This is a genomic window from Pinisolibacter sp. (assembly GCF_036782435.1).
GTDB lineage: Bacteria > Pseudomonadota > Alphaproteobacteria > Rhizobiales > Ancalomicrobiaceae > CALBKH01.
In genome coordinates this window covers 17516-74419 of record NZ_DAIPZB010000014.1, presented here as the reverse complement: position 1 = coordinate 74419, position 56904 = coordinate 17516, and the positions used below count along the sequence as shown (strand labels likewise).

49 protein-coding genes and 2 pseudogenes (1 of these 51 running past the window's edge) are annotated in these 56904 nt (G+C 70.4%); 23 read left to right on the top strand and 28 right to left on the bottom strand.

Going from position 1 to position 56904, the window contains the following annotated elements:
* The 5 genes from addB to ahcY all read right to left on the bottom strand — a co-directional run.
* Positions 1-2230, bottom strand: the 5' portion of a protein-coding gene (gene addB / locus V7Q42_RS08300; RefSeq protein WP_333823499.1) for a double-strand break repair protein AddB. 968 nt of this gene lie to the left of the window's left edge; 2230 of the gene's 3198 nt are visible here — the first part of the coding sequence; its start codon is at positions 2228-2230; the stop codon falls past the left edge of the window.
* A 16-nt stretch (positions 2231-2246) separates the two neighbouring features.
* Positions 2247-2981: a nucleotidyltransferase family protein gene (locus V7Q42_RS08295; RefSeq protein WP_333823497.1), complete on the bottom strand. Its 735-nt coding sequence runs from the start codon at positions 2979-2981 to the stop codon at positions 2247-2249.
* 36 nt (positions 2982-3017) lie between these two features.
* Positions 3018-4571: a tRNA (adenosine(37)-N6)-threonylcarbamoyltransferase complex ATPase subunit type 1 TsaE gene (gene tsaE / locus V7Q42_RS08290; RefSeq protein ID WP_333823496.1), complete on the bottom strand. Its 1554-nt coding sequence runs from the start codon at positions 4569-4571 to the stop codon at positions 3018-3020.
* A gap of 4 nt (positions 4572-4575) precedes the next feature.
* Positions 4576-7017 carry a PAS domain-containing sensor histidine kinase gene (locus V7Q42_RS08285; RefSeq protein ID WP_333823495.1) on the bottom strand — a complete coding sequence of 814 codons (2442 nt, stop codon included), beginning with the start codon at positions 7015-7017 and terminating at the stop codon, positions 4576-4578.
* A 236-nt stretch (positions 7018-7253) separates the two neighbouring features.
* Positions 7254-8654: an adenosylhomocysteinase gene (gene ahcY, locus V7Q42_RS08280; protein ID WP_333823494.1), complete on the bottom strand. Its 1401-nt coding sequence runs from the start codon at positions 8652-8654 to the stop codon at positions 7254-7256.
* Positions 8655-8966: 312 nt separating this feature from the next.
* Here ahcY and V7Q42_RS08275 point away from each other — a divergent pair, with 312 nt between their 5' ends.
* A complete protein-coding gene (locus V7Q42_RS08275; RefSeq protein WP_333823492.1) occupies positions 8967-9545 on the top strand; it encodes a DUF4337 domain-containing protein in 579 nt (192 codons plus the stop codon).
* On the opposite strand, the pseudogene V7Q42_RS21440 reads toward V7Q42_RS08275, so the two are convergent.
* Positions 9511-10393, bottom strand: a pseudogene (locus V7Q42_RS21440) (LysR family transcriptional regulator). The gene V7Q42_RS08275 and the pseudogene V7Q42_RS21440 overlap by 35 nt on opposite strands.
* 105 nt (positions 10394-10498) lie before the next feature.
* On the opposite strand from V7Q42_RS21440, the gene V7Q42_RS08260 reads away from it, so the two are divergent.
* The 5 genes from V7Q42_RS08260 to V7Q42_RS08240 are packed head-to-tail and all read left to right on the top strand — an operon-like array spanning position 10499 to position 14803.
* Positions 10499-11197, top strand: coding sequence for an isochorismatase family protein (locus V7Q42_RS08260; RefSeq protein WP_333823489.1), 699 nt, complete (start codon positions 10499-10501; stop codon positions 11195-11197).
* Positions 11198-11224: 27 nt separating this feature from the next.
* Complete coding sequence (locus V7Q42_RS08255; RefSeq protein ID WP_333823488.1) at positions 11225-11821, top strand: TetR/AcrR family transcriptional regulator; 597 nt, start codon at positions 11225-11227, stop codon at positions 11819-11821.
* A complete protein-coding gene (locus V7Q42_RS08250; RefSeq protein WP_333823487.1) occupies positions 11818-12978 on the top strand; it encodes an efflux RND transporter periplasmic adaptor subunit in 1161 nt (386 codons plus the stop codon). Before V7Q42_RS08255 ends, V7Q42_RS08250 begins: the two co-directional genes overlap by 4 nt.
* Positions 12975-14105 (top strand): ABC transporter permease, encoded by a 1131-nt coding sequence (locus tag V7Q42_RS08245; protein WP_333823486.1) that lies wholly within the window; start codon positions 12975-12977, stop codon positions 14103-14105. Before V7Q42_RS08250 ends, V7Q42_RS08245 begins: the two co-directional genes overlap by 4 nt.
* Positions 14106-14107: 2 nt before the next feature.
* Complete coding sequence (locus V7Q42_RS08240; RefSeq protein WP_333823485.1) at positions 14108-14803, top strand: ABC transporter ATP-binding protein; 696 nt, start codon at positions 14108-14110, stop codon at positions 14801-14803.
* Between the two features lie 106 nt (positions 14804-14909).
* Here the strand turns inward: V7Q42_RS08240 and V7Q42_RS08235 are convergent, their stop codons facing one another.
* From V7Q42_RS08235 to V7Q42_RS08195, 9 genes are read right to left on the bottom strand one after another with little or no spacing between them, the layout of a single operon-like run.
* A complete protein-coding gene (locus V7Q42_RS08235) occupies positions 14910-15524 on the bottom strand; it encodes a V-type ATP synthase subunit D (protein WP_333823484.1) in 615 nt (204 codons plus the stop codon).
* Complete coding sequence (locus tag V7Q42_RS08230) at positions 15517-16902, bottom strand: V-type ATP synthase subunit B (RefSeq protein ID WP_333823483.1); 1386 nt, start codon at positions 16900-16902, stop codon at positions 15517-15519. Before V7Q42_RS08230 ends, V7Q42_RS08235 begins: the two co-directional genes overlap by 8 nt.
* Positions 16892-18616, bottom strand: a complete 1725-nt coding sequence (locus V7Q42_RS08225; RefSeq protein ID WP_333823482.1) for a V-type ATP synthase subunit A — start codon at positions 18614-18616, stop codon at positions 16892-16894. Before V7Q42_RS08225 ends, V7Q42_RS08230 begins: the two co-directional genes overlap by 11 nt.
* Positions 18613-19269 (bottom strand): hypothetical protein, encoded by a 657-nt coding sequence (locus V7Q42_RS08220; protein WP_333823481.1) that lies wholly within the window; start codon positions 19267-19269, stop codon positions 18613-18615. The genes V7Q42_RS08225 and V7Q42_RS08220 overlap by 4 nt, the downstream gene beginning before the upstream one ends.
* Positions 19266-19562 (bottom strand): hypothetical protein, encoded by a 297-nt coding sequence (locus tag V7Q42_RS08215; protein ID WP_333823480.1) that lies wholly within the window; start codon positions 19560-19562, stop codon positions 19266-19268. Before V7Q42_RS08215 ends, V7Q42_RS08220 begins: the two co-directional genes overlap by 4 nt.
* Position 19563: 1 nt before the next feature.
* Positions 19564-19911 (bottom strand): ATP synthase subunit C, encoded by a 348-nt coding sequence (locus V7Q42_RS08210; RefSeq protein WP_333823479.1) that lies wholly within the window; start codon positions 19909-19911, stop codon positions 19564-19566.
* A gap of 17 nt (positions 19912-19928) precedes the next feature.
* Entirely contained in the window at positions 19929-21764 is a 1836-nt protein-coding gene (locus tag V7Q42_RS08205) for a hypothetical protein (protein ID WP_333823477.1), read from the bottom strand.
* Positions 21761-22537, bottom strand: coding sequence for a hypothetical protein (locus V7Q42_RS08200; protein ID WP_333823475.1), 777 nt, complete (start codon positions 22535-22537; stop codon positions 21761-21763). The genes V7Q42_RS08205 and V7Q42_RS08200 overlap by 4 nt, the downstream gene beginning before the upstream one ends.
* The gene (locus tag V7Q42_RS08195) at positions 22521-22877 is read right to left on the bottom strand and encodes a hypothetical protein (protein ID WP_333823473.1); all 357 of its coding nucleotides are present in this window, start codon (positions 22875-22877) and stop codon (positions 22521-22523) included. The genes V7Q42_RS08200 and V7Q42_RS08195 overlap by 17 nt, the downstream gene beginning before the upstream one ends.
* A 767-nt stretch (positions 22878-23644) precedes the next feature.
* Between V7Q42_RS08195 and V7Q42_RS08190 the strand changes: the two genes are divergently transcribed.
* From V7Q42_RS08190 to V7Q42_RS08125, 14 genes are all read left to right on the top strand, one after another.
* Positions 23645-25054 (top strand): CmpA/NrtA family ABC transporter substrate-binding protein, encoded by a 1410-nt coding sequence (locus tag V7Q42_RS08190; protein WP_333823472.1) that lies wholly within the window; start codon positions 23645-23647, stop codon positions 25052-25054.
* Positions 25055-25207: 153 nt separating this feature from the next.
* A complete protein-coding gene (locus tag V7Q42_RS08185) occupies positions 25208-26302 on the top strand; it encodes an ABC transporter permease (RefSeq protein ID WP_333823471.1) in 1095 nt (364 codons plus the stop codon).
* A gap of 11 nt (positions 26303-26313) precedes the next feature.
* Complete coding sequence (locus tag V7Q42_RS08180) at positions 26314-28122, top strand: ABC transporter ATP-binding protein (protein ID WP_333823470.1); 1809 nt, start codon at positions 26314-26316, stop codon at positions 28120-28122.
* Positions 28122-29060: a GAF domain-containing protein gene (locus tag V7Q42_RS08175; protein WP_333823469.1), complete on the top strand. Its 939-nt coding sequence runs from the start codon at positions 28122-28124 to the stop codon at positions 29058-29060. The genes V7Q42_RS08180 and V7Q42_RS08175 overlap by 1 nt, the downstream gene beginning before the upstream one ends.
* 12 nt (positions 29061-29072) lie before the next feature.
* Positions 29073-31514 (top strand): nitrite reductase large subunit NirB, encoded by a 2442-nt coding sequence (gene nirB, locus V7Q42_RS08170; RefSeq protein ID WP_333823468.1) that lies wholly within the window; start codon positions 29073-29075, stop codon positions 31512-31514.
* 16 nt (positions 31515-31530) lie between these two features.
* The gene (gene nirD / locus V7Q42_RS08165) at positions 31531-31863 is read left to right on the top strand and encodes a nitrite reductase small subunit NirD (RefSeq protein ID WP_333823467.1); all 333 of its coding nucleotides are present in this window, start codon (positions 31531-31533) and stop codon (positions 31861-31863) included.
* Positions 31864-31981: 118 nt separating this feature from the next.
* Positions 31982-34666 carry a nitrate reductase gene (locus V7Q42_RS08160; RefSeq protein ID WP_333823466.1) on the top strand — a complete coding sequence of 895 codons (2685 nt, stop codon included), beginning with the start codon at positions 31982-31984 and terminating at the stop codon, positions 34664-34666.
* 83 nt (positions 34667-34749) lie between these two features.
* The gene (locus tag V7Q42_RS08155; RefSeq protein WP_333823465.1) at positions 34750-35337 is read left to right on the top strand and encodes an ANTAR domain-containing response regulator; all 588 of its coding nucleotides are present in this window, start codon (positions 34750-34752) and stop codon (positions 35335-35337) included.
* 16 nt (positions 35338-35353) lie between these two features.
* Positions 35354-36559 carry a CmpA/NrtA family ABC transporter substrate-binding protein gene (locus tag V7Q42_RS08150; RefSeq protein ID WP_333823464.1) on the top strand — a complete coding sequence of 402 codons (1206 nt, stop codon included), beginning with the start codon at positions 35354-35356 and terminating at the stop codon, positions 36557-36559.
* Between the two features lie 163 nt (positions 36560-36722).
* Positions 36723-37610: an NAD(P)-dependent oxidoreductase gene (locus V7Q42_RS08145; protein WP_333823463.1), complete on the top strand. Its 888-nt coding sequence runs from the start codon at positions 36723-36725 to the stop codon at positions 37608-37610.
* Between the two features lie 163 nt (positions 37611-37773).
* Positions 37774-39375 (top strand): MBL fold metallo-hydrolase, encoded by a 1602-nt coding sequence (locus V7Q42_RS08140; RefSeq protein ID WP_333823462.1) that lies wholly within the window; start codon positions 37774-37776, stop codon positions 39373-39375.
* A 69-nt stretch (positions 39376-39444) separates the two neighbouring features.
* Positions 39445-41826: an ATP-binding protein gene (locus tag V7Q42_RS08135; RefSeq protein WP_333823461.1), complete on the top strand. Its 2382-nt coding sequence runs from the start codon at positions 39445-39447 to the stop codon at positions 41824-41826.
* Complete coding sequence (locus V7Q42_RS08130; RefSeq protein ID WP_333823459.1) at positions 41823-43199, top strand: sigma-54-dependent transcriptional regulator; 1377 nt, start codon at positions 41823-41825, stop codon at positions 43197-43199. Before V7Q42_RS08135 ends, V7Q42_RS08130 begins: the two co-directional genes overlap by 4 nt.
* Before the next feature lie 36 nt (positions 43200-43235).
* Positions 43236-44996 (top strand): YeeE/YedE thiosulfate transporter family protein, encoded by a 1761-nt coding sequence (locus tag V7Q42_RS08125; RefSeq protein ID WP_333823458.1) that lies wholly within the window; start codon positions 43236-43238, stop codon positions 44994-44996.
* A gap of 71 nt (positions 44997-45067) precedes the next feature.
* Here the strand turns inward: V7Q42_RS08125 and V7Q42_RS08120 are convergent, their stop codons facing one another.
* The 6 genes from V7Q42_RS08120 to V7Q42_RS08095 form a co-directional block, all read right to left on the bottom strand.
* Entirely contained in the window at positions 45068-45781 is a 714-nt protein-coding gene (locus tag V7Q42_RS08120; RefSeq protein WP_333823457.1) for an LrgB family protein, read from the bottom strand.
* A complete protein-coding gene (locus V7Q42_RS08115) occupies positions 45778-46170 on the bottom strand; it encodes a CidA/LrgA family protein (protein ID WP_333823456.1) in 393 nt (130 codons plus the stop codon). Before V7Q42_RS08115 ends, V7Q42_RS08120 begins: the two co-directional genes overlap by 4 nt.
* A 138-nt stretch (positions 46171-46308) precedes the next feature.
* The gene (locus tag V7Q42_RS08110; RefSeq protein WP_333823455.1) at positions 46309-47475 is read right to left on the bottom strand and encodes an ABC transporter substrate-binding protein; all 1167 of its coding nucleotides are present in this window, start codon (positions 47473-47475) and stop codon (positions 46309-46311) included.
* A gap of 85 nt (positions 47476-47560) precedes the next feature.
* Positions 47561-47911, bottom strand: a complete 351-nt coding sequence (locus tag V7Q42_RS08105) for a YciI family protein (RefSeq protein WP_333823454.1) — start codon at positions 47909-47911, stop codon at positions 47561-47563.
* Positions 47912-47963: 52 nt separating this feature from the next.
* A complete protein-coding gene (locus V7Q42_RS08100) occupies positions 47964-48686 on the bottom strand; it encodes an alpha/beta fold hydrolase (RefSeq protein WP_333823453.1) in 723 nt (240 codons plus the stop codon).
* A gap of 167 nt (positions 48687-48853) precedes the next feature.
* Positions 48854-49762, bottom strand: a complete 909-nt coding sequence (locus V7Q42_RS08095) for a LysR family transcriptional regulator (RefSeq protein ID WP_333823451.1) — start codon at positions 49760-49762, stop codon at positions 48854-48856.
* A 217-nt stretch (positions 49763-49979) separates the two neighbouring features.
* On the opposite strand from V7Q42_RS08095, the gene V7Q42_RS08090 reads away from it, so the two are divergent.
* The 3 genes from V7Q42_RS08090 to V7Q42_RS08080 are packed head-to-tail and all read left to right on the top strand — an operon-like array spanning position 49980 to position 52516.
* On the top strand, positions 49980-50744 hold the full coding sequence (locus V7Q42_RS08090; RefSeq protein WP_333823450.1) for a LamB/YcsF family protein: 765 nt from the start codon (positions 49980-49982) through the stop codon (positions 50742-50744).
* A gap of 3 nt (positions 50745-50747) precedes the next feature.
* Positions 50748-51470, top strand: coding sequence for a 5-oxoprolinase subunit B family protein (locus V7Q42_RS08085; RefSeq protein WP_333823449.1), 723 nt, complete (start codon positions 50748-50750; stop codon positions 51468-51470).
* Positions 51467-52516, top strand: a complete 1050-nt coding sequence (locus V7Q42_RS08080) for a biotin-dependent carboxyltransferase family protein (protein ID WP_333823448.1) — start codon at positions 51467-51469, stop codon at positions 52514-52516. The genes V7Q42_RS08085 and V7Q42_RS08080 overlap by 4 nt, the downstream gene beginning before the upstream one ends.
* A 28-nt stretch (positions 52517-52544) precedes the next feature.
* On the opposite strand, the gene V7Q42_RS08075 is transcribed toward V7Q42_RS08080, so the two are convergent.
* The 7 genes and pseudogenes from V7Q42_RS08075 to V7Q42_RS08045 all read right to left on the bottom strand — a co-directional run.
* Positions 52545-53108, bottom strand: a complete 564-nt coding sequence (locus V7Q42_RS08075) for a hypothetical protein (protein WP_333823446.1) — start codon at positions 53106-53108, stop codon at positions 52545-52547.
* A gap of 1 nt (position 53109) precedes the next feature.
* The gene (locus V7Q42_RS08070; protein ID WP_333823445.1) at positions 53110-53892 is read right to left on the bottom strand and encodes a nucleotide-binding protein; all 783 of its coding nucleotides are present in this window, start codon (positions 53890-53892) and stop codon (positions 53110-53112) included.
* Between the two features lie 63 nt (positions 53893-53955).
* Positions 53956-54627, bottom strand: a complete 672-nt coding sequence (locus V7Q42_RS08065) for a tetratricopeptide repeat protein (RefSeq protein ID WP_333823443.1) — start codon at positions 54625-54627, stop codon at positions 53956-53958.
* Between the two features lie 85 nt (positions 54628-54712).
* Positions 54713-55189, bottom strand: a complete 477-nt coding sequence (locus V7Q42_RS08060) for a hypothetical protein (RefSeq protein ID WP_333823442.1) — start codon at positions 55187-55189, stop codon at positions 54713-54715.
* 136 nt (positions 55190-55325) lie between these two features.
* Positions 55326-55823, bottom strand: a complete 498-nt coding sequence (locus tag V7Q42_RS08055) for a hypothetical protein (RefSeq protein WP_333823440.1) — start codon at positions 55821-55823, stop codon at positions 55326-55328.
* 47 nt (positions 55824-55870) lie between these two features.
* Entirely contained in the window at positions 55871-56374 is a 504-nt protein-coding gene (locus V7Q42_RS08050; protein ID WP_333823438.1) for a hypothetical protein, read from the bottom strand.
* A 14-nt stretch (positions 56375-56388) separates the two neighbouring features.
* Positions 56389-56904, bottom strand: a pseudogene (locus tag V7Q42_RS08045) (hypothetical protein); the annotation flags it as partial.

Genomic DNA, 56904 nt, shown 5'->3' with positions numbered 1-56904 from the left:
GGCGGTGGCCCTCGGCACCGGTCAGGGTGGTCAGGCGTTGCAGCCAGCGCGAGGGAACGGTCGGGGCGCCGCCGGCGCGGGCGGAACGGGCGAGTACCACCCGGCGGGCGGCGGCACCTTGCGCATAGTCGTGGGCGGAGAGGCCGATGCGGCGCTCGGGTGCTTCGAGCGCCATGTCGCGGCGCATCGGCCGCGACAGCCAGGGATCGGTGCGGGTGGTGATCGGCCACACGCCTTCGTCGAGACCGGCGAGCACCACCAGATCGAAGGAGAGGAGGCGCGCCTCGAGCGGGCCGAAGACGAAGATGCGGGCATCCGGCGCAGTCGGCCGGCGTACCGGCGCGTCGCCGAGGAGCGCGTCGAAGAAGCCGGGCCACGCGGAGGCGGGAAAGGCGAGGTCGCCGCCTTCGCTCGCCGCGGCGCGGCCGAGCTCGGCGAGCGCCGAAGCGAGCGCCGCACCGTCGTCGCCGTCGTAGAGGGCGGCATCGGAGCCGGTGCCGTCGCGGGCGACCGCCGAGAGCGCCGCGACATGGGCGGCGAGCAGGGTCGGCACGGCGACGTCGCCGGACCCGGCGAGGCTCTCCAGCGGTCCGAGGGCGTCGACCAGGGCAGCGAGAAGATCGCGGGCGGCGGCGAGCGTCTCGGGCGACAGGCGACGGAGCGGCCGCGGTTCGCGCGAGCGCGGCGCGGTGATCTCACCGACCCGTTCGTCGAAGGCGGCGAGGAGGCTGCGGCCGAAGGGCAAGGTGCGGGGACCGCGCAGCACCACCAGTTCGACCACCCGCGCAAGCCGCCGTGCCTCGCCGGCGGGACGGCCGAAGCGGGCGAGCGGATGGGCGAGGAGGGCGGAGACGGCGGCCGGTTCCCAGCCGCCGAGCGCCACCTCGGCGACCAGTCGGGCGAGAAGCGCGGCGCGGGTGTGGCCGAACGGTTGGCCGGCGGAATCGTCGATCTCCAGGCCCCAGCGGGCGAGTTCGGTGGCGACGCGGCGGGCGAGGATGCGGTCGGGAGTGACCAGCGCCGCGGTTTTCGTCGGATCCTCGATCGCCTCGCGCAGCGCCAGCGCCACGGCGAGCGCCTCCTCGCCCTCGCTCTTCGCCTCGATCGCCGACAACCCGTCGAGGGCGGCGTCGAGATCGAAGCCGTCGGCGCGGATGGTCGCGGCGAAATCCGCCCAGGCGTCGGAGGATTCGGCCGGTCGCAGGCTCTCCGAGAGAAGGCGCGCACGCGCCGCTTCGCGGGCATCGGCTTCGCCACCGAGGCGCGCGACGTCGGTGCGGGCGACGCCGAGTCGGTCGAGGAGCAGGCGCAGGCCGTACTGGGGATGGCCGGGCACCGGCTCGCCGTCGAGTGTGCCCGGTTCGAGCAGGTCCCAGGCCGCGTCGTCGAGGTCGAAGTCGAGGCCGGGGAGAACCACGGCGCCGTTGTCGAGCCGGCTCACCACGGCGATCAACTCGGCGGTCGAGGGCACCGAACCGGTCGAGCCGGCGGCGATCACCGGGCCCTTCGGCGGGTGTTCGGCGAGCCGGGCGGCTTCGCGGCGCACCGCGGCGTGGCGGCGCACCGCCGGATCGGCGAGGCCGCGTTCGGCGAGGTGTTTCGGCCAGGCGTCGGCGACGATGGCGAGGAAGGCTCGCGTCATCTGCCAATAGGCGGCGTGGTCGTCGGGGACGAGATCGTCGAGCTTGGCCCAGTCGACGCCCTGCGACACCACCTGATCCATCAGGGTGAGCAGCGCCGTCGACAGGCGCACCGCCTCGGCCGGGCTCGACGGCAGGGTCGGCGCCGATCCGGTCGCCGGGTTGAGCAGCGATCCGGCGAGCGCCCGCGTCCAGCCGAGCACCAGCCGGGCCATCACCAGACGGCGTTCGAGCGGGGTGGCGACCGGTTCGTCGTCGCCGTCGTCGGCGAAGAGGTCCTCGTCGGCATCGACGTCGCCGAAGGGGCGGATGGCGGGCAGCAGCATCGCCGACGGGCCGCCGCGGGCGGTGATCTCGGCGAGGAACGCCGCTTCGAGCGCACGCGCCGCGCGCCGGGTCGGCACCAGGATCAGGGTGTCGGCGAGGACGACGGGATCGCGGCCGTCCCAGCGGAAGCCGGGGACGACCTCGCCGTCGAGGAGGGCGCGGACCAGAGTCGGCAGAAAGGGGCGGCCGGCGTCGATCGAGGTGACGCGGGGGGTGGGATCGCGGGACGGGCGCGGCGGGGAACCTTCGGCCGTGGCGGTCATCCGGTCCCTCCCCGCCTCAATTGGCGCTCTCGGCTATGGCGCGTTCGGCCTCGACGATCGCGTCCGGGGTGCCGATGTGGAGCCAGGTGCCCTCCATGCGCTGGCCGTAGAGCCGGCCCTCCTCGATCGCCCGGTCGAACAGCCGGTTGAGCGAGAAGGCGCCGGAGGGCGCGTCGCGGAAGAGGCGGGGGTGGAAGATGGCGGCGCCGGCATAGGCGAAGGGCGCCACGCGACGCTCGCCGCGGCGGGTCAGCCGGCCGAGCCCGTCCATGACGAAATCGCCCGATCCGGAATAGCCGATCGAGCCGACGATCGGGGCGAGGAGCAACAGGCCGTCCATCGCCGTCTCGTCCCAGCGACGGGCGAGGAGATCGAGATTGGCGCGGATGCCCTCGATCCAGAAGCTGTCGGAATTGTAGACGTAGAACGGCTCGCGGCCGAGGAGCGGCAGGGCCTTGACGATACCGCCGCCGGTCTCGAGCAGCGCCTCACGCTCGTCGGAGACGACGATCTTCGGCTCGGTCCACTTGCCGACGTGGACCTCGACCAGATCGGCGAGGTAGTGGACGTTGACGACACAGACCTCGACCCCGGCGGCCTTCAGCTTGGCGATGGCGTGATCGACGAGTGACCGTCCGCCGACCTCGACGAGGGGTTTCGGGGTGGTGGCGGTGATCGGGCGCATGCGCTTGCCGAGGCCGGCGGCGAGCACCATGGCGTGGGTGGGACGGCGAGAAGGGACGGACGACATTCGGGTCTCGGAGCTGACGTTCCGGCGGCGATCGCCTCAGTCGAAGCGAACGCCGCCGCGCCGGTCGGCCGGCACGGCCTCCTCATACCAGAGCTTCAGCGGACGCAACACCGGTTCGCCGAGGACGCGCGCCAGGTATCCCCAGAGGCGAGGCACATGGGCGAGATAGTGCGGCTTGCCGTCCCGCGCCTTCAGCCGGGCGAAGACGCCGAGGATGCGGGTGGCGCGCTGGGCGGCGAGGATGGCGTAGGCGCGGCGGAAGGCCGGTTCGTCGAAAGCGGGATCGGCCGTGCGCCGCGCCGCGACGTAGGTCCCGATCAGGTCCGCCTCGAGGTCGGCGGGCACGTCGACGCGGGCGTCCTGGGCGAGGCTCGCCACGTCGTAGGCCGGGTGACCGAAGATCGTGTCCTGGAAGTCGAGGACGCCGACGCGGGCGAGGCCGCCTCTGTCGGCGAGCCACAACAGGTTCGGCGAATGGTAGTCGCGCAGGCACCAGGTCGCCGGTCCGGCGAGGATCTCGGCGATCAGCGGGCGCCACAGGGCGAGGAAGCTCTCGCGCTCGGCGGACGTCGCCGGGCGGCCGAGGAGATGCGGGATGCCCCAGTCGAGGAAGACCGTGACCTCGGCCTCGTAGTTGGCGGCGGCGTAGGCCGGAATGGCCCAGGTGCCTCCCTCGCCGTCGGGCAGCGTATGCGGCAGGTCGCGGGCATGGAGGTCGGCGAGAAGTTCGACGGCGGCGAGATAGCGTTCGCGGATCGGCGCCGGCGGCGTCCCGGCGACACAGGGCTCGGCGCCGAGATCCTCGAGCAACATGTATCCGGCATGCAGATCATGAGCGAGGACACGCGGCACCGAGACGCCGAGATCGGCGAAGCCGAGGGCGAAGGCGAGGAAGGGCGCCGGGCCTTCCGCCAGCTTGGCGGCGGCGCGGGCGGCGACGCGGGCGCGGCCGGCGGCATCGTCCGGCTCGGCCGGGTGGTTCATCAGCACCGCCGTCTCGCCGTCGCGCCACACGCGTTCATAGGAGCGCGACGAGGCGTCACCCTGGAGGTGGCGGCGATGGGCGAGACCCCAGCCGGCGACGGCGAGGAAGGCGCGGACACCGGCGGTGCGCACCAGCCGGTCGCGCCACGGCGCCGCCGGTCCGACGAGGCGGACGACGCGAGCGGTCGGGCCGTCGCCCGGTTCGATCGCCACCACCAGGGCGTCGTCCGGCAAGCGCTCGCCGGCGCGATCGGGCCATTCGATCAGGACGGCGCGCTCGCGCACCATCTCGTCGAAGCCGATCTCGTCGAGTTCCTCCGGGCCACGCAGGCGATAGAGGTCGAAATGGGCGAGCGGCAGACGCAGATCGTAGGTCTGGACCAGGGTGAAGGTCGGGCTCGGCACCTCGAGTTCGGCGTCGTCGGCGATCGCCCGCAGCAGGGCGCGGGCGAGGGTCGACTTGCCGGCGCCGAGGTCGCCGACCAGTGCCAAGACGTCGCCGACCTTCAGGATCGCGGCGATATCCTCGGCGAGCGCGGTGGTCGCCGTCTCGTCGGCGAGGTCGATGCGGAAACCCACGTCGTCGGGGACCGGTCCACCGTTCATGCCGTCACTCACCGGCGAGCGGGACGGCCGCGACATCTTCGCCGGTGTCGGCGGCGCGCAGCGGCAGGCGACAGATGACGGTGGTGCCGCGTCCCTCGTGACTGGCGATCTCGACGGTGCCGCCGTGCAGTTCGACGAAGCTCTTGACGATCGAGAGGCCGAGGCCGGCGCCGCCGCGGTGCGGGCCCTGGCGGCGGGTGTAGAAGCGCTCGAAGACCGACTTCAGCTGCTCCTCGGGGATGCCGACTCCCTCGTCGGCGACGGTGAGCACCAGCGCCTCGTCGTCGCGCCGCGCCGCCGCCGTCACCGTGCCGCCCTCCATCGAGAAGGAGACGGCGTTGGAGAGGAGGTTGAACAGCACCTGACGGATGCGTTTCTCGTCGGCGACGACGTGGCCGATGTCGGGCGCGATGTCGGTGGCGAGGGTCAGGTGATTGGCGGCGAGGCGATCCTTCACCCCTTCGATCGCGGCGGCGACGGTGGCGGCGACGTCGACGTCGCCGACCTGCAGACGCATGATGCCGGCATCGATGGTGGCGAGGTCGAGAATGTCGTCGACGATGGCCATCAGCGCCTGCGACGACGACATGATGTGGCCGGTGTAGTCGCGCTGCTTGTCGTTGAGGGGACCGGTACGCGGGTCGGCGAGCAGGTGGGTGAAGCCGACGATGTTGGTCAGCGGCGAGCGCAGCTCGTAGGAGACGAGGCCGACGAAGTCGGTCTTGATGTGGTCGGCCTCCTCCAGCGCCTCGTTCTTCTCGACCAGGGCGCGCTCGACGTTCACCGTGTCGGTGACGTTGACGAAGGTGACGAGCGTCGCGCCGTCGGGCAGCGGCACGGCGGAATATTCGAGCACCGTGCCGTCGCGCCGCTCCATCGTGCCGGAGAGGCGATCACGGTTGTCGGCGAGGCCGGTGACGGCGAGCTTCAGGCGGTTCCAGGTGGCGCGATCGTCGTGGACGAAGGCGAGGCGTTCGACCACGTCGGTGATGTGCGGCTTCAGGCCGAGGGTCTTCTCGTCGAGGCGCCACAGCGACACGAAGGCGGGGTTCCACAGCCGCAGACGACCGTCGGAGCCGAACACCACGACACCCTCGGAGAGGTGGTCGAGGGTCTCGCCCTGGACGCGGACGACGGCGTTGTGGCGCTTCTCGAGCTCGAGCTTCTCGGTGACGTTCTCGTAGATGTAGGTGACGCCGCCCTGAGGGTGGGGATTGGCGATGACGCGCAGCGTCTGGCCGTCGGGCAGGTGCCACCAGTGCTCCTTGGCCTCGAGCGCCTGATAGGCGGCGTGGAGGTCGCGCTTGAAGGAGCGCCAGTCGGCCTGCTCCGGCAGTTTGCGTGCGGCACGCATCTGATCGAGCACGGTGCCGTCGTCGGGCGACGACTCGAGGAAGACGGCGTCGAGGCCGAAGAGGCCGCGGAAGGCGGCGTTGTAGAACTGCAGCCGCTTGTCGGCGCCGAAGATCGCCACCGCGGTGGCCAACTGATCGAGTGTGCGGGCGTGGAAGTCGATGGTGCGGCGGAGCTCGGCCTGGGTCTGCTCGAGATCGGTGACGTCGATGGCGATACCGGCCTCGCCGTGGGCGGAGGCGACGTCGACGACGTCGTAGGTGCGCCGGCGGCCGGAGACGACCACCGGCAGGCGCAGGTCGACGGCGAGCGCCGTCTCGCGGGCCTGGCGGATGGCCTTGCGGCCGGCGGTGTCGAGCAATTCGAGCGCCTGATCGCGCACCTGGCCGGCATCGCGGGCGTCGACGGCTTCCGTATAGGCGCGGTTCACCCAGCCGAGAGACCCGTCGAGGCCGCGCAGCCATACCGGCATCGGCATGGCCTCGAACAGGGCGCGGGTCGCCTCGACGTCGCCGATCAGGCGACGATGGCGTTCGGTGAGTTCGGCATGGCGCAGACGTTCGCCGGTCAGGTCGGCGAAGCGGACGAAGGGTCGGCCGCCGGCGATGCGGCCGGTCGCCGAAATGAAGGTGCCGGAGCGGGTGGCGAGTTCGAGATCGAAGGGGGTGCCGCGCTCGCGCAGCGCCTCGGTGTCGCGATCGAGATCGGCGGCGCAGGTCGGCTCCAGCCAGGCGCCGAAGGCGAGGAACTCGGCGCGCGCCTTGGGGGCGCCGGCGGCCGGGCCGAGCGAGCCGAGAATGAGCGGCGGTTCGCCGGGTTGGCTCCAGGCGAGGATCAGCTGGTCTTCGCCGTCGAGCAGGGCTTCGGCGCGCTCGGCCTGGGCCTTGAGGCCGGCGTTGTCGGCGGAGAGACGGATGATGGTGGCTTCGGCGCGAGCGCGCTGGCGCATCATGCCGACGGCGGACGCGGCAGCGACGCAGACGACGCCGATCATCGACGAGGTGAGGACGATCTGATGGGTGGCGAGCGCCTCTTCGGCCGCCGCCAGGACGGGCGCGGTCGAGGCGAGAAGCCCGAGCGCGGTGGTCGACAACGATCGGAGCGACGTCGGAATCCGTCCTCCCCTCCGCCCCCACATGTCGAAGGTCCCCTTCCCACTCGGATCTTTCGCTGGATGCCCGAACCCGGCGGATACGCACGCGGGAGGGCCGAATCACTTCGAAGATAACCTCTCGGGGGCAGGCTGAGGAGAGTCGGAGAACCACAAATGAAACGGGCGTCGTGAAGTTTCACGACGCCCACAACATGTCGTATCCGAAGTGCTGTCGATCAATAGCGATAGTGGTCCGGCTTGAACGGTCCCTCGGAGGGCACACCGATATAGTCGGCCTGTTCCTTGCTGAGCGTCGACAGAGCGACGCCGAGCTTGGCGAGATGGAGAGAAGCGACCTTCTCGTCCAGCTTCTTGGGCAGGGTGTAGACGCGCCTGTCGTAGGCCGCGGCGTTGGTCCACAGCTCGATCTGGGCCAGCGTCTGGTTGGTGAAGGACGCCGACATGACGAAGCTCGGATGGCCGGTGGCATTGCCGAGATTGACCAGACGGCCCTCGGACAGGACGATGATGCGCTTGCCGTCCGGGAAGACCACGTGGTCGACCTGATCCTTGATCTTCTCCCACTTGTAGTTCTTCAGGGCGGCGATCTGGATCTCGGCGTCGAAGTGGCCGATGTTGCAGACGATGGCGTTGTTCTTCATCGCCCGCATGTGGTCGAGGGTGATGACGTCCTTGTTGCCGGTGGCGGTGACGAAGATGTCGCCGCGCGACGCGGCGTCTTCCATGGTCACCACCTCGTAGCCCTCCATCGCCGCCTGCAGGGCGCAGATCGGGTCGATCTCGGTGACGAGGACGCGGGCGCCGCCGTTGCGCAGAGACGCGGCCGAGCCCTTGCCGACGTCACCGTAGCCGGCGACGACGGCGATCTTGCCGGCGAGCATGACGTCGGTGGCGCGGCGGATGCCGTCGACCAGCGATTCACGGCAGCCGTAGAGGTTGTCGAACTTCGACTTGGTGACGCTGTCGTTGACGTTGATCGCCGGGAACGGCAGGCGGCCCTGTTCGGTCAGCATGTAGAGGCGATGGACGCCGGTGGTGGTCTCCTCGGAGACGCCGCGGATGGCGTCGCGGGTCTTGGCGAACCAGCCCGGCTGGGTCTTCAGGCGCTTCCAGATGGTGGCGAAGAAGGCGACCTCCTCCTCGTTGCCCGGCTTGTCGAGGATCGAGGGATCCTTCTCCGCCTCGGCGCCGAGGATGACGTACATGGTGGCGTCACCACCGTCGTCGAGGATCATGTTGGGAACGCCGCCGTCGGCCCAGTCGAAGGTGCGGGCGACGAAGTCCCAGTACTCCTCCAGGCTCTCGCCCTTGTGGGCGAACACCGGGGTGCCGGCGGCGGCGATGGCCGCGGCGGCGTGGTCCTGAGTCGAGAAGATGTTGCAGGACGACCAGCGCACCTCGGCGCCGAGCGCCTGGAGGGTCTCGATCAGCACCGCGGTCTGGATGGTCATGTGCAGGCAGCCGGCGATGCGGGCGCCCTTCAGCGGCTGCGCCGGGCCGTACTCGCCGCGCACCGCCATCAGGCCGGGCATCTCGGTCTCGGCGATGTCGATCTCCTTGCGGCCCCAGGGGGCGAGGGCGAGGTCCTTGACGGCGTAATCGTGGATCTGGGTCATGTCGGTCTCCGAAGCGCCTCGGGGCGCGGGTCTCCGGCCATGGTCGTCGAGTGCGGTCGGGGCACGAGGACGTGGACGGTGGACGAAACGATCGCGGGGCACGAGAGCCCCCCATGGCGCGGCTCATAGCAGACGCGTCACGATACGACAATAACGATATAAAGATTTCTTTATATGACGGCTGCATCGCCCGTCTCGCGCGACGGCGAGAACGACGGCGGCGACCCGCTCGTTCGGACATCGAATCGATCGAATTCCTGGTCCATGGTCACGTCGTCGGGCGGCGATTCGCCCGGGGGAGATGCGGACCCTATGACTGACGTCGAGACCTCGAAGGCCGGCGGCGAGAGCGATGCCTCGCGCGACCGGTTCAACAACATGATCGCCATCGCGGTGGCGCTGGTATCGGCCTTCATGGCCGTTTCGAAGATCAAGGACGACAACATCGTCCAGGGCATGCAGAAGGCGCAGGCCGAGAGCGTCGATCGCTGGAACGAGTATCAGGCGCGGCGCCAGCGCTGGTTCGGCATGGAGCTCGCGATCGCCCAAGCCAGGGCGACACAGACCATGACGCCGGAACTCGAGAAGACGCTGGCCGACTGGAAGAAGAACGCCGACCTCTATCAGAAGCGCGCCGACGAGGCGATGGAGAAGGCCAAGGGCCGCGAGGCCGACTACGCCGCCGCCAACGACCGCGACGACCTCTTCGATCTCTCCGACGCCTTCCTGTCGGTGGCGATCGCGCTCTTCGCCGTCACCGCGCTGGTGCGCGTCCGTTGGCTGTTCGGCGCCGCGTCGATCCTCGCCGCCGCCGGGATGGTCTTCGGCGTCGCCGGCTTCAACGGCTGGGTCTGGCTCAAGCCGGATTTCCTGGCCGCCTTCCTGGGGTGACCCGGGGCGAGCCGACCGTGCGGATCGTCGCCTCGATCCAGGCGACGACCGCCGAGACCGCGCGATCGGCCCGCCGCTCGGGATGCACCAACAGCCAGATCTCGCGACTCGGCGGCGGCTCGTCCGTGTCGAGACGGACGAGCCGTGGGTCGGCGTCGGCGACGAGACACGGCAGCACGGCACGGTGACCGGCCACCACCGCCTCGACCAAGAGGGCGGCGCGGTCGGCGCGCAAGCGGATCGGCACGTCGGCGAAGTGCGTGGCGAGCCAACGGCTCTCGGTGGGCGAGGCGTTCGCCATAGGTGGCGAGCGGCAGGCGTTCCGGCCGATCTGCGTCGGCGGGGGCATAGAGCGCGAAGTCGAGACTACCAAGCCTCCTGACGATCGCCGTATCGGCCCGCGGCCGGGCGAGGCGGACGGCGACGTCGGCCTCGCGGGCGGCGAGCGACACGGGCGCATCGTCGAGATCGAAGGTCAGCCGCACGCCGGGATGGGCGTCGCGGAAAGCGGCGAGGCGCGGAGCGAGGAGGCGCGTCGCCACCAGATCGACGGTGGAGACGACCACATGGCCGGCCAATGACGACCGTTCGTCGCGCAGGCGGGCGAGCACCCGCGCGGTCGCGGCTGCGGCGATATCGAGATCGGGCATCACCGCGTCGATCACCGGGCGGGCGACGAGACGACGCTCGACGCGATCGAAGAGGGTCAGGTCGAGCCCCTGTTCGAGGCGGGCGAGGCGGCGCGCCGCGGTGGTCTGGTCGATGCCGAGGCGACGCGCCGCGCCGGCGCTCGAGCCCTCGGCGCGGATCGCCGCGACCAGCCTCAGATCGTCCCAATCGAGCTCCACGGCCCCTCCGAACCTGCGATTTCGCAGGATGAGAGCCGAGAATATCCGGTTCTCATGGGAAAGTCGCCGGCCGAAGATGAGCAGGACCCAGCTCCCGGAGGACCCATGACCGAAACGCTCGCTTCCCCCCTGCCGCAGACGCTCCTCGCCCTCGCCGGTCGGACGATCCCGCTGCCCGACCTCGCGACGTCGACCCTGGTGTCGATCGATCTGCAGAACGAATATCTCGCCGGCCCGCTGGTGCTCGACGGCGCCGAGGCGGCGGTCGCGGCGGCGGCGCGATTGCTCGCCGCGGTGCGCGCGGCCGGCGGGCGGGTCGTCCACGTCGCCCATGCCGGCCGGCCCGGCGGCTTCTTCGATCGGACGGCGGCGCGCGGCGCCTTCGCCGACGAGGTCGCGCCGCGGGCGGGCGAAGCGGTTGTGGAGAAGCGGGCGATCTCGGCCTTCCACGGCACCGATCTGGCGACGCATCTGCCCGAGCCGGGGGCGGCGACGCTGATCGTCGCCGGTTTCATGACCCACAACTGCGTCTCCTCGACGGTGAGGACCGCCGGCGACCTCGGTCACACGATCGTCGTCGCCCACGACGCCTGCGCCACCCGCGCCCTGCCCGGCCCCGACGGCGTCGTGGTCGATGCGGCGACGCTCGGCCGCGCCGCGCTCGCCGGCATCGCCGACCGCTTCTGCCGGCTGGCGAGCGTCGAGGAGATCGTCACTGCCCCTGACCCGGCCGACCGCGCGTCGCGTCTTCGCGAAGACGTGAACGCGCCCCTCTTGGCGACCGGCGCCGGATCAAGTAAGTGATCACTCACTTAATCGAATGAGCCGACGATGCGCAAACGAGCGGAGGACCGCCGCCTCGAAATCGTCGAGGCGGTGTTGCGCCTCGCGGTGGAGATGGGGCCGGACCGATTGACGACCCAGGCGGTGGCGGATGCGGTCGGCATCTCGCAGCCGGCGGTGTTCCGTCATTTCCCGACGCGCGCCGCGCTGTGGCTCGCGGTGGCGCATCACGTCGCCGGGCGGGTGCGCGCCTGTTGGGACGCGGTGGCGAAGCCGACCGACGACCCGATCGCCGACGTCCGCCGGCTGGCGGTGGCGCAGATGGGGGTGGTCGCCGACGAGCCGTCGATCCTCGCCATCGTCTTCTCGCACGAACTCAGGGTCGCCGACCCCACCCTGGCGGCGGTGTTCCGCGGCCTGATGGCCGACATCTCGGGCCGCCTCGCGGCGCGTTTCGCCGCGGCCGGAGATCGGCTTCTCGCCTCCCCGGCCGATGCGGCGCTGCTCGTCCTCGGCCTCATCCAGGGTCTGGCGCTGCGCTGGTCGCTCGCCGGGCGTGGATTCGATCTCGTGAGCGAAGGCGAACGCCTTCTCGACCTGCAGCTCGCCGGGCTGGTGCGCCCCGGCTCCGGAGTGACCCCATGAACCGTACCGTCCGCACTCTTCTGATCGTCGCCGGCGTCGCCGCCGCCGGGGTCGGGGTCCGTACCTTGCTCGCCTCGCGTCCGGTGACGGTCGACGCGGCCGAGACCGCCGAGACCGTCGCGGTGAAGGTCTTCGGGCTCGGCACCCAGGAGGCGCGCATAACCTCGCGGCTCGGCTTCGAGACCGCCGCGGCGCTGGTCGAACTCGCCGCCGACCACGGCGACCGGGTCGCCAAGGGCACCCTCCTCGCCCGCCTCCAGGACGGCGAGGCGCGCGCCCGGGTGGAGAAGTCGCGCGCCGGCGTGGCGGCGGCGGAAGCGGCTCTCGTCAAGGCGGAGGCCTTCACCGCTCGCGCCCGGGTGATCGCCGAGCAGAAGGAGCGCCAGGGCGATCGCCGCCAGTCGCTGGTGGAGCGCCGCACCGTCTCGATCGAAGTGGCCGAGCAGGCCGACATGGACGCCCGCGTCGCCGCCGCCGACCTGAAGATCGCCGAGCGCGACGTCGAAGTGGCGCGCGTCAACCTCGCCAATGCCCGAGCCCAGTTGCAGCTCGACGAGGTGCTGCTGGAGCGCCATCGACTCGTCGCGCCGTTCGACGGCGTGGTGACGGCGCGGTTGCGCGAACTCGGGGCGGTGATGAACCCGGGCGAGGCGCTCTACACCCTGGTCGATCCGGCGACGGTGTGGATCCAGGCCTTCGTCGACGAGGCGCGGGCCGGCGAGCTCGCGGTCGGACAGCCGGCCGAGGTGCGGCTGCGCTCGCGCCCCGGTGAGGTCTTCGCCGGTTCGGTCGCCCGTATCGGCCTCGAGAACGACCGGGTCGGGGAGGAGCGCCGGCTCTTCGTCGACTGCCGCGACTGTCCGAAGGAGTTCCATCTCGGCGAACAGGCCGAAGTGGTGGTGACCACCCGTACCCTCCCTCGCGCGCTCCTGGTGCCGGAGACGGCGCTGCGCCTCACCGGACCGGCCGAGGCGATGGCCTGGGTGGTCGCCGACGGGCGCCTCCAGGAGGCGAAGGTGCGGCTCGGGGCCCGGCTCCTCGACGGCCGCGCCGAGATCGTCGACGGCGTGCCGGCCGGCGCCACGGTGGTGGCGAGTGCGACCGCCGGCTTCGTCGCCGGCCATGCGGCGCGGATCTCGGAAGGGTCGGCGAAATGAACCTCGCGCTCCACGACATCCGGCACAATCTCGGTCGGTTCCTCCTGACCTCGGTCGGCCTCGGGCTGCTGCTCGGCGTCGTCCTGTCGATGATCGGCATCTATCGCGGCCTCGTTTCCGAAGCGCTGTCGCTCGCCCGTTCGCCCGCCGCCGACCTGTGGGTGGTGGAGACCGGCACGCGCGGTCCCTTCGCGGAGGGGTCGCGCATCCCCGGCGACACCCGCGAGGCGGTCGCCCGGCTCTCCGGCGTCACCGCCACCGGCTCGGTCACCTTCCAGTCCTTCGAGACCGAACATCGTGGCCGCAAGCTGCGCCTGCAGGTGGTCGGCTTCGAACCCGGTCGGCTCGGCGGCCCGAGCGGGCTCGTCGAGGGGCGCGACGTCGTCCGCCGTCACGAGGTGGTGGCCGATGCCAAGACCGGGCTCACGGTCGGCGAACGCATCGTGCTCGCCGGCGATCCCTACACGGTGGTCGGGCTCACCCGAGGGGCGGTGTCGTCGGGCGGCGATCCGATCATCTGGCTGACGCTGCGCGACAGTCAGGTGCTGCAGTTCCGCCTCTCTCCCGCCCCGGCGCGGCGCGAGGCGGCGCGCGGCGCGACGACGCAGACGCCGGACACGGTCAACGCCGTGCTCGCCCGGGTGGCGGCGTCGGTGCCGGTCGATGCGGTGGCGGCGGAGGCGCGGCGGTGGAAGCACCTCTCGGCGCTGACCCAGGCCGACCAGGAGACGATCCTCACCCGCTCGGTGGTCGAGAAGGCACGCCAGCAGATCGGCCTCTTCACCACGGTGCTGCTCACGGTGTCGACGGTGATCATCGCCCTCATCATCTACACGATGACCATGGACAAGCTGAAGGAGATCGCGACGCTGAAGCTGATCGGCGCGCCCGACGGCCGCATCGTCGGACTGATCGTGCAACAGGCGCTGGCGCTCGGCATCCTCGGCTTCTCGATCGGCGCGACGCTGATCGCCACGATCAAGGATCACTTCCCGCGCCGGGTGCTGATGCAGCCGGAGGACGCGACGGCGCTCGGCGTCATCGTCATCGTCGTCTGCGTGGTGGCGAGCGGTCTCGGCGTGCGGCTGGCGCTCAAGGTCGATCCGGCCACGGCGCTGGGGAGCTGAACATGACCGACGACATCCGCCCCCTCGTCGAACTGCGCGGGCTCGCCAAGCACTACGGCGAGGGCGAGACCCGGGTCGACGCGCTGAAGAGCATCGACCTCGATCTGATGCCGGGTCAGGTGATCGGCCTCCTCGGCCCCTCCGGCTCGGGCAAGACGACGCTGCTCAATCTCATCGGCTGCATCGTCGAGCCGAGCGCCGGCACCATGAAGCTCGACGGCGAGACGGTGTGGGACGGACGGTGGCGCCGCTCCGACCTCAGGGCGCTGCGGCTCGAGAAGGTCGGCTTCATCTTCCAGTTCCACAATCTCCTGCCGTTCCTCGACGTCGTCGACAACATCGCCCTGGTGCTCGACATGGCCGGGGTCGGTCGTGAGCCGGCGAAGCAACGGGCGATCGAGTTGCTCGAGTATCTCGAGGTCGGGCACCGCCGCAACGCCATGCCGTCGCAGCTCTCCGGCGGCGAGGCGCAGCGCGTCGCCATCGCCCGGGCGCTGGCCAACCGGCCGCGCATCATCCTCGCCGACGAGCCGACCGCGGCGCTCGACGGCCAACGCGCCGGCATCGTCATGGATCTGATGCGGCGGGTCGCCGTCGACCAGAAGGCGGCGGTGGTGGTGGTCACCCACGACGAGAAGATTTACGACCGCTTCGACGACATCTACTCGCTGCGCGACGGGCGGATCGCCGAGACCTGATCGAGGATTCGACAGGGCTTTTCGGCGAACGGAACACGGAATTCGAATGTGTCGTTCGAATTCCGTGTGACGTCGGGAACGGTGTCGGAAAATCGCGGAACCGACATCAGCCGTGGGCGCGGCGACCGGCGGACTGGACGCGCACCGCTTCTTCCTGATCGACGGCGTCGAGCTGTTCGACCACCTGTTTCAGCGCCACCTCGACCTCGGGCAGCAGCACGTTCTCCAGCGCCTTGGCGCGACGTTCGATGCGACGATACTCCTGCGCCAGGCGCAGCAGATTGCTCGCGCTCACACCGATCGCGGCGGCGAGACGGGCGAGCTTCTCGAAGGCGAGGCGAGCAGCGACGGTCTCCGGCGACGGATCGATCGCCGCGGCGGCCGGCGCGGGTGCCGCCTCCACCGCCTCTGCCTCGACCATCGGCACGCCGAGGAAGCGATAGGGCGTGGTGCGTGGCGGCGGCGGCGCTTCGGCCGGCGCGGGATGGAGCTGGAGGGCATCGAGCCCGTGGCGTTCGACCGCGGCGGCGAGCGCGGTGCGGGCGAGGCGCGCCGCCTCCTGCCACTCGGCCCGATGCGCCTCCCACAGACGCAATTGACGCAACATCTCGCCGGCGAGCAGCATGCGCTTCTCGTCGAGGAATTCGAACCCCTGCCGCATCAGCCGGCGTTCTTCGCCGAGGGCGAGCGCGGCGGAGCGGGTGGGGACGATCTCACGCATGATCGCGCTCCATGTGGCGGTCGATCTGAGCGTCGTTGAGCCGCGACAGCTCGGCGATCGTCAACAGCCTGAGGAGCCGCCAGCCGACGGCCATGCTCTCCTCGAGGGTGCGCTCGGCGGGTTGCGCGATCAGTTCGCCTTCGAAACGATCGGCGAAGGCGAGATAGTCGCGGTCGATGGCGGTGAGGCCCTCCGAGCCGACGACGCTCGCCAGGACGCGGACACGGATCGACTTGGCGTAGGACGCGAAGAGCTGATTGGCCAGCGCCGGATGGTCGGGGTCGGTCCAGCCCTTGCCGATCCCCTTGTCCATCAACCGCGACAGCGACGGCAGGACGTTGATCGGCGGGTAGACGCCCTTGTGATCGAGGCCCTTGTCGAGCACCACCTGTCCCTCGGTGATGTAGCCGGTGAGATCGGGGATCGGGTGAGAGATATCCTCGGCCGGCATGGTGAGGATCGGCAACTGGGTCACCGTACCGCCGTAACCACGCATGCAGCCGGCGCGCTCGTAGATCGTCGCCAGATCCGAATACATGTAGCCGGGATAGCCCTTGCGCGACGGGATCTCGCCGTGGCTCGAGGAGACCTCGCGCAGCGCTTCGCAGTAGTTCGTCAGATCGGTCATGATGACCAGGACGTGGCGGCCCTCCTCGAAGGCGAGATATTCGGCGGCGGTCAGGGCGAAGCGCGGGGTGAGCAGGCGTTGGGTCGAGGGCTCGCTGGCGAGGTTGAGGAACATCACCGTGTGGGCGAGTGCGCCGGAATCCTGCATGGCGCGGCGGAAGTTCTCGGCGGCGTCGTGGGAGATGCCGATGCCGACGAAGACGATGGCGAATTCGCCGGAGCCCTCGCGGCGCAGGCGGGCGTTGACCGCGATCTCGGCGGCGATGCGATCGTGCGGCAGGCCGCCGGCGGAGAAGATCGGCAGCTTCTGACCGCGCACCAGCGAGTTCATCAGGTCGATGGCGGTGACGCCGGTCTCGATGAAGTCGCGCGGCAGTTCGCGTTCGGCCGGATTGAGGTTGCGGCCGTCGATGCGCTGGCGCAGCGAGGCGGCGACCGGCGGGCCGCCGTCGACGGGTCGACCGACGCCGTCGAAGATGCGGCCGAGCAGGCCGGGGCCGACGGCGAGATGGATCGGCTCGCCGAAGAAGCGCACCTTCACGTCGGCGAGGCCGAGGCCGACGGTCGATTCCAGCACCTCGACCACCATGGAGTCGTCGTCGAGGGCGGCGATGCGGCCGAGCCGCGGCGCCTCGCCCTCCTGCCAGATCTCGACCGCTTCGCCGAGGCCGACCTCGATGTTGCGCTTCAGGAACAGGAGCGGCCCTTCGATCGCGGTCGCCGTCCCTCGAACGGAGAGTTCAGGCCGCATGGGTTTCCTCCTTGGTCAGCCCGGCCATGGCGCTCTCCAGCGAGGCGCGCAGGCCGTCGAAGGCGGTGAGGTCGGACTGGCCGATCTCCTCGCCCATCCGTTGGAGCCGGCGCAGCACCGGCAGTTCGGCGATCGCCTGCGGCGCCACCCCGCGTTCGAGCGCGCCCTCGGACAGTTCGATGAAGCGCAGGATCAGTTGCAGGATCGAGGTCTGGCGTTCCGGCGAGCAGTAGCGGTCCTGGGCCGAATAGGCCGACTGACGCAGGAATCCCTCGTTGACCAGCTCGGCGCAGACGAGGGTCAGTTGCTGGGCCGGCGGCAGGGCGTCCTTGCCGACGATGCGGGCCATGCGTTCGAGGTCCGCCTGGGCCTCGAGCAGGGTGAGGAGGCGTTCGCGCTGGGCGACCCAACGCGGGTTGCCGCGCCGGGTCCACCAGTCGGCGAAGCGGACGGCGCCGTCGGAATAGGAATGCAGGGGGTGGATCGCCGGATAGAACCGCGCCTGGGCGCGTTCGCGGTCGAGACCCCAGAAGCAGCGGACGTAACGCTTGGTGTGGCTGGTCACCGGTTCGGAGAAGTCGCCGGCCGGCGGGCTGACGGCGCCGATGATGGTGAGCGAGCCGGTCTTGCCGGCGAGCGTGCGGACGCGGGCGGCGCGTTCGTAGAACTCGGCGAGACGCGACGAGAGATAGGCGGGATAGCCGGCTTCGCCCGGCAGTTCGCCGAGGCGGCCGGAGACCTCGCGCAGCGCCTCGGCCCAGCGGCTGGTCGAATCGGCCATGAGGGCGACATGGAGACCCTGGTCGCGGAAATATTCGCCGACGGTGACCGCCGTGTAGATCGACGCCTCGCGCGCCGCCACCGGCATGTTGGAGGTGTTGGCGATGATGACCGTGCGCTCCATCAGACGGCGGCCGGTGCGCGGGTCGGTGAGGTCGGGGAACTCGTGCAGCACCTCGGCCATCTCGTTGCCGCGTTCGCCGCAGCCGACGTAGATGATGATGTCGGCGTCGCACCATTTGGCGAGCGTCTCCTGCAACACCGTCTTGCCGGTGCCGAAGCCGCCCGGCAGGGCGGCGCGGCCGCCGCGGGCGACGGGGAAGAGCACGTCGAGGATGCGCTGGCCGGTGATCATCGGCTCGTCGGCAGGCAGGCGTTCGGCGACCGGGCGCGGCTTGCGCACCGGCCAGTGCTGGAAGAAGCCGAGGTCGTGGGTCCGGCCCATTTCGTCGACGAGGCGGCAGAGGACCGCGTCGCGGCCGTAGCGCCCCTCCTTGGCGACGAATTCGACGAGACCCGAGGCGCCCGGCGGCACCAGACAATCCTGGCGGATGCCGATGCCGGGGAGGTGGCCGAAGGCGGCCCCGGCCGTCAGATGCTGGCCGGTCCCGACGGTGGGGACGAAACCGAAGTCCTGCTCGACCGTCGAGGCGTCGAGCGGCCGCAGCAGGCCGTCGAAGATGTGGCCGAGGAGGCCGGGGCCGAGGGCGACGGACATCGGTCGGCCGGTGCCGGTGACCGTGTCACCGGGGCGCAGGCCGGTGGTGTCCTCGTAGACCTGGGCGATGAAGAGATCGCCATCGAGGCGGATGACCTCGCCGGGCAGGCGACGGGGGCCGACCTCGATCGCCTCGCCGATGCGGAACGGGTCGCGTGTCCGGGCGTGGAGCACCGGGCCACCGATCCATTGGATGCCGGCTGTCGACGGGGTCATGGGGTGTCTCCTGCGGTGGCGGACGCGGCGGCGCGCTCGCGGGCGATACCGGCGAGGAGCAGCGCCTGGACCGCCGGCTTGTCGGCGAGCAGCCGTTCCGGCGTGGCGTCGAGGACGACGCCGGGGGCGACGACCCGCAAGCCGGCTTCGAAATCGTCGACGGCGCGGAAACGGACGCCGCCGCGGGCCTCGGCCGGCAGCGCCTCGAGGAAGGCCCCGGCTTCGTCTTCGGCCCAGTCCTTCGGATGCTCGACGACCCAGTTGCCCGGGCGCAGCCGCTCGAAAGCCTGCCGCGCCAGAGCGATCGCCCACGACCGCCGGGCCGCGGCGTCGTTCCAGCGCTCGGCGACGGCGACGACCAGCATGGGGCAGCCGTCGCGCAGGTTGCCGGCGGCGAGCGCCTGATCGCGGACCCGCATCTCGGTGTCGATCTGCGCCTTGGCGCGGGCGAGACGGCGGGCGCCGTCGCGTTTCAGGTCCTCCATGGCGTCGTGGACGTGGCGCGTGGCGGCGGCGGCGGCCTCGCGGACGATCGCCTGCGCCTCGAGCCGCGCCGCATCGAGGAGGGCGCGGCACTCGGCCTCGCTCTGCGCTTCGATCTCGCGGACGAGATCGTCGGCGCGGGTGTCGGGGGCGGTGTCGGATGTCGTCACGATTCGATACCCAGGGTACTCCTGAGCCTCCCGGCGAGATCGGGTGGAGGGGTGCGGCCGAGGATGTCGGCGACCACCGAGACGATGGGCCGCTCGGCGACGAGAGCCGCGTCGAGTTCGGCCGGCGGGATCATCGCGGCGTAGTCGGCGGCGAGGATCACCAACGCGGCGCGGCGGCGTGCCTCGGCGAAGACGCGTGCGGTGTCGGCAGGGTCCGGCGTCACGACGTCGACACCGGCGAGCCGCCAACCCGTGGCGCCGAGTTCGTCACCGATGAACACGGTCGCGGTCATGTCAGCCGGCTCGGTTGAGGATGAGGATGGCGACGATCAGGCCGTAGATGGCGATACCTTCGGCGAGACCGACGATGATCAGCACGCGGCCGAGCAGTTCGGGCTTCTCGGCGAGCGCGCCGATGGCGGCGCTGCCGACCGAGGCCACGGCGATGCCGGCGGCGATGGTGCCGAGACCGGCGGCGGCGGCGGCGGCGGCCAGCGCCCACTGCACCACACCGGGATCGACCCCGGCTTGCGCCGCCGCTTCCGCCGCTCCGGCGGGCAGGCTCACCCAGAGAAGGCCGGTCAGGGCGACGACGACGGCCGCCGCGAGGGCGACGACGAGGCGGAGACGGTCGATGCGCATGGCGGAACCTCTCTGTTTCAGTCTCGAGGGGCCGCAGGAGCCCAGTCGAGACGCGGCGGCACGAGCGGCCGGAAGGGCCGACCGCCGCCGTGCAGGAAGCGGATGAAGAATTCGAAGAGGATGAGACGGGTGGTCTGGATGCCGACGACGAGGCCCTCCAGCGCCAGCACCAGGGCGTTGCCGAGGATCAGCACGATCCAGAAGCCGACCGGGCCGGAGACCTCGGCGACGCCGACGATCGCGGCGGCGAGGCCGGCATGGGCGAGGGCGAAGGCGCCGACGCGGGCGAAGGAGACGGTGTTGACCAGGAGCTGGACCATCGCCTCGGCGAATTCGGCGAGCGCCACACCGGCCGCGACGCGACGGTCGCCGGTGTCGATCACGGCGGCGCCGGCGACGAACCAGACGACGCCGACGAGCGCCGCCCAGGCGGCCGGGGCCCAGACGGCGGCGGCGAGCAGCGCCACATAGGCGAAGACGAGGCCGGCGCGATGCATCGCCCAATGGGCGAGTTCGCCGCGCCAATGGGCCTGGAACGCGTCGAGGGCGAGACCGACGAGGAGCAGCACGATGCCACCGAGGAGCGCGGTGACGAGCAGGGTGGTCGGGGCGCCGAGCGGATGGATCCACAGGGCGGGGAGGAGATCCTCGAGGCAGAAGACCGAGCCGAAGAGGAAGCCGAAGACCACCGCCGCGACGCCGCCGGGCACCAGGAGCGCCAGAACCGGCAGGCGACGGCGCAGCATGAGACCGGCACCGATCAACACGAGACCCTGGCCGACGTCGCCGAACATGAAGCCGAACATCAGCGGCGCGACGACGGCGAGGAGCGGACTGGCGTCGGCCTCGGCGCGGTCGGGGGTGCCGAGCAGCGAGGCGAAGACCTCGAACGGGCGGACCCATGGCGGATTGCGCAGGACCAACGGCGCTTCGGCGCCGGGCGGATCGGGCAGGATGCGCAGGAGGCCGCGGACACCGCGCCGGTCGAGCGCGGCGCGCAGGGCGTCGCCGTCCTCGTCGGTGGTCCAGCCGGTGACCCAGGCGAGGCGTTCGGAGCCGGCGACGTCGGCGGCGTTGCGGGCGAGCCAGTCGACGAGGGCGAAATCGCCCAGAGCCTCGGCGAGACCATGACGCTCGGAGAGCGCGGCGAGCCGGGTCTCGGCGGTGTGGCGTTCGATGGTGATCCGTTCGAGCCTGGCCTCGACCGCGGCGCGGGCGCCTTTCGGCGTCACCGGCAACCAATCGGGCAGCGGCACGACGCGGCCCTCGAGGGCGGGGATCAGGGCTTCGATCTCGGCGACCTCCCGGCGCGGCCCGAGGACCAGCACATGGGCGGCGGCGAGCCCCTCCCAGGTCTCCACCAGAGTGTGGGCCGGCGGCGCGGGCAGGCGGATACCGGCGGGCAGGCGATAGAGCCGCGCCGCCAATCGCGGACCGACGTCGGCGAGTTCGGCCGGATCGGGGCAATCGTCGCCGATGTCGAGGAGCGCGGCGCGCAGCATCTCGAGATCTTCGGTCTCGCGCCCCGTCGCCTCGATGGCGCGGATGATCGGATCGGCTTCCCTGCGCCACGCGACGAGCCGCGCCCAGGCGGCTTCGAGCAGCCGGCGCGGATGATCGGGCCGGTTGGCGAGCGGCGCCGCTTTCGGCCAATGACCGCCATGGGTGCGGGCGAGCCGACGGAAGGCGTCGAGCAGGCCGGCGGTGTCGGGCAGCAGCGAGCGACGGGTCGCGCCGGCCTCCACCTCGAGCTCGATCGCTCCGGTCTCGGCGAGCGCCTCGAGCGCCAACGGCGCGTCGGTCCCGACGGTGAGCAGTTCGAACCAGCGAGTGGGGCGCGGACGGAAGGTCATGCGGCCTCCTCGCCATGAGTTTCGTCGAACAGGGCGCGACGCAGGATGCCGCCGCGCAGCCGTTCGAGATCGACGAAGAGCAGCCCGAGATGGGCGACGGCGGCGAGCGCCGTACCGGCACCGGCGCGGAAGGCGCGTGCCAGGATGCGCTCGATCGCGGTCCGGGCCGGCTGATCCCGATGAGCGAGCGTCGCCCCCTCGGTGGCGGCGGCTCGCCGCACGGCCTCGATCAGATCACCGATCTCGCGGTTCGCGCCGACGCCGCCGGGCAGGCGCCGAATCCATTCGGCGATCCAGAGGTCGGCGACGCTCGGCGCCTCCCCACCGAGAGGCGGGACGAGCGGGGCGGCGGGGGAGTTGGCGAGGACGGCGGCACGGGCCGGCGGTTCGAGGCCGACGAGTTGGGCGAGCGTCGGTTCGTCCTCCGCCCAATCGGGCAGGGGTTCGCCTCTCAGCGCGCCGTCGACGAGCGGCAGAGCCGGGAGGAACGCGAGCCACAGCACGGCGGGCCGCCAGCGTGGGGGCAACCAAGCGGCGACCTCGCCGACCGCCCGTTCGACCTCGCGACGCAGCACCGCCTCGAGGGCGTGGCCGGAGAGCGCGGCGTCGAGACGCTCGCAATGGCGGCGCAGCGCGGTGGCGCGGGCGCGTTCGAGATGGAGGCGGAGCGAGCGGGCGGCTTCGAGCGTCCGCCAGTCGCCGTCCTGCAAGCGCTCGCCATGACGAGCCTGCAGGCGGGCCTGCGCATAGGCGAAGTCACGCGACGCTCTCATCGGTCCGCCCCGTCAACTCGCCGGCCAGACGCTCGATCACCCGCGTCAGAACCGCGGCTTCGGCCTCGTCGGAGCCCGCCCCCGGAGCGGGCGCGAGCAACGCTTCGAGACGCGCGATCTCCCGATCGATGCGCGCCATGTAGGCGATGTGGACACGGGAGATGCGGGCGTCGGCGCGGCGGGCGATCGCCTCTTCGCGCGCCCGGGCCGCGGCGACCATGGCGCCGGCGTCGCGACGCGCCTGCCGGATACGCTCCTCCGCCGCCCCTTCGGCCCGTAACACCGCCTCCACGGCGGCGGTCGAGGCACTCGCGCTCCGGGTCGGCGGCGTTCTCGTCATGATCCGATCTCCTCGATCAGATCCCCGGTGGATCGTTCCCGCCGGGACGGAGCAGGACCGGTCCCAGGATCTTCGGCGCCGAGGTGGCACCGTGAAATATGAGGATAAACTTATATATCGTTTCCAAGTTACGCCATGCGATAGATCAATCGGCCGGATTTCCGTCGTTTTCGGCAGCGTTTTCGCCGGCCTCGTCGGCGACGACACCGCCTCGAACGACGGTTCGGCATCGATATTCCAGGACCGCCGCCCGTGCGCCATCGCCGGGACGATCGGGCGGGCGGTGCGGTGACGAGACGAGACCACCGAAGCAGCACCACTCGGGGGAGAAAGTGCCGCTCCTGTCGGCCGATCCGAGCCCCGTGGCGAGGCCCCCCTGCCCCGCGTTCGAAATCTGGGCAACGTTGTTGCACTGCCCGATTCATGTGCATTCGCTCATATTGCAGTGCCGTTCGCTCGAGCGGCGGCCGCTGCGACGATCCTCCGGCCTTCGCCTTCTCCGACTGATTCTCTTGGCGAATCCGACTTTCGCGAAGGTTGGCACGACCTCTGCTAGGAGAGAGGCGGTCAACGACGACCCACCGTCCAACGGATCGGAACCCAGCGTCGGGTTCTCAGTCACGGATGGCATCGTCCCGGCGGTTCGCGCTCCCTTTCCCGATGAAGGCGCGACGACAGGCGGGGGACGGTGCCGGGTCGTCGCCATCTCCCGAACTCGGCGCCGACCCTCGTGACGATCCGCAACCGATCGAAACCGAGGGGCATCCATGTCGAACCGTTCGTTCACTCTCTCGCGCCGTCGCTTCCTTCTCTCCGCCGCCGCCATCGGCGCCGCGACGCTCGCTTCGACCTCGGTCGTGTCCAAGGCGCTGGCCGCGCCGCTGAAGCTCGAAAAGGACGTGGTGAAGCTCGGCTTCATCAAGCTCACCGACATGGCGCCGCTCGCCATCGCGCTGGAGAAGGGATTCTTCGACGACGAGGGGCTTCAGGTTTCGCTCGAGGCGCAGGCCAACTGGAAGGTCCTGCTCGACCGCGTCATCACCGGCGAGCTCGACGGCTCGCACATGCTGGCCGGCCAGCCGATCGGCGCGACCATCGGTTTCGGCACCCAGGCGGAGGTCATCACACCGCTGTCGATGGACCTCAACGGCAACGGCATCACCGTGTCGAACGCCATCTGGGCGGAGATGAAGAAGCACCTGAAGACGGGTGCCGACGGCAAGCCGGAGCACCCGATCTCGGCCGCGGCGCTGAAGCCGGTGATCGACGGCCTCAAGGCCGAGGGCAAGTCCTTCAAGATGGGCATGGTGTTCCCGGTCTCCACCCACAACTACGAACTGCGCTACTGGCTCGCCGCCGGCGGCGTGCATCCCGGCTTCTATTCGGCCGAGAACGTTTCCGGCCAGATCCTGGCCGAGGCGCTGCTCTCGGTCACGCCCCCACCGCAGATGCCGGCCACCATGGAGGCCGGTACCATCATGGGTTACTGCGTCGGCGAGCCGTGGAACCAGGCGGCGGTGTTCAAGGGCATCGGCGTGCCGGTGATCACCGACGACGAGATCTGGAAGAACAACCCGGAGAAGGTCTTCGGCGTCACCAAGAAGTGGGCCGAAGAGAACCCCAACACGCTCCTCGCCATCACCAAGGCGATGATCCGCGCCTGCATGTGGCTCGACGAGGGTGACGGCAAGAACCGCGCCGAGGCGGTGAAGATCCTTTCCAAGTCCGAGTACGTCGGCGCCGATCCGCAGGTCATCGCCAATTCGATGACCGGCACCTTCGAGTACGAGAAGGGCGACAAGCGTCCGGTTCCGGACTTCAACGTCTTCTTCAAGTACTTCGCCACCTACCCCTTCTATTCCGACGCGGTGTGGTACCTCACCCAGATGCGCCGTTGGGGTCAGATCGGCGAAGCGAAGACCGACGCCTGGTACGACGAGACCGCCAAGAAGGTCTATCGCCCGGACATCTACGTGAAGGCCGCCGAATTGCTGGTCGCCGAAGGCAAGGCCAAGAAGGAGGACTTCCCCTTCGGCTCCGACGGCTACAAGCCGGTCGACAACGGCTTCATGGACAAGGTGCCGTACGACGGCAAGAAGCCCAACGCCTACATCGACAGCCTGAAGATCGGCCTCAAGGGCGCCCAGAAGGTCGTCGGCAACGCCGTCGAGGGCTGATGCGCCTCGCGCGGGGCCTCGGCCCCGCTCCCGAGACGGGACGGTGCGCCCGAAATCGCGCCGTCCCGGACTCCCCGGATCCCACTTCGCCCGGAACCCCTTCGTAAGACCCGCCGACCCCACCCGACGCGGTCGCCATCCGAGGACAGCCCCATGACCATCGCCACCGACCAGCTCGTCGCCGATGCCGAGACCCGCGCCGCGCGCGAGGCCCGGCGCCAGCGCTGGTTCTCCCGCATCACCAAGATCGAGGGCTATCTCTCGGTTCTCGGTCTCGGCTTCGTGGTGCCGATCCTCAAGATGATCGGCGGCGACAACGTCAAGACCCAGTCGAAGGAACTGTGGCGTCTGGCCGGCGTGCCGATCGTCGCGATGGTGATCTTCCTCGGCATCTGGGCGGTGCTCGCCCCGCGCGTCCAGACCTCGCTCGGCGCCATCCCCGGACCGGCGGAGGTGTGGGAGCAGGTGACGGTGCTGGTCGCCGACCACAACGCCGAGCGCGCCAAGGAGAAGGCGTTCTACGAACGTCAGGACAAGCGCAACGCGGAGCTGCGTGCCGCCGATCCCAATGCCGAGATCAAGGTGCGTTCCTACGTCGGCAAGCCGACCTACATCGACAAGATCCTGACCTCGCTGAAGACCGTCTTCACCGGCTTCCTGATCGGCACGGCGATGGCCATCCCGCTCGGCATTCTCGCCGGCCTGTCGCCGACGGTGAACGCGGCGATCAACCCCTTCGTGCAGATCTTCAAGCCGGTGTCGCCGCTGGCCTGGCTGCCGCTCGTCACCATGGTGGTCTCGGCGCTCTACACCTCGACCGATCCGATGTTCGAGAAGTCGTTCCTGGTTTCGGCGATCACCGTGACGCTGTGCTCGCTGTGGCCGACGCTGATCAACACCTCGCTCGGCGTCGCCTCGATCGACAAGGACCTGATGAACGTCGCCAAGGTGCTGCGTCTCGGCTGGGCCAAGAAGGTGTTCAAGCTGGTCATCCCGTCGTCGCTGCCGCTGATCTTCACCGGCATGCGTCTGTCGCTGGGCGTGGGCTGGATGGTGCTGATCGCCGCCGAGATGCTCGCCCAGAACCCCGGCCTCGGCAAGTTCGTGTGGGACGAGTTCCAGAACGGCTCCTCCTCGTCGCTCGCCCGCATCATGGTCGCCGTCTTCACCATCGGCATCATCGGCTTCCTGCTCGACCGCGTGATGTACGCGCTCCAGGCCGCCTTCACCTTCTCCGGCAAGCGTTGAGGGGGCGGACCATGAGCGAACCCACGCCCATCCTCGAGCTGAAGAACGTCTCCAAGAGCTACGTCTCCGGCTCCGACGTCACCCACGTCCTCTCCGACGTGAACCTCAAGATCCGCGAGGGCGAGTTCGTCGCCATCCTCGGCTTCTCCGGCTCGGGCAAGACGACACTGATCTCGACCATCGCCGGCCTCGTCACGCCCGACGCGGGCGAGGTGACGATGAAGGGCGTGCCGGTGACGGCGCCCGGCCCGGAGCGCGGCATGGTGTTCCAGTCCTACTCGCTGATGCCGTGGCTGTCGGTCCACGGCAACATCGAGCTGGCGGTGGAAACGGTGTTCCCGAACGAGAGCAAGGCCGACCGTTCGGCGCGCATCGCCAGGTACATCGAGATGGTCGGCCTCTCCCACGCCGCCGACCGCAAGCCGGCGGAGCTCTCCGGCGGCATGCGCCAGCGCGTCGGCATCGCCCGGGCGCTGGCCATGAGCCCCGAGGTGCTGCTGCTCGACGAGCCGCTGTCGGCGCTCGACGCCCTGACCCGCTCCAAGCTCCAGGACGAGATCGAGCGCATCTGGGAGGAGGACAAGAAAACCGTCGTCCTCATCACCAACGACGTCGACGAGGCGCTGCTGCTGGCCGACCGGGTCATCCCGCTCACCATCGGACCCGGCGCGACGCTGGCCAAGGAATTCGTCATCGACCTGCCGCGGCCGCGTGATCGCACCGCCGCCAACCACGACCCCGAGTTCAAGCGCCTGCGCGCCGAGATCACCCAGTACCTGATGGACATGGGCATCGAGCAGGGCTCGGGCGAGGACGACGGCCGGCATCTGCCGGAGGTCATCCCGGTGCACTTCCGCGAGGACGTCGCCAAGGCCAAGGCGGCGGCGCGGGAAGCGCGCGCCGCGATCAAGGCCGGCGGCGAACTGCCCAAGGCCTGGGCCGAGGCGGCGCGGCCGAAGACCGGCATCATGGAGCGCTACGTCGAATTCGACGAGGTCAAGAAGATCTATCCGACGCCGAGGGGACCGCTGACCGTCGTCGACGGCTTCGATCTCAACGTCAAGCGCGGCGAGTTCATCTCGCTGATCGGCCACTCCGGCTGCGGCAAGTCGACGGTGCTGACCATGGTCGCCGGCCTCACCGACGTGTCGATGGGCGGCATCGTGCTCGACGGCCGCGAAGTCTACCAGGCCGGCCCCGACCGCGCCGTCGTGTTCCAGGCGCCGAGCCTGTTCCCGTGGCTGACCGCCAAGGAGAACGTGCTGCTCGGTTGCGACGAGGTCTATCCGACCTCGTCGAAGGCGGAAAAGGTCGACGTCGCCGAGTACTACCTCGCCCGCGTCGGTCTCGGCGACGCCATGGACAAGCCGGCCGCCGACATGTCGAACGGCATGCGCCAGCGCGTCGGCATCGCCCGCGCCTTCGCGCTCAGCCCGAAGCTGCTGCTCCTCGACGAACCCTTCGGCATGCTCGACAGCCTCACCCGCTGGCAGTTGCAGGAGGTGCTGATGGAGGTGTGGACCCGCACCCAGGTCACCGCCATCTGCGTCACCCACGACGTCGACGAAGCGATCCTGCTCGCCGACCGGGTGGTGATGATGACCAACGGCCCGAACGCCAAGATCGGCCGCGTCGTCGACGTCGACATACCGCGCCCGCGCTCGCGCAAGGCGCTGCTCGAACACCCCGATTACTACCTCTACCGCGAACAGGTCCTGAGCTTCCTCGAGGAGTACGAGAAAGGCCATCACGGCGAGGAGAAGACCGAAGCGAAGCCGACGGCCGCCGAGAAGAGCGCCGGCGCGAGGGAGGCCGCGTGATGGAAAGCGCATCCGAGAACACGACTTCGACCTTCATCCAGGCCTCCGAGGTCTGGGTGCCGAAGGATGGACGCCTCGTCCACGGCGGCGGCGACTACGGCGATCTCGCCGACTTCGCGGCGGTCTCCGGCAAGGAGAGCTTCGGCCCCGGCGAGGGTCTGCCCGGAAAGGCCTGGGCGGAAGGACGTCCGGTCGTCCTGAAGGAGTTCGACGGCTCCTACTTCAAGCGCACCGAGGCGGCCAAGGCGGCGGGTCTGACCTGCGCGGTGGCCGTGCCGGTGTTCGACGGGGCCGAGCTGAAGGCCGTCCTGGTGGTGCTGTGCGGCGACGACGCCGTGCGCACCGGCGCCATCGAGGTGTGGCGCGAGGACAACCGCCTGCTGATGCTCGAGGACGGCTACTACGGCGCCGCCAAGCACTTCGAGTGGGTGTCGAAGCACACCCAGTTCCCGCGCGGCCAGGGGCTGCCCGGCGGGGTGTGGGCGTCGATGACGCCGATGATGATGCGCGATCTCGGCTCGGGCTACCGCTTCATCCGCGCCGACGCCGCCGGCAGGGCGGGGCTGACCACCGGCCTCGGCCTGCCGGTCCCGACGCCCGGTCACGACACCTACGTGCTGACGCTCCTGTCGGCGCGCGGCACGCCGCTCGCCCGCCGTTTCGAGATGTGGGACGCCCGCTCGGCGGTCGTCGGCTCGAAGAAGGAAGCGATCCTCGTCGACGGCATCTGCGAGCGCGAGGGCGCGCTGTGGGTCGACGAGACCGGCACGCCGGCCCGCGCCAAGGCCTGGGAAGGCCCGGTCGGCCGGGCGCTCGGCTCCGGCCTGCCGGTGGTCGAGCGCGGCCCCGCCGGACTGCCGGCCGGCTACACCACCATGGTCGCCCTGCCCATCCATCAGGGCGGCGAACTCGCTCACATCGTCGCCTGGTACTGCTGAGGAACTGACCCCATGAAGAAACTCGTCGTCATCGGCGCCGGCATGGCGTCCGGCCGGGCGCTGGAGCACCTCTTCGAGGCCGATCCCTCGGCCTATGAAGTGACGCTGTTCAACGCCGAACCGCGCGGCAACTACAACCGCATCATGCTCTCCCCGGTCCTCTCCGGTGAGAAGAGCTTCGCCGAGATCGTCACCCACGACGACGATTGGTACGCGGCCAACAAGGTCGCCTGCCGCTTCGGCGAGCGTGTCGTCTCGATCGATCGCGACCGCAAGGTGGTCGTCGGCGAGAAGGGCGAGGTCGCCTACGACAAGCTGCTGATCGCCACCGGCTCGGCGCCGTTCATCATCCCGGTCCCGGGCAAGGAGCTGAAGGGCGTCGTCGCCTATCGCGACCTCGAGGACACCAACGCGATGATCGAGGCCTCGGCGACGCCGGGCGCCAAGGCCGTGGTGATCGGCGGCGGCCTGCTCGGTCTCGAAGCCGCCGCCGGCCTGCGCCTGCGCGGCATGGAGGTGACGGTCATCCATCTGATGGGCCATCTGATGGAGCGCCAGCTCGATCCGTCGGCCGGCTATCTCCTGCAGAAGGACCTGGAGAAGCGCGGCATCTCCATCCTGGTCAACGCCTCGACCAAGGCGATCGTCGGATCGGAGAAGGTCGAGGGCGTCGAACTCGCCGACGGGACCCTCATCCCCGCCGATCTCGTGGTCATGGCGGTCGGCATTCGTCCCGAGACCACCGTCGCCAAGGCGGCCGGCCTCGAGGTGGGGCGCGGCGTCAAGGTGACGTCGCAGATGGTGACCTCCGACCCGGACGTGCTGGCGCTCGGCGAATGCGTCGAGTTTGAGGGCCTGCTCTTCGGCCTCGTCGCGCCGCTCTACGATCAGGCCAAGGTCGTCGCCAAGACGCTGATGGGCGAAGAGGCCGCCTTCGTGCCGAAGGAACTCTCGACCAAGCTCAAGGTCACCGGCTGCGACCTGTTCTCCGCCGGCGACTTCGCGGAGGCCGAGGGCCGCGAGGACATCGTCCTGCGCGATCCCGCGCGCGGCGTCTATCGCCGCGTCGTTCTCGAGGGCGACCGCGTCGTCGGCGCCGTCATGTACGGCGACACGGCGGAGGGCAGCTGGTTCTTCGACCTGATCCGCGACGGCACCGACGTCTCGGAGATGCGCGACACGCTGATCTTCGGCCAGTCCTACCAGGGGGGCGCCCCCCTGGACCCTATGGCGGCCGTTGCAGCCTTGCCGGATGACGCTGAGATCTGCGGCTGCAACGGCGTCTGCAAGGGTGCCATCGTCTCGGCGATCAAGAGCCAGGGGCTCACCACCCTCGACGAGGTCAAGGCGGTGACCAAGGCCTCGGCGTCCTGCGGCCAGTGCACCCCGAAGGTCGAGCAGGTGCTCGCCTTCACCCTCGGCGACGCCTTCAAGGCGTCGGCCCGCAAGACCATGTGCAAGTGCACCGACCACACCCACACGGAAGTGCGCGAGACGATCCGCGCCAAGGGGCTGAAGTCGATCCCGGCGGTGATGCAGGAACTCGGCTGGAAGACGCCGAACGGCTGCGCCACCTGCCGCCCGGCGCTCAACTACTATCTGGTCTGCGACTGGCCGGGCGAATACGTCGACGACGGCCGCTCGCGCTTCATCAACGAGCGCGTCCACGCCAACATCCAGAAGGACGGCACCTTCTCGGTCGTGCCGCGCATGTGGGGTGGCCTGACCACCGCCGCGGAGCTGCGCGCCATCGCCGACATCGCCGAGAAGCACGAGGTGCCGCTCGTCAAGATGACCGGCGGCCAGCGCATCGACCTGCTCGGCATCGAGAAGGAGAACCTGCCGGCGATCTGGAAGGACCTCAACGACATCGGGCTCGTCTCCGGCCACGCCTATTCCAAGGGCCTCCGGACGGTGAAGACCTGCGTCGGCAAGTCGTGGTGCCGCTTCGGCACGCAGGACAGCATGGGGCTCGGCGTCAAGCTGGAGAAGCTGATGTGGGCGTCGTGGACGCCGGCCAAGGTCAAGCTCGCCGTCTCCGGCTGCCCGCGCAACTGCTCGGAAGCGACGGTCAAGGACATCGGCGTGATCTGCGTCGACTCGGGCTACGACATCCACATCTCCGGCGCGGCCGGCCTGCACGTGCGGGCGACCGACCTCCTCTGCCACGTCGACACCGAAGAGGAGGCGCTCGAGTACTCCGGCGCGGTGCTGCAGATGTACCGTGAGGGCGCGATCTACCTCGAGCGCATCTACAAGTGGCAGGAGCGCGTCGGCCTCGACACGATCAAGCAGGCCATCGTCGAAGACGCGGCGAGCCGCAAGGCGCTGTGGGAGCGGTTCCTGCTGTCGCAGAAATTCGCGCAGGTCGACCCCTGGGCCGAGCGTGTCGCCGGCCACGAGAGCCACGAGTTCTCGCCCATCACCATCGTTCCGGCGCTGGCCGCCGAGTGAGACGGAGAGACGTTCCATGTCCGACTGGTACGACATCTGCGCCTTCGACGACGTCCCGGCGCTCGGCGCCCGCACCGTTCGCGTCGGTGCGCACGAGATCGCGATCTTCCGCACCGCCGACGATCACGTTTTCGCGCTGGAGAACAAGTGCCCGCACAAGGGCGGGCCGCTCTCCGAAGGCATCGTCCACGGCCGCAAGGTCGCCTGCCCGCTGCACAACTGGGTGATCGACCTGGAGAGCGGCAAGGCCACCGGCGCCGACGAGGGCTGCGCCGAGGAATATGCCGTGAAGGTCGAGGGCGGGCGTATCCGCCTCGAGGTTCCGGCGAGCCTCCTCGCGGCGGAGTGAGGCGAAGCTCCCCGATAATCGCCGATGGCGGCCGACCCGCGCCGCCGCCGGCGGATCCCGAACCGGCCGGTCACCGGATGACGACGGCGACGATGGTTCGCCGGCGAAGGAGACGTGCATGTCCGAGGTCGTCCGCACAACCTTCACCACCTGCCCCTATTGCGGCACCGGTTGCGGTGTGAAGGCGGAGACGCATGCCGACGGGCGGGTGACGATCTCCGGCGATCCGGATCATCCGGCGAATTTCGGCCGGCTGTGCGTCAAGGGCTCGGCGCTGGCCGAGACGTTGATCCACGACGGCCGCCTCACCCATCCCTCGATCGGTGGCGAGCGGGTGAGCTGGGACGCGGCGCTCGATCTCGTCGCCGAACGCTTCGGCGCCGCGATCCGCGACCACGGCCCGGATTCGGTGGCGCTCTACGTGTCGGGCCAGATCCTCACCGAGGACTATTACGTCGCCAACAAGCTGATGAAGGGCTACGTCGGCTCGGCCAACATCGACACCAATTCGCGCCTGTGCATGGCCTCCTCGGTCGCCGGCCACAAGCGCGCCTTCGGCACCGACACGGTGCCGCAGACCTACGAGGACCTGGAGACCGCCGATCTCGTCGTGCTGGTCGGCTCCAACCTCGCCTGGTGCCATCCGATCCTGTTCCAGCGCCTCGCGGCGGCCAAGACCGCGCGCCCGGGGATGAAGGTGGTGGTGCTCGACCCGCGGCGCACCGCGACGAGCGAGATCGCCGATCTGCATCTCGGGCTCGACTCGGGCACCGACGTCGCCCTCTTCGCCGGTCTGCTGCGCCATCTGGAGCGTGCCGACGCCCGCGACGGTCGTTTCGTCGCCGCGCACACCTCGGGGCTCGAGGCGGCGCTCGAGGCTGCGGCTCCCTTCGACGATCCGGCCGAGGTGGCGCGCGTCACCGGGCTCGCGGAGACCGACGTCGTCGCCTTCTTCGACCTCTTCGGCGCGACCGAGAAGGTGCTCACCGTCTACAGCCAGGGGGTCAACCAGTCGTCGGCCGGCACCGACAAGGTCAACGCCATCCTCAACTGCCATCTCTTCACCGGCCGGATCGGCCGGGAGGGCTGCGGGCCGTTCTCGGTCACCGGCCAGCCCAACGCCATGGGCGGGCGCGAGGTCGGCGGGCTCGCCAACCAGCTCGCGGCGCATCTGGAACTGGCCGATCCGAGCCACCGCGAACTCGTCCGCGAGTTCTGGGCCTCGCCGACGGTCACGGCGACGCCGGGACACAAGGCGGTCGATCTCTTCGACGCGGTCGCCGACGGGCGCGTCAAGGCGCTGTGGATCATGGCGACCAACCCGGTCGACAGCCTTCCCGACGCCGATCGGGTCAAGGCCGCCATCCGCGCCTGTCCTTTCGTCGTCGTCTCCGAGGTGATGGCCTCGACCGACACCGCCGAGCTCGGCCATGTCCTGCTGCCGGCGCTCGCCTGGGGCGAGAAGGACGGCACGGTCACCAATTCGGAACGGCGAGTCTCGCGCCAGCGCGGCTTCATGGCGCCGGTCGGCGAGGCCAAGCCCGACTGGTGGGCGCTCGCCGAAGTGGGCAAGCGGCTCGGCTGGGAAGCGGCCTTCGACTTCGACGGCGCGGCGGCGGTCTTCCGCGAGCATGCCGCGCTGTCCGGTCACCGCCCCGAGGTCGCGCGCGACTTCGACATCTCCGCCTTCGCCGACGTCTCCGACGCCGGCTTCGACGCGCTGGCGCCGTTCCAGTGGCCGCGCCGCCGCGGTGAGGCGGTGCCCAACGCCGGCAAGCGCTTCTTCGCCGACGGCCGCTTCTTCACGCCGGACGGTCGTGGTCGGATGATCGCCACGCCCTATCGGCCGCCGATGAGCCGCCTCACCGCCGAGACGCCCTATCGGCTCAACACCGGCCGCATCCGCGACCAGTGGCACACGATGACCCGCACCGGCGTCGCCTCGACCCTGTCGAGCCACATCGCCGAGCCTTTCGTCGAGATCGCTCCCACCGACGCCGCAGCGCTCGGCATCGGCGCCGCCGATCTCGTCCGAGTGATGAACGGCCGGGCCGAGGTGGTGGTCCGGGCGTTGATCACCGACCGGCAGCGGCCGGGATCGGTCTTCGTGCCGATCCACTGGACCGATCGTTTCGCCTCCGGGGCGCGAGTCGACGCGCTGGTGGCGCCGGAGACCGATCCGGTCTCGGGACAGCCGGAATCGAAGGCGACGACGGTGGCGATGCAGCGTTGGGCCGCAGCCTGGTACGGCTTCGCGCTCACCCGCCGACCGCCGGCGACGATCGATGCCGACTATTGGGCGCGCGCCCGCATCGTCGGCGGCGAGCGGATCGAACTCGCCGGATTGGACGCACCGGCCGACTGGAGCGCCTTCGCCGCGAACCTCTTCGGCGCGGGGGCCGAACTCGCCAGCGTCGCCGATGCGCGCGGCGGTCGGTTGCGCATCGCGGCGATCCGCGACGGCGAGGTGGTCGGCCTCATCTTCGTCGCACCGGCGCCGGTCGAGGCGTCGCGCGACTGGCTGGTGGCGCGGTTCGAGGCGGGGGGCGTCGCGGGGCGCGAGGCCACCGCACTCCTCGCCGGGCGGCCGGGGAGCGCGGTGGAGGATCCCGGCCGGCGCGTCTGCTCATGCTACGGCGTCGGCGTCAACCAGATCCGCAAGGCGATCGCCGGCGGTTGCCGCAGTGTCGCGGCGATCGGCGAGAAACTGCGCGCCGGCACCAATTGCGGCTCCTGCCGTCCCGAGATCGCGCGGCTGATCGCCGAGGAGGAGCGCCCGGCGACCCCGGTCGCCGCCGAATGACGACCGCCGACCGCACCACCCGAGGGACTTGCTCACCATGTCCGTCCCGCCCATGATGCGCTGCGATATAGACGGGGCGAGCGGTGGCCGACACTTCCCTCACCATTCTGGTGATCGACGAGAACCCGACGCGGGCGACCATCCTCGAGGACGGGTTGCGCGAGGCCGGGCTCGTCGACGTGGTGCGGCTGGACACCACCCACGAACTGCTCAAACGGATCTTCGAGATCGATCCGGACGTCATCCTGATCGATCTCGCCAGTCCGTCGCGCGACGTGCTCGAGCAGATGTTCCAGGTGTCGCGGACGGTGAAACGGCCGGTCGCCATGTTCGTCGACCAGTCGGACTCGGCGATGATCGAATCGGCGGTCGACGCCGGGGTCTCGGCCTACATCGTCGACGGGCTGCGCAAGGAACGGGTGAAGTCGATCCTCGACATGACCGTGTCGCGCTTCAACGCCTTCGACCGGCTGACCCGCGAGTTGCAGCAGGCGCGCGACGAATTGGCGGATCGCAAACTGGTCGAGCGCGCCAAGGGCATCCTGATGAAGTCGCGTGGCATCTCCGAGGAGGAGGCCTATGGCATGCTGCGGCGCACCGCGATGAACGAGAAGGTCAAGCTCGCGGACATCGCCCGCAGCGTCGTCACCGCGGCGCAGTTGCTCGGATGAGAGGGGAGGAGCCGAGATGACGAAGACGACGGCGGCCCCGATCGGCTCGGAACGTGGCGAAGGCCGGCTGAGACTCGGCTTCATGCCGCTGGTCGATTGCGCACCTCTGGTGGTGGCGCGCGACCTCGGATTCGCGGCGGAGGAAGGGCTCGACCTCGAGCTGGTGCGCGAAACCTCCTGGGCCAACATCCGCGACCGGCTGGTGCTCGGCCATTTCGACGCCGCCCACATGCTGGCGCCGATGCCGATCGCGGCGCGGCTCGGCCTCGGTCACCTGCAGGCGCCGGTGATCGCCCCCTTCGTGCTCGATCAGGGCGGCAATTCGATCGCCGTCACCACGGCGCTGTGGCGCGAGGGCGGCGACTGGGGGGGCTTCGGCGATCCGCTCGCCTCCGGCCGCACCCTCGCCCGCCTCGTCGCCGAACGGGCGCAGGCCGGCCGCGAGCAACTGACCTTCGCCTCGGTCCACCCGTTCTCCTGCCATCACCATCAGTTGCGCCACTGGATGGCGGCGGCCGGGGTCGATCCCGATACCGACGTGCGCCTGACCGTGGTGCCGCCGCCCCACATGGTGGCGGCGATGGAGGCGGGCGAGGTGGACGGCATCTGCGTCGGTGCGCCGTGGACCAGCCGGGCGGTCGATTCCGGTGTCGGCCACATCGTGCTGCCGACGGCGGTGCTGTGGCCGTCGACGCCGGAGAAGGTGCTCGGCCTGCGCGCCGACCTCGCCGAGCGACGCGGCGACGAGATCGAGGCGCTGCTTCGGTCCCTCGACCGGGCCGCAGCCTGGAGCGAAGCGCCGGAGAACCGCGAACGCCTCGCCGAACTGCTGGCGCGCGACGAGATCGTCGGCGTTCCCGCGGCGATCGTCATGCGCTCGCTGACCGGCCGGTTGCAGATCGAACGCGGCGGCGCGCCGGTGTCGGTGCCGGGCTTCCTGCGCTTCCACGGCGAAGGGGTCAACGGGCCGATCACCCGGCCACGGCCGACCGACGGCCTGTGGTTCGCGGCGCAGATGCTGCGCTGGCATCAGACCGACGACGCCGAGGCGGCCTTCGCCGCGGCGCGCGAGGCCTTCGCCTCCGATCGCTGGGACCGCGCCATCGGCCGGCCGAGCCGGGTCGACGACACGCTGCGCACCTTCGACGGCCCGCTCTTCGACGGCGGCGACCCGGAGAAGTGGTTGCGCACCGAAGGCTGGACCGGCGCGCGTCACGTCTGATCGCGGCCTCCTCGTCGATCGCTTCGGCGGCTCACGCCGCCGCACGCGCCACGCGTCGAGCGACGTGGCCGCGAACCGGGCGCGACGTCCGGCTTCGTTCGCCTCTTGCCTCTCCCCCTCGTGCCGGTCACGTTGCGTCGGAAGCGCGAACGGGGCGGATGCGATGGCACGACGGGTCGGGGTGATCGGAACGGGACTGATGGGGCTCGGGGTGGCGACGCGGCTCGTGGCGCGCGGCCACGCGGTCCATACGCGCGACATCCGACCGGAAGCAGACGCGGCGGCGCGAGCCGCGGGCGCCACCATCCATCCGAACCCGGCCTCGGTGGCGCGGGCCGTCGAGGTGGTGATCACCCTGGTGGTCGACGCGGCGCAGACCGACGAGGTGTTGTTCGGGGCGGACGGCGTCGTCGCCGGGATGGCGCCGGGGGGCGTGGTGATCGTCGCTTCGACGATCGCGCCGAAGGACGCCGCCGACTTCGGTCGACGTCTCGCCGCCGCCGGACTCCGGCCGCTCGACGCGCCGGTGTCGGGCGGTCCGGCCAAGGCGCACGAGGGGACGATGTCGATGATGATCGGCGGCGACCCGGCGCTCGTCGCGGAGTTCGCCGACCTCTTCGCCGACATGGCGGGCCGCACCTTCCATATCGGCGAGACCGTCGGCGACGGCTCCAAGGTGAAGATCGTCAACAACATGCTGGCGGCGGTCAATCTCGTCGCGGCGGGCGAGGCGATGGCGCTGGCCGAGCGCATGGGGCTCGATCGGCGCACCGTCTTCGACGTCGTCCAGGCGAGTTCGGGGGCGAGTTTCGTCTTCGGCACGCGTATGGAGCGGGTGGTGGCCGACGATCCGACCGTCCACGCCGCCGCCCACATCCTGACCAAGGACGTCGGCCTCGCCTGCGCCGCGGCGAAGGAGGCAGGGAGCCCGGCGCCGCTCGCCGGCCTCGCCGAGGAGGTCTTCCGCGCCACCCTCGCCATGGGGCTCGGCGCACGCGACGACGGTGCGGTGATCGAATGGTTCCGCGCCGGCGGCCCCCCGTCGGTCTGAGGCGGGCCGGCGAGGGGTTCGGCCGGTTCGACCCGGTCGCGGCGCGGATCCGCCTATGTGTTCTCGGGAACATGACCGGGGCGCACGATCGGCCTAAGCTCGGTACCGGGGAAGGGATGCGCCGCCCGTCGCCCGGGCGTGCGCGAGCCATCGGAGCGCCGACATGACCGACACCGACCATCCGATCCTCAGATTCCACGGGGCGGCCGGCACGGTGACCGGCTCCTGCCAGATGATCGAGGTCGAGGGGACCCGCATCCTCGTCGACTGCGGCCTCTTCCAAGGGTCGAAGACCGAGAAGGAGCTGAACTACCGCCCCTTCCCCTTCGATCCGAGCCGGATCGACGCCGTGGTGCTGACCCATGCCCACATCGATCATTCCGGACTGGTGCCGCGACTGGTGCGCGAGGGCTACGACGGACCGGTGTGGGCGACGGCGCCGACCGCCGATCTCTGTTCGGTGATGCTGCCGGATTCCGGCCACATCCAAGAGATCGAGGTGGCGCAGCTCAACCGCCGCAACTCTCGGCGCGGGCGGGACGAGGTGACGCCGATCTACACGGCGGAAGACGCGGTCGCGGCGATGGCGCGGTTCCGGCCGATCCCCTATCGCAGCTGGCAACGGATCGCCGAGGGCGTGCGCATCCGCTTCTGGAACGCCGGTCACCTCCTCGGCTCGGCCTCGGTGGAGATGGAGATCGCGCGGGACGAGAAGCCGCTGCGGCTGCTGTTCTCCGGCGACATCGGCCCGGACGACAAGCTGCTGCAATACGACCCGGTGGCGCCGAAGGACTGGGATCACGTGATCTGCGAATCGACCTACGGCGACGTCGACCGCGAAGGGGTGAACGACACCCGCCGTCGCGGCGCGCTCAGGGCCGAGGTGAAGGCGGCCCACCGGCCGGACGGGGTGTTGCTGATCCCCTCCTTCGCCGTCGAAAGAACGCAGGAGTTACTCGCCGATCTCGTCCTGCTGATGGAGAGCGGCGAGATCCCCTCGGCACCGATCTTCATCGACTCGCCGCTCGCCAGCCGGGCGACGCGGGTCTTCGCCGACCACGTCGGCGAGCTCGAGAACGGCGACCTGCTGGTCAGCGCGCTGTCGGCGAAGAACGTGCGATTCACCGAGTCGGTGGAACAGTCGAAGGCGCTCGACAATCACCACGGCTTCCACATCGTCATCGCCGCCAGCGGCATGTGCGAGGCCGGACGCATCCGCCATCGGCTGAAGAACTGGCTGTGGCGGGAGGAGGCGACGGTGCTGCTGGTCGGCTTCCAGGCGGCCGGCACGCTCGGGCGCATCCTCGAGGAGGGGGCGAGCACGGTGCGCATCCAGGGCGACGAGATCGCCGTGCGGGCGCGCATCCGCAAACTCGACCTCTACAGCGGCCATGCCGACGGACCGGAACTGGCGGAGTGGGTGCACCACCGCCTGCCGATCGCCCGTGAGGTCTTCCTCGTTCACGGCGAGGCGGAGGCGCTGGCCGGATTGGCCGGACGGCTCGCCGCCTTCCTGCCGGCGGAGCGGTTGATCACGCCGACGCTCGACGGCGCCTTCCACCTGACGCCGGACGGCGCTCGGCCGATCGCGGTGACGACCGCGGCGATGCCGCGCATCGATCCGGCGTGGGCCGGGCGGCGCGACTGGCACAACGACTATCAGTCGCTGCTGCTCGATCTTCAGGAGGCGCTCGCCGGCGCCGCCGACGATCGGGCGCGCGGGGTGGTGCTGCGGCGTGTCCGACGGGCGCTGAACGAGAATTGAGGTCACCGGCGCGACCTCGGCCCACGCGTCTCGTCGTGTCCGTGGTGATGGCGTGGTATCAAGGAGGCGATGCTCGATACCGCCGCCTCACGCCCCACTCCCGATCGATCGGAAACGAAACCGCGGCCGCGTTTCGTCGGCCTGTCGCGACGCATCTACCTCTTCTTCCTGTTGGTGGCGGTGATCCCGACCGGCGTCGCCGGCCTCATCGGCATCTGGCAGTCGCAAGTGGCGCTGAAGCAGGAGACCCTGCGCAACCTCGACCAGGAGGTGGCGGTGCGCGCCGCCGGCGTCGGACGCTTCTTCGACCAGTTCGCCTCGGAGCTGCTCAATCTCGCCGCCTCGCGCTCGCTCACCGAGCTGGTCGAAGCACGACGGCGCGGCGAGGCCGGCGAGATCGATCGCGCCGTCCTCCAATTGGAGAAGGACTACACCGTCCTCGCCCGCTACTACCCGCACTTCTATTACATCCGCTACATCGGCCTCGACGGCCGCGAGATGATGCGGGTCAAACGCCGGGGCGACCGTGTCTTCACCATCCCGCACGACCAGCTCCAGGACAAATCCGAGCGCTACTATTTCCACGATGCGCTGAAATACGCCCCGGGTGAGATCTACATCTCGCCGATGGACCTCAACATCGAATACGGCCGGATCGAACAACCGGAGCAACCGGTGGTGCGTCTGGCGACGCCGATCGCCGATGCGGACGGCAAGGTCGCCGGCCTGCTGGTCGCCAACCTCCATGCGGCGGTGTTGCTCGAGCAGTTGCAGGAGATGGCGGAGGCGCGCGCCGGCACCGCCTATCTGATCGACCGCTCGGGGACCTATCTGGCGCGCTCGGCGGAGAAGCCGGCGGCGAGGGGCGACGGCGACGAAGCCGAACCGGCGTTCCGCATGCTGCCGATCGACAGCCTCGTCGCTCACTGGGACCGCGACACCGTCGATGCGATCCTCTCCACCGACACCGGCAACCGTTCGGTCGCCGGTCTGCTCGTCACCCATGCGACGGTGGTGATCCCGCTCGGGGCGGCGGGGGCCGACAAGATCCGGCGAGGGCAGTGGCTGATCGCCATGGAGGTGCCGGAGCGGGACCTGTTCTTCGCCGTCACCAGCCTCTACGGGCTCTACGCGGTGCTGCTCGCCAGCCTGCTGGTCACCGCGGCCGGCGGCTACGCGCTGTCGCGCCACCTGCTCGGGCCGCTCGATCGCCTCACCCGCCAGGCCCGGGCGCTGACGGTCGGCGACTTCTCGCGGCGCGTCGAGATCGGCGGACGCGACGAGATCGCCGAACTCGGGGCGCAGTTCAACCGCATGGCGGAAAAGTTGCAGGTGATGTTGGGATCGCTCGCCGCACAGCGCGACCGGCTCGAGGACGACGTGCGGGCACGCACCCGCGATCTCGATCACGAACGCGCCTTCCTGGCGGCGGTCATCGAGAACAGCGCCGACGGCATCCTCGCCGTCGACGAACAGGGCCGTATCACGCTGGCCAATCCGGCGGCGCTGCGGCTGTTGGGGATCGAGGGCGAGGCGATCGGCCAGACGGTGGTGCACTATTGCGCCGGTTGGCCGGCGACGGCGCAGGCGGTGGCGGACGACGGCGAGGTGCGGCGGGTCATGACCATCGGCGAGCGCATCTTCGCGCTGGCGGTCCGCTCGCTCGACGCCGGCGACGGCTTCATCGTGCTGTTGCGCGACGTCAGCGAGGAACGGCGGCTCGAGGACGAACGCCGCGAACTCGACCATCAGATGTTCCAGACGGAGAAGCTGACCACCCTCGGCGAATTGGCGATGGGCCTCGCCCACGAGATCGGCAATCCGCTCGCCGGCATGAAGGCGGTCGCCCAGTCGTTGCAGCACCACCGCGAGATGACGCCGGGGCCGCGGGTGGTCCTGGCGCGGCTCGAGGCGGAGGTCGATCGGCTCACGCGCTTCCTGCAGACCTTCCACGGCTTCGCCGCGCCACAGGCCTGTCGGCCGGAGCCCTGCCGGCTCGCCGGGGTGCTCGAGGACGTGCTGTTCTGGACGGGCAAGGAGGCGCGCAGCCACGGCGTGGCGATCGCGGTGGACGGCGTCGAGAGCCTGCCGCCGCTCCATGCCGATCCGCAGCAGATGAAGCAGTTGCTGCTCAATCTGGTGATCAACGCGGTGCGCGCCATGCCGGACGGCGGGCGGCTGACGATCGCGGCGGAGGCGAGCGGCGACGGCCGCGTGCGCGTCGACGTCGCCGACACCGGCCGGGGCATCGCCGCGGAGGTGCTGCCGCGCATCTTCGAACCGTTCTTCACCACCCGCCCCGACGGCTCCGGCCTCGGCCTCGCCATCGTCCGCAAGATCGTCGACGAGCACGGCGCCCGCATCTCGGTCGCGAGCGAGCCGGGCGTCGGCACCACCTTCACCCTCCTGTGGCCGGTCGCCGCGACCGGCGAACGTGACCCGGACGCATGACCGACCATCTCCTCATCGTCGAAGACGACACGACCCTGCGCCTGACCGTCGGCGAATTCCTCGCCGATCAGGGCTACCGGGTGGCGGCCGCCGCCGATGCGGCGGAAGCGCTGGCGCTGGTGAAGACGGCGAGCTTCCGGCTCATCCTTCTCGACCTGCGCCTGCCCGACATGCACGGGCTCGACCTCTTGCCGAAGCTGCAGGAGCACGATCCGGACGCGCTGATCGTCACCATGACCGCCTATCCGGAGGTGCGCACCGCGGTGGCGGCGCTGAAGGCCGGCGCCTACGACTATCTCAACAAGCCGTTCGATCTCGACGACATGCTGGAGCTGGTGCGCCGGGCGCTGGAGACGCGCAAACTGCGCCACGAGGTGGCCTGGCGGCGGGCCCAGTCGGCGCCGCCGCGATCGAGCGAGATCGTCGGCGAGAGCGAGGCCTTCGTCGGGCTCGTCGACATGACGCGACGGGTGGCGACGGCTGGCCGCGTACCGGTGTTGATCCGCGGCGAATCCGGGTCGGGCAAGGAGCTGGTGGCGCGGTCGATCCACGATCTTTCGAGCCGGGCGAACGGACCTTGGGTGACGCTCAACTGCGCGGCGCTGCCCGAGGGGTTGCTCGAGTCCGAGCTCTTCGGCCACGAGCGCGGCGCCTTCACCGACGCGCGGCAGACCAAGAAGGGCCTGCTCGAGCTCGCCGACGGCGGCGTGCTCTTTCTCGACGAGATCGGCGATCTGTCGCCGACGTTGCAACCGAAGCTGTTGCGGGTGCTCGAGACCTCGAGCTTCCGGCGCATCGGCGGCCACAAGGAGCTGACCAGCGACGTCCGCTTCGTCGCCGCCACCCATCGCGACCTCGTCGCGATGGTCAAGGAGGGGCGGTTCCGCGAGGATCTCTACTACCGGCTCAACGTCGCGGCGATCGACGTGCCTCCCCTGCGGGCGCGGCGCGCCGACATCCTGCCGCTCGCGCGGCATTTCCTCGCTCGCGCCGCGGCGGCGATGGATCGCCCCGGCCCGACGCTGACGGCGGAGACGCGGCCGATGCTCGAGCACTACGACTGGCCGGGCAACGTCCGTGAGCTGCGCAACGTCATGGAGCGCGCCGCCATCCTCGCCGATGCCGGGCTCATCACCGCGGCGCAACTGCCGCCGGAAGTGTCGCGCGCAGTGGCGGCGACCACCGACTACACGGTGCTGGCGCGCGACGACGGAACGCCGGTGAGCCTCGCCGAGGCCGAGGTCGCTCATGTGCGTGCGGTCGTCACATGGTGCGGCGGCAACAAGACGCGCGCCGCCGAGGTGCTCGACATCAGCCGCATGACCCTTCGCGCCAAGCTGGCGGGCGCCGGCGAAGCGGCGACGGAGGATTGAGCCCGCGCCGCGGGGTGGGGATCCGGCGGCAAGAAATTGGCCGGACGGCGGGACCGCGGCGGCCAGATTCCAGCCGGCACCGCGTCCGGCACCCCATCCCATCTCCTTGATGTTTCTCGCCGTTTCCCCTTGGTACGGCTCTTGCCATCTCTTCTTCGGAAGGCGACGCACCTCTCGCGGCGCCGCAAGAGCCGAGCCCCGAGGGGGCGGGAGGCAGTGATGAGAAACATGCTGACGCGGCAATGGTCCTTCTTCTGGGCCGGCGTCGCCTTCGGAGTGGCGCAGATCATCTACATGGTGGCGCTGTGGGCTCATTCCGCCAAGCCGGGCAAGCTCGGCACACTGACGCCGATCACCGTCACCTCGGACCTCGGGGCGATGTTCCGGTCGATGGAGGTCGGATTCTATCATCTCTTCGCGCTGCCCGACTTCCAGCTCTACGGCAAGGCCAACGAGTTCGGTCAGTCGATGTCCGGCGGCGCCTTCGCGCCCGGCGTCGGCTGGCAGATCCTCGGCATGATTCTCGGCGGCCTGATCGTCGCGTTGCTCGAGAAGGAGAGCCGCACCTGGGTGAAGTATTCCGCCCGCGTGCTGTGGGTCGCCTTCTTCGGCGGCGCGCTGTTCTCCTACGGCACGCGTCTGGCCGGCGGCTGCACGCTCAACCACCTGCTCGGCGGCATGCCGCTGATGAGCGTCCATTCCTTCGTCACCGTGCTGTTCATGGCGATCGGCGGCGCCCTGGGCTTCGTCGTGATGGAGAAGCTGAACCTCGCCAAGTACTTCAAGCATCAGGAGACCAGGTCCTATTGCGAGGCCAACCGTGGCGACGCCGGTGAGACGGTCTGCTACGACCCGGCCTATCGTCCGACGCGGCGGCCGATCTTCTGGGTGGCGCTCACCTTCGTCCTCGCCTTCATCGGCTTCTCGGTCTACGGCGGCCTCGTCGATCCCGAGTGGATGCAGCATCTCGACAAGAAGGGCGCCCTGGCACCGGTCGGCAAGTCGATCGCCAGCGTCGGTCTCGCCTATGCGGCGATCACCCTGATCGCCGGCGTGATCGCGGGCTTCGGTCTGTCGAAGAGCGGGTTCGGCACCGAATGCGCGCTGGTCTCCCTGGAAGTCGCCGGCGCCATGCGCAAGGACGACGGCAAGTTCGCGCGTATGGGCGTTCCGCGCATCACCCGCACGCTGATGCGCGGCTATCTGCCGATCATCGGCGTCACCGCCTCGTGGGTGCTGGTCTCCGGCTTCGTCTGGCTGATGTGGGTCACCGGCGTCGCCAAGCCCGGCTTCGAGAGCGGCCTCAAGGAACAGCTGACCCTCGGCAACGTGTTCGGCGGCCTCCTGATCGGCTTCGGCGCGGTGCTGCTGATCGGCTGCGAAATCCGCTCCTACATGCGGGTCGGCCTCGGCTACCTCAACACCTGGATCGGCATGATCGGCTTCGCCGTCGGCTACCTGCCGTTCACGATGAACTACAAGGCCCACATGACCTTCCTCGAGAGCAACCGCTGGGTCGAGACCTACAAGATCTACCAGCTGGTGTTCCCGGACAACGTCGCGATGCAGCAGGCGATGCTCGGCGCGTGGGTGCTGGTGCTCGCCGGCTTCCTGTGGGCGCTGATCCGCATGGGCAGCCGCAACACCGGCGCGGCCGAGGCCGAGATCCTCAACCTGTCGACCGAAGATCTGCAGCTCGAGCTCGACGCCCAGGCCAAGTCCGGCCGCGGTCCGGTCGCCCAGGTCGGCGCCCCCGCCCCGGTGCCGGCGACGGCCCTCGGACTGGCGACCGCCTGATCGGCGCGCCGCTCCGCCCCGCCCTCCCGCGCCCTTCGGTGCGGGAGGGTTCTTCTTTTTTCACGACCCGCTCAGCTCAACAGCCGCGCCAGCACCGGCGCGAGGAGCGGCGTGACCACCGCGTTGAGGCCCATGGCGACGCCGGCGAAGACACCGGCCACCGGATGGACGGCGAAGGCGCGGGCGGTGCCGATGCCGTGCGAGGCGAGGCCGACGGCGAAGCCGGTCGCGGCGGGATCACGGATGCGAAGCGCGTTCATCAGCGGCGTCACCACCATGGCGCCGAGGATGCCGGTCATGATCACCAGCGCCGCGGTCAGCGCCGGGATGCCGCCGAGGCCCTCGCTCACCGCCATGGCGACCGCGGCCGTCACCGACTTCGGGGCGAGCGAGGCGACCACCGCCGGCGAGGCGCCGAGCAGCGCCGCGGTGCCGATCGCCGAGACGATGGCGACGACGGAGCCGACCAGGAGAGCACCGAGCATCGGCAGGACGTTGCGGACGACGAGGGTGCGATTGCGCCACAGCGGCACGGCCAGCGCCACGGTCGCCGGCCCGAGCAGGAAATGGACGAACTGGGCGCCGTCGAAATAGCGGCGGTAGTCGGTGCCGGTGGTGGCGAGCAGCAGGGCGACGACGACGATGGCGATCGCCACCGGGTTGACCAGCGGATGACGTCCGCTCGCAGCGGCGAGACGCTCGGCGAGGAGCCAGGCGAGGAGCGTCACGGTCAGCCAGAACAGCGGGCTCGCCGAGAGATAGACCCAGAGAGCGAAGGGGGTCACGGGCCGGCCTCCTCGTCGGTCGCGCCGATCAGGCGGCGGATGGCGAGGAAGGTGGCGACGGTCGCCGCCAGGGTGAGAACCGTCGAGACCACCAGAGCGACGACGATCGCCACCCCCTCGGCGCCGATCAGGCCGAAATACTGGACGACGCCGACGCCGGCCGGCACGAACAGCAGGGCGAGGGCGGCGAGGAGCCCATCGGCGACGCGGCCGAGGGGGGAAGTCTCGGCGACGGCGCGATCGTCGCCATTGTGGCGGCGGGCGACGGCGAGGCCGGCGACGAGCAGCACAAGGCCGACCACCGGGCCGGGCAGCGGCAGGCCGAGGCCGCGCACCGTGACCTCGCCGAGAAGCTGACAGAGAAGAAGGATGGCGAAGCCGGCCACCATGACGAGGCACTCCCGAAGCGACGGTCCCGAAACGCGGCGGCGGGCGCGACATCGCCGCGCCCGCCGTTCGTCATCGTCGAGGTTGCCCGAAAGAGACGGGCCGGTCGAGACCGGCGAGCCCCTCGTGGGGTCGGCGCGTCACTTCGCCTTGGCCGGGTCCTTGACGTTCGGGATCGTCTCGAACTCGATGTTGTAATAGTGACCGTCCTTCTTCTCGACCTTGCGGATGTAGATGTTCTGGACGATGTCACGGGTCTCGGGATCGATCGACACCGGTCCGCGCGGGCTCTCCCAGGCGAGACCCTTCATGGCGTCGACCAGGGCCTGACCGCCGGCGCCCTTGGTCTTCTTCAGACCCTCGTAGAGGACGTGCATGCCGTCGTAGCCACCGACCGCCATGAAGTTGGGACGCAGACCCGGGTTGGCCTTCTCGAAGGCGGCGGTGAAGGCCTTGTTCTTCTCGCTCGGATGGGCACCCGAGTAGAAGTGCGCGGTGACGGTGCCGAGGGCGACGTCGCCGATGCGATCGAGCAGTTCGTCGTCGGTGAGGTCGCCGGTGGCGATGAGACGGATACCCGACTTGTCGAGGCCGCGCTCGACGAACTGCTTCATGAACTGGGCGCCGACGCCCGACGGCACGAAGACCAGCACGGCGTCCGGCTTGGCGTCGGCGGCGCGCTGCAGGAAGGGCGAGAAGTCGGGGTTCTGCAGCGGCACGCGCATGTTCTCGACGGTGCCGCCACCCTCCTTGAAGGTCTGGGAGAACCACTTCTCGACGTCGTGGCCGGGGCCGTAGTCGGTGACGATGGTGACGACCTTCTTCATGCCCTGCTTGGCGGCCCAGGTCCCGAAGGGACCGGCGATCTGCGGCACCACCTGCGAGGAGCGGACGATGAAGGGCGAACGCTCGGTGATGATCGAGGTGGCGGCGGCCATCACCACCATCGGGGTCTGCCCCTGGGTGGCGACCGGCGCGGCGGCCAACGCCAGCGGGGTGAGGCCGAAGCCGGCGACGGCGGTGACGTGATCGTTGACGATCATCTCCTGCACGAGGCGCTTGGTGACGTCGGGAACGCCGCCGTCGTCCTTGATGACGAGCTCGACCTTGCGACCGGCGACCGAGGCGCCGGCTTCCTTGTTGTAGAGCTCGGCGGCGGCGACGATCTCCTTGCCGGTCGAGGTGAAGGGGCCGGTCAGCGGCAGAACCAGGCCGATCTTGATCGGATCTTCGGCGCGCACCGGAGCGAAGGAGGCGGAGAGCGCCAGCGCGGCGACGCCGGCGGCGAGAAGATTGCGGCGGTTCATGACTTCCTCCCTTGTCGTTGTCTTCGTCGTCTTCGTTGTCTTGGTCGTCACCCGAGGACGGCGGCCGTCGCCGGGGGGACGGGTCTCACGCGGCTTCCGGCGGATCGCGCCGCGGGGCCGGGGATACGGTCATCGGATCGATCCGATGGGCCTGGAACGTCGATGCGAGCGCGAAGATCTCGATGCTCTCGACGATGCCCGCCCGAGCGTAGGGGTCGGCCTCGGCGAAAGCCAGCGCCGTTTCCCGATCCGGGGCTTCGAGAATGCCGAAATTACCGATGGCGGCGACCGCGTCGTCGAGGGTGAGAGCCGAGCCGATCAGTACCTTGACCCGCCCACCGTGGCCGGAGGCGACGTGGGCGCGGTGGGCGTCGCGCATCTCGGCGCGGCGCTCCTCCTGACCGGTCCGGTGGCGGCAGACCATCAACCAGTACATGGGTCGCATCCTCCTCGGTCGGCGGTTTCATCGAAAGGTGACGCCGTAACGATCATGATCCCGTCCCCGCTGCGGGCGCGGCGAAGCCGAAGAAATCGACGAGCGCGGCGGCGACCGCCTGCGGCCGCTCGGCGGGCGAGAAATGACCGGCATCCTCGATCACCGCGAGGCGGGCGCCGGGGATGGTCTCGGCCAGTTCCCGGTTCTGGGCGAGTGGGCTCCAGCGGTCCTGGCGGCCGACGACCACCAGGGTCGGGCAGCGGACGGTGGAAAGCACCGGCCGGGCGTCGGGACGGCCGAGGAGGGCGCGGATCTGGCCGGCGAAGATCGCCGGGGTCATGCGCTCGACCATCGCCGTGATCGGCTCGACCAGGGTCGGATCGGTCTCGCGGTCGGGATGGACCATCGGCGGCAGCCAGCGGGCGGCGAGCGCCCGCATGCCCTCGCGATGGGCGAGGTCGACCAGTTCCATCCGGCCGGCGGCCTCGCCGTCACGCGCCGGGGTGGCGCCGGTGTCCATCAGCACCAGCCGTTCGACCCGCTCCGGGGCGATGCGCAGGGCTTCGAGCGCCGCGCGCCCGCCCATGGAGAAGCCGACGAGCGAGACCGGTCCGTCGAAGACGGCGAGCGCCTTCGCCGCCATCGCCTCGATCGTGTCGCAGTCGGTGAAATCGGCGACCGCCACGTCGGCATGGGGGGCGAGCGCCGCCGTCTGGCCGGCGAAGACCTCGGCGTCGCACAGAAGGCCGGGCAGGAAGACGATCCTCGGACGCAACGATTTCTCCTTCGAAAGAGCGGACGGCCGAGGGTGGCCCCGGCCGTCCGTCTCGGTCCGCGTCGGTAAGTGGCGGGAGACGATCCGTCGCGTCCGTGACGGGATCAGACCGCGAAGCCGGAGATGAAACAAGTGACGAGTTCTCTTCGACCGATGCATCCAATGCATCAATCCGCCGGTCTCTCGGCCTCGCCGCGGAAGCACGCGACGACGAGTTCGAGCAGCGCCTTGCCGGGGGAGGACAGCGGCAGGCCGCGTTTGGTGACGATGCCGAGGGTGCGGCTGACCGAGGGACCGCGGATCGGCAGCGCGAGAAGATCCCCATCGCCGTCGTCGATCGCCAGACGGGGCACCACGGCGAGGGCGATGCGCTGGCGCACCAAGCCCATGGCGGAGGCGAGGTGGCTCACCTCGTAACGCCAGAACATCGCCTCGCGCCGACTGCCGAGCGCTTCGTCGAGGATCGCCCGGTTGGCGGTCTGCGACGAGATGCGGACGAGCGGCTGGCCCTCGAAGTCGCTCCAGCTGACATGCGGCCGCATCGCCAGCGGATGGTCGCGGGCGCAGGCCAGCACGTAGGGCTCCTTCAAGAGCGGGCGTACCTCGAGATCCCAGCGGCCGGCGGAGACGACGGTGATGCCGAATTCGGCCTCTCCCTTCTGCACCCGGTCGGCGATCTCCTGGGCGGAGGCGTCATGGACGAGGACGCGGATCGTCGGGTGGGCGGCGGAGAAGGCCTCGAGCGCCGGCGGCAGATGGCTGGTGGCGATGGTCGGCAGGCAGCCGATCGCCAGCCGTTCCTGCCGCTCCCGCCCCTGATTGCGCAGCGCCTCGTAGCCGGCGGAGATCTCGTCGAGCATGCGCCGCGCCTTGGGCAGAAGCTCGACGCCGGCCGGCGTCAGCGCCACCCGCCGGGTGGTGCGGGTGAAGAGTTCGACGCCGAGATCGTCCTCGAGCTTGCGCATGCGGTGGGAGAGCGCCGTCTGCGACAGGTTGAGGTGGGCGGCGGCACCGTGGAAGCTGCCGCGCTCGGCGATGGCGAGGAAGGCCTCGATACCCAGGAAATCGATGCGCATGTCGCCCCCGAGGCGTGGTTTCGGCGGTGGGCGAAGGATGTACGAGATGCCGCGAACCGCCCGACCGATCGATCTGATGCACGAATGAGCGAGAAGGCAAGTCGTCGGCCGCGCGCCGCGGCGATTCCGTCGAGCGGCGGCGACGTGCTAGATCTGCGCGCGACACATCGTTCACTGCGGCGAGACGGCTGCCGGCGCGGCCGGGTCGGGAGGGCACATGGTCACGGTCGATCTCAATTCCGATCTCGGCGAGGGTTTCGGCAACTGGTCGTGCGGCGACGATGCGGCGATGCTGAAGATCGTCACCACCGCCAACGTCGCCTGCGGCTTCCACGCCGGCGATCCCGACGTCATGGCCCGCACCTTCGCGCTCGCCCGGGAGAACGGCGTCGCCGTCGGGGCGCATCCCGGCTACCCCGACCTGCAGGGCTTCGGCCGGCGACCGATGCGGATGAGCGAGGCCGAGATCGAACGGATGGTGGCCTATCAGATCGGCGCGGCGGCCGGCATGGCGGCCTTCGCCGGCCATCGCCTCACCCACGTCAAAGCGCACGGGGCGCTGGCCAACGCCGCCGCGGCGGAAGCCGGCATCGCCGCCGCAGTGGCGCGCGCGGTACGGGCGATCGATCGCGATCTCGTCTATCTCGCCATCGCCTGTTCGGAGCAGATCCGCGCCGGCGAAGCGGCCGGGCTCGTCACCGTCGCCGAGATCTTCGCCGATCGCGGTTACGACGAGGCGGGTCAGCTCGTCCGTCGTGGCCTTCCCGGCGCGATGATCGACGATCCGGAGGAAGCGGCGGCGCGGGCCCTCACCATGGTCGAAGAAGGGGCGATCATCACCGTCTCGGGCCGGCGCCTGCCGACCGCGATCGGCTCGATCTGTGTCCACGGCGACAGCGCCCACGCGGTCGCCGCCGCCGGGCGGCTGAAGGAACGCCTGCTCGCCGCCGGCGTCGCCGTCGCGCCCTTCGCCGGGGCGTGAGCGATGGTGCCGCTGCGCTTCCTCGACAGTGGCGAATGCATGCTGGTGGTCGAGTTCGGCTCGACCATCGACGCGGCGCTGAACGAGCGCGTCCTCGCCCTCGACGCGGCGCTGGCGCGAGCGGCGATCCCCGGGGTCGTCGAGACCACGCCGACCTTCCGCTCGCTCGCGGTGATCTACGAACCGCTCGTCATCGATCGCGCCCGGCTCGTCGCACGCATCGTCGAACTCGAAACGGAAGCCGAGACGACGAGCCGGCCGGCGCGGACCTGGACCTTCCCCTGCTGCTACGACGCGCCGCACGGCGAAGATCTCGCCGAGGTGGCGGCGCGGCTGTCGATCACGCCCGAGCGGCTGGTCGATCTGCACACCGGCCGGGCGTTGCGCGTCCACATGTACGGGTTCTCGCCCGGCTTCGCCTATCTCGGCGGTCTCGCGCCGGAGCTCGCCGCCTCGCGCCGGCCCCATCCGCGTCAGCCCCATCCGGCCGACGCGGTGATGATCGCCGGCGGTATGTCGGCGATCGCACCGCTGCCGATGCCGACCGGATGGTGGGTGATCGGGCGGACGCCGGAGAAGGTCTTCTCGCCGATGCGCGATCCGGCGTTCCTGGTGGCGGTCGGCGACGAGATCCGCTTCGAGGCGATCGACGCGTCGAGTTTCGCGGCACTCGAGGCTCGGGCGGCGGCCGGCGAGCCGGTGGCGCGGGTGGAGGCGACGCGATGACGGCGCGGCTCGTGGTTCTCGCCGCCGGCCCCGGCGTGACCCTTCAGGATTCCGGCCGGCGCGGCTTCTCGCGCTGGGGCGTCACCGGCTGCGGCCCGATGGATCCGAACGCTTTCCGGCTGGCGAACCGCGCCCTCGGCAACGACATCGAAGCTGCGGCGATCGAGATCTCGGCGGCGGGCCTCGAGGTCACGGCGGAGGGCGGATCGCTCGATCTGGCGGTCGTCGGCAGGGCGTTCGACATCCGGCTCGACGATCGGCGTCTGCCGAGCGCGGTGGCGCTGCGGCTCGAGCCGGGCGTGCGTCTCACGGTGCGGGCCGGGGCGAGCGGTGCCTGGTGCCACCTTTCGGTCGCCGGCGCGATCGACGTGCCGCCGGTCCTGGGCTCGCGCGCCACCCACACCCGTTCCGGCCTCGGCGGGCTCCACGGCCGCGGCCTCGAGGCGGGCGACCGGTTGGCGATCCTCGGACCGCGCCGGGTGATCGAGACGGTCTCGGCGATCGACGCCGAGGCACTCGGCGAGAATCGTGGGCCGATCCGTGTCGTCCTCGGCCCGCAGGACGATCACTTCGCCGCCGATCAGATCGACGCCTTCCTCGGACGCGACTGGCGGCTGTCACCGCGCTCCGACCGCATGGCCTATTCCCTCGAGGGCGAGCCGCTCACCCACGCGCACGGCCACGACATCGTCTCCGACGCCGTCGCCCACGGGGCGATCCAGGTGCCGGGATCGGGACTGCCCTTCGTGCTGATGGCCGATCGCCAGCCGACCGGCGGCTATCCGAAGATCGCCACGGTGATCGGTGCCGATCTCGGCCGCATGGCGCAGATTCGGCCGGGGGAGAACGTGCGCTTTCGCGCGGTCACGCTCGACGAGGCGGTGGCGGCGCGACGGCGGATGGAGGAAGGCCTCGCCCGGCCGGTGCGGCTCACCCCCGTGGTGCGCAAGACGTTCACCGCGGCCGATCTCCTCGGCCTCAACCTCGTCTCCGGCATGGTCGATGCTCAGGCGCCGCACCGCGGCGAGCGTACCGACGGCGAGTGAGCGGCGAGGATCGCCGCGCGGCCTCGTCTCAGCGCGGCTGGGCCTGCTGCGGCGGTGCCGCGAACGGTGGCGCGCCCGGCCAATTGTTGCCGCCCCAGCCGAAGGGAACGAAATTGTTGAGCATGCCCATCGCCGGGCCGAAACTGCGGTCGAGATTGGCGGTCGAATGCTGGATCAGGCCGACGGTCGAGGCCATGTGGGCGACCGAGCGGTCGATCGAGGCGACGTTCTGGTTCATCGCCACGAGGCTGTCGCGCAGATCCGAGATGTTGGAGCGCATGTTGGCGACGCTCGCCTCCATGGCGTTCATGTTGCGGCCCATGGCGACCATCTCCTGCGCCATGATGCTCGTCTGCAGCACCATCTGGTGGGTGTCGTGGGTGAGTTTGTAGACGAGGAAGAAGCCGTAGGCCGCGAGCAGGATGGAGATGGCGAGGACGCCCGCGACCACCAACTTGAGCGATCGCATCGCCGCGGCGGCGCGGTCGAGATAGGCGACGTATTCCGGAGGATGGTATTCCGACGCCTGATAGATCTGGGCCGGGTAATCCTTCTCGAGATCGGGCTTCGGTGCGGTCTTGGTGGCGGCCATCTCAGGTCTTTCGGTTGCGGCCGCGACGCGGCTCGACGATGGCCTGGGCGAGGGCCTGGAACTCTTCGCTCGCCTTGGACTTCGGCTCCAGTTCGAACACCGCCGAACCTTCGCTGAGCGAACGACAGAATGCGATGCGCCGGCCGAGACGGGCGGGCAGAACGGCGACGGAGGCGAGCATGCCGGAGATCGCCTCGAGCGCCACCACGGCTTCACGCGTCTCGCGCGACGCGGCGCCGGCATCGGCGCGGTTGACGAAGAGACGGATGGCGCAGTGGTCGGGCCGTTCGCGGTCGATGATCTTGAGATAGCGCTGGGTCGCCCAGATGTCGGCCTGTCCCGGCATCACCGGCACGAGGACGAGATCGGCGTAGCCGACCGCCTCCAACATGCCGGCCATGTCGGCGGCACCGACATCGACCAGCGTCCAACTTCCGGCGCCGAAGGAGGGAAGATCGGTGCTGTCGAGCGGCGGCTCGAGGAACGGTTCCCAACCGAGTTCGTTGCGCACGGCGACGAGGTCGGACAGCGTCTTCTGCGGGTCGAGGTCGACGAGACGAACGGGATGGCCCTGGCCGGCGAGCCACACCGCGAGGTTGAACACCACGGTGCTCTTACCCGACCCGCCCTTGAGGTTGCCGACGACGACGAAGCGACTACCGTCGGTCTTCGGCGAAGCGGCGACGGAGGCCGGCGCCGACTTCTTCGCTTTCTCCGGCGCCTTCTTGCCGTTCTTGTCCGGCCGTTTCTCGGTCTTGTTCTTCGACGCCTTGGCAGCGCACATGTCGCCTGCCTCCCCGGACCCACACCACGACAACCTACTTCATCCGCGCCCGGACCGCATCATTCACTTCTTGGTGCCGGCTGCGGCGAGACGTCTGGCGAGATCGTCGGCGAGGGCTCCGTCGCCCTTGCGGATCGCCGCCTCGAGCGGAACCGCATCGGCGATGCGACCGGCGTCGATCAACACCGAGGCGGCGCCGTGATAGGAGCGGGCGGCGTCCTGGAGGCGGCCGGCCGCCCAGTAGACGTTGCCGAGTTCACCGCGCACCGCCGCGTCCTTCGGCTGGCGAGCGATGAGATCCTCGTAGGCGCGGATCGCAGCGGTCACGTCGCCGCGGGCATGAGCGGCGCGCGCCACGGCGAGAAGATCGGAGCCGACGTCCGGCGCGGCGGCCGGTGGCGCGGCGGGTGCGGGCGCCGGCTTGGCGGGCGCGGCCGGAACAGAAGCAGCGGGCGCCGGCGGCGCAGCCGCCACCACCGGCTTGGGAGCCGGGGCCGCGACGGGTGCCGGCGCCGTCACCGGCCGAGCGGCGGGCGAGGGTGCGGCGGACCATCCGGCCGGCGCACCCGAGACGGTGCTCTCCGCCCAGGCCCACAACCGGTCGAAACCCTGGGTCCCGACGGAAACGCCCGAATCGATCATCCGACCGAGCCCACCCATGGAGGGCGCGGCCCAGACGCCGAGTGCGAAGAAGACGGCGGCGTAGAACAGGCGCGTGAAGATCCGGGCGAGCATGCGGCACACCTCGTGGTACGGACATCGCTACAAGGAGAGAGGAGAGGCGGGCGAAGGAACGGCCGTCTCCCCTCGACGTTTCGGATCACCAGCCGAAGCCGCGACCGCCCCAGGGACTGCCGCCCCAAGGACCGCCGACGCCACCGGGGAAACCGCCCATCGGGCTGCCGGGGAAGCCGCCGGGATAGGCGCCCCACGGACCGCCCAGACCGCCCGGATAGCCCCCCCAGGGACCGCCCAGACCGCCGGGATATCCACCCCAGGGGCCACCGCCCCACGGGTTGCTCCAGCCGTTGCCCAACCCGTTGCCCCAACCACTGAGATCGGTGGAGAAATTGAAGTTGGTGCGGCCGAAGCCTCGGCCCCAGGGATTGAGCCCCAGACCGTAGGGAGAGCCCCAGCCGGGACCTCCCCAACCGCCGGGATAGCCGCCCCACGGACCTCCGCCCCAGGGGCCGCCACCCCACGGGCTGCCGCCCCACCACTGAGCTTGAGCGGCGGCGGGAACCATGAGTGCGGTCGCGAGAGTGGCGGCAGCCAGAAGAGTCCTGATGCCTTTCATCGCGTTCCTCCATCGAGGGGGGCGAAGGCGGAACCGAACGGTCCCGCCTCACCCGGCCTCCGATCGCCGGAATGGCCCGCCGACCCGAGATCGAACGCCGAGGCGATCGATCCCGGTCCGGCGATGCGGGTGGCTATCACCACCAGCCGGGACCCCAGCTGCCCGGGCCCCAGCCGCGACGGCCGTAGTTGTTGCCCCAGCCGTCGCCCCAGCCGTTCATGTCGGTGTCGGCATCGCCACCGAAGGAGAAGTTGCCGCGCATGTTGCCGCGACCGGTGCCGCGACCATAGCCGCGGCCGGTGCCGTAGCCCGAGCCGTAGCCGTCATACGGGCCGTAGCCGTAGCCCGGGCCGTAGCCGTAGCCCGGGTAGCCACCATAGTACGGCGGCGGCGGGGGCGGCGGCGGGGGAGCCCAGCCCGGAGCCGGAGCGGCGGTCTTGCCGTCGGCCGACGGAGCCGGCTGAGCCCACGGCGGAGCGCCCCAGCCCGGAGGCGGCGGCGGGGTCTGGGCGCCCGGAGCCGGGGCGGCGTAGGGGCCGGCCGGCGGCGGGGCAGCGGGGTTCTCGGCGGCGACGGCCGCTTCGGCCAGCCCGCCCAGGAGCACGACGAGTGCGATCTTTCCGATGGTACGCATGGGTTTTTCCTCTCAGGCCTCCCAAGTCGGCGGGCCGCGGTTGCGACCTACCAGAGCGGTGAGCGAACGCCCGCGCGTTCGCGCCACCAGTTCCATGTCTGCGCATTGGTCCAGCCCGAGAGGGGCGTCGACCAGGGCACATACATGAAAGGCGTACTCAGACCCGCTTGGTCGTACGGGTCCGTGGTGTTGTTCATCTGACCGAAGGTCCAGAGCTGGGTCTGCCCGACGGGCAGGTGAGCATCACGGGTCATCGGCAGGAAAGCGTCGGGCGACATCAGCAGCGCCGGCGGCAAGGTGGCGATGCCCGGTGCGTCGAGCGGCGACGGCGGCATGCCTTCCGGCCCGCCGTAGTGCGGCGCGACGGGGCCGCATCCCCAGCAGTTGCCCGACTGTTGCGGCGGAACCGCATAGGGACCGACCGCGTAGGAGCCCTGCGAGGCACCGTTGGTGTTGCCCGAGGTCAGTTCGCCCCACGTCGCGGCCGCAGCCGGATGAACGAAGGAGACGATGGTCGACGCGAGGACCGCAGCGTAGATCCGGGATCTCATGTGTCCTCTCCTCCTCAGGTCAGATCGGTCTTGATTTGGATGCCGCGGCGCTGGCGAGACGGCTTGGGCCGACCACCGGAGCGCGTCGCGGGAGCGGGAGCCGGCGCCGGGGCCGCCTCGGGCGCCTTCGCCGGAGCACGGCGCGGCCGCGAGGTGGCCGGAGCCGCAGGCATCGGCGTTTCGGCCGGCGCTTCCGTCACCACCGGAGCCGGGGCCGGAGCCTCGGACGCCTTGGCGAGACGCGGCGGGCGACCAGACGGCACGGCCGGCGCTTCCGTCACCACCGGGGCCGGGGCCGGAGCCTCGGACGCCTTGGCGAGGCGCGGCGGGCGACCCGACGGCGCGGACGGCGCTTCCGTCACCACCGGGGCCGGGGCCGGGGCCTCCGACGCCTTGGCGAGGCGCGGCGGGCGACCCGACGGCGCGGACGGCGCTTCCGTCACCACCGGGGCCGGGGCCGGGGCCTCCGACGCCTTGGCGAGGCGCGGCGGGCGACCCGACGGCGCGGACGGCGCTTCCGTCACCACCGG

Excerpts from the sequence above, each read along its gene's own strand:
- V7Q42_RS08210 (WP_333823479.1), bottom strand. The coding sequence starts at position 19,911 with ATGCGCATCGACCGTCTCCGCCTCGTCGTCGCCCTCGCGGCGGCCGTC.
- V7Q42_RS08175 (WP_333823469.1), top strand. The coding sequence starts at position 28,122 with ATGGAAAGCGCATCCGAGAACACGACTTCGACCTTCATCCAGGCCTCC.
- V7Q42_RS08060 (WP_333823442.1), bottom strand. The coding sequence starts at position 55,189 with ATGAAAGGCATCAGGACTCTTCTGGCTGCCGCCACTCTCGCGACCGCA.
- V7Q42_RS08245 (WP_333823486.1), top strand. The coding sequence starts at position 12,975 with ATGAACCTCGCGCTCCACGACATCCGGCACAATCTCGGTCGGTTCCTC.
- V7Q42_RS08140 (WP_333823462.1), top strand. The coding sequence starts at position 37,774 with ATGACCGACACCGACCATCCGATCCTCAGATTCCACGGGGCGGCCGGC.
- V7Q42_RS08195 (WP_333823473.1), bottom strand. The coding sequence starts at position 22,877 with ATGACGAGAACGCCGCCGACCCGGAGCGCGAGTGCCTCGACCGCCGCC.
- V7Q42_RS08205 (WP_333823477.1), bottom strand. The coding sequence starts at position 21,764 with ATGACCTTCCGTCCGCGCCCCACTCGCTGGTTCGAACTGCTCACCGTC.
- V7Q42_RS08115 (WP_333823456.1), bottom strand. The coding sequence starts at position 46,170 with ATGGTGGCCGGCTTCGCCATCCTTCTTCTCTGTCAGCTTCTCGGCGAG.
- V7Q42_RS08180 (WP_333823470.1), top strand. The coding sequence starts at position 26,314 with ATGAGCGAACCCACGCCCATCCTCGAGCTGAAGAACGTCTCCAAGAGC.
- V7Q42_RS08160 (WP_333823466.1), top strand. The coding sequence starts at position 31,982 with ATGTCCGAGGTCGTCCGCACAACCTTCACCACCTGCCCCTATTGCGGC.
- V7Q42_RS08065 (WP_333823443.1), bottom strand. The coding sequence starts at position 54,627 with ATGCTCGCCCGGATCTTCACGCGCCTGTTCTACGCCGCCGTCTTCTTC.
- V7Q42_RS08080 (WP_333823448.1), top strand. The coding sequence starts at position 51,467 with ATGACGGCGCGGCTCGTGGTTCTCGCCGCCGGCCCCGGCGTGACCCTT.
- ahcY (WP_333823494.1), bottom strand. The coding sequence starts at position 8,654 with ATGACCCAGATCCACGATTACGCCGTCAAGGACCTCGCCCTCGCCCCC.
- V7Q42_RS08090 (WP_333823450.1), top strand. The coding sequence starts at position 49,980 with ATGGTCACGGTCGATCTCAATTCCGATCTCGGCGAGGGTTTCGGCAAC.
- V7Q42_RS08200 (WP_333823475.1), bottom strand. The coding sequence starts at position 22,537 with ATGAGAGCGTCGCGTGACTTCGCCTATGCGCAGGCCCGCCTGCAGGCT.
- V7Q42_RS08130 (WP_333823459.1), top strand. The coding sequence starts at position 41,823 with ATGACCGACCATCTCCTCATCGTCGAAGACGACACGACCCTGCGCCTG.
- V7Q42_RS08150 (WP_333823464.1), top strand. The coding sequence starts at position 35,354 with ATGACGAAGACGACGGCGGCCCCGATCGGCTCGGAACGTGGCGAAGGC.
- tsaE (WP_333823496.1), bottom strand. The coding sequence starts at position 4,571 with ATGAACGGTGGACCGGTCCCCGACGACGTGGGTTTCCGCATCGACCTC.
- nirB (WP_333823468.1), top strand. The coding sequence starts at position 29,073 with ATGAAGAAACTCGTCGTCATCGGCGCCGGCATGGCGTCCGGCCGGGCG.
- V7Q42_RS08240 (WP_333823485.1), top strand. The coding sequence starts at position 14,108 with ATGACCGACGACATCCGCCCCCTCGTCGAACTGCGCGGGCTCGCCAAG.
- V7Q42_RS08105 (WP_333823454.1), bottom strand. The coding sequence starts at position 47,911 with ATGTACTGGTTGATGGTCTGCCGCCACCGGACCGGTCAGGAGGAGCGC.
- V7Q42_RS08295 (WP_333823497.1), bottom strand. The coding sequence starts at position 2,981 with ATGTCGTCCGTCCCTTCTCGCCGTCCCACCCACGCCATGGTGCTCGCC.
- V7Q42_RS08215 (WP_333823480.1), bottom strand. The coding sequence starts at position 19,562 with ATGACCGCGACCGTGTTCATCGGTGACGAACTCGGCGCCACGGGTTGG.
- V7Q42_RS08095 (WP_333823451.1), bottom strand. The coding sequence starts at position 49,762 with ATGCGCATCGATTTCCTGGGTATCGAGGCCTTCCTCGCCATCGCCGAG.
- V7Q42_RS08050 (WP_333823438.1), bottom strand. The coding sequence starts at position 56,374 with ATGAGATCCCGGATCTACGCTGCGGTCCTCGCGTCGACCATCGTCTCC.
- V7Q42_RS08110 (WP_333823455.1), bottom strand. The coding sequence starts at position 47,475 with ATGAACCGCCGCAATCTTCTCGCCGCCGGCGTCGCCGCGCTGGCGCTC.
- V7Q42_RS08255 (WP_333823488.1), top strand. The coding sequence starts at position 11,225 with ATGCGCAAACGAGCGGAGGACCGCCGCCTCGAAATCGTCGAGGCGGTG.
- V7Q42_RS08190 (WP_333823472.1), top strand. The coding sequence starts at position 23,645 with ATGTCGAACCGTTCGTTCACTCTCTCGCGCCGTCGCTTCCTTCTCTCC.
- V7Q42_RS08185 (WP_333823471.1), top strand. The coding sequence starts at position 25,208 with ATGACCATCGCCACCGACCAGCTCGTCGCCGATGCCGAGACCCGCGCC.
- V7Q42_RS08145 (WP_333823463.1), top strand. The coding sequence starts at position 36,723 with ATGGCACGACGGGTCGGGGTGATCGGAACGGGACTGATGGGGCTCGGG.
- V7Q42_RS08260 (WP_333823489.1), top strand. The coding sequence starts at position 10,499 with ATGACCGAAACGCTCGCTTCCCCCCTGCCGCAGACGCTCCTCGCCCTC.
- V7Q42_RS08275 (WP_333823492.1), top strand. The coding sequence starts at position 8,967 with ATGACTGACGTCGAGACCTCGAAGGCCGGCGGCGAGAGCGATGCCTCG.
- V7Q42_RS08075 (WP_333823446.1), bottom strand. The coding sequence starts at position 53,108 with ATGGCCGCCACCAAGACCGCACCGAAGCCCGATCTCGAGAAGGATTAC.
- nirD (WP_333823467.1), top strand. The coding sequence starts at position 31,531 with ATGTCCGACTGGTACGACATCTGCGCCTTCGACGACGTCCCGGCGCTC.
- V7Q42_RS08230 (WP_333823483.1), bottom strand. The coding sequence starts at position 16,902 with ATGCGGCCTGAACTCTCCGTTCGAGGGACGGCGACCGCGATCGAAGGG.
- V7Q42_RS08250 (WP_333823487.1), top strand. The coding sequence starts at position 11,818 with ATGAACCGTACCGTCCGCACTCTTCTGATCGTCGCCGGCGTCGCCGCC.
- V7Q42_RS08235 (WP_333823484.1), bottom strand. The coding sequence starts at position 15,524 with ATGCGTGAGATCGTCCCCACCCGCTCCGCCGCGCTCGCCCTCGGCGAA.
- V7Q42_RS08085 (WP_333823449.1), top strand. The coding sequence starts at position 50,748 with ATGGTGCCGCTGCGCTTCCTCGACAGTGGCGAATGCATGCTGGTGGTC.
- V7Q42_RS08070 (WP_333823445.1), bottom strand. The coding sequence starts at position 53,892 with ATGTGCGCTGCCAAGGCGTCGAAGAACAAGACCGAGAAACGGCCGGAC.
- V7Q42_RS08135 (WP_333823461.1), top strand. The coding sequence starts at position 39,445 with ATGCTCGATACCGCCGCCTCACGCCCCACTCCCGATCGATCGGAAACG.
- V7Q42_RS08225 (WP_333823482.1), bottom strand. The coding sequence starts at position 18,616 with ATGACCCCGTCGACAGCCGGCATCCAATGGATCGGTGGCCCGGTGCTC.
- V7Q42_RS08055 (WP_333823440.1), bottom strand. The coding sequence starts at position 55,823 with ATGCGTACCATCGGAAAGATCGCACTCGTCGTGCTCCTGGGCGGGCTG.